This is a genomic window from Flavobacterium notoginsengisoli (genome assembly GCF_042686225.1).
Classification (GTDB): Bacteria; Bacteroidota; Bacteroidia; order Flavobacteriales; family Flavobacteriaceae; genus Flavobacterium; species Flavobacterium notoginsengisoli.
Map to the genome: position 1 here is coordinate 174122 of NZ_JBHUOT010000012.1, position 48451 is coordinate 222572.

The following is a 48451-nucleotide window of genomic DNA, read 5'->3' on the forward strand; positions in this document are numbered from 1 at the left end:
AGTTAAGACCAAAACCTTTTTTCATATTGATGAAAAGTGCAGGAGTTACGCCGGCATAGAAACCGTCTGCTTTAGATTCGCTTGCACCTACTGCTGAATTTACTTTATTCTTTTCATTTTGGAAACCAGCTCCTAAATCAGCAAATACAGAAAAGGTTTCACTCAACGGGACAGCATAACGTAAAAATGCACCCGCTTTAAAATTATTAATTTTTGATTCTGTAATACCTTCAAATTCACTTTTTGAAGAAGCAACAACAAACTCCCCTCCAACAGTCCAGTTATCGTTAAACTGATAACCAACTCTGGGAGAAAAATTAAACTGATTGTTTTTGTTTTTTCCTGTTTGAAATTCTCTATTAGTTGAAGTATAACCAATATTTCCACCGACTAAAACCGTTCCCTTTTGGGCATTTGCAAAGCCAAATACTGACAGTGCAAGAATAAGTAGCATTTTTTTCATGTTTAATGTTTATTTAAGATTTCATAGATAAACAACAATTTAAATACCAGCATAAATCAGTAATAATTTTCTTAGCAATTAATTAATAACGCTCTAGTATTAAAGGGTGAAAAATCAAAATAATAACAAGAAATAGTTAAAAAAAAAGCATCCGCTGTAGCGGATGCTTTCTGAAATTGAATTTATAAAACTTAAGATTAGAAGTTTTTAGAAATCCCGATATTAAATGTTTTACCGAAATTGAAGTAGAAATTACTGTAGTCTTCTCCATTGTCATCATAGCTTAATGTTTCGTATCCTAAACCACCAATGCTGAAGTTAAGACCAAAACCTTTTTTCATGTTGATGAAAAGCGCCGGAGTTACATCTACATAAACACCATCTCCTTTGTATCTTACATAACTATTATTAGCAGCATAATCTTTATTCTTTACCGATTGGAAACCTGCTCCCATATCAGCAAAAACAGAAAAAGTCTGGCTTAATGATTTCGTATAACGTACAAAACCTCCAGTTCTAAATTTATTGTCTTTGTATTTTTCAGTTGGATTCTCAACATCAGTTGAGCTTAATGAAAGTTCTCCTCCAACTGTCCAGTTTTCGTGAAATTGGTAACCTACTTTAGGAGAGAAAGTAAAAGTACTTGCTTTAGCCTCGCTAAATCTGAATTCTGATTTTTCAGAAGTGTAACCAATGTTTCCACCAACTAAGATTGTTCCTTTTTGTGCATTTGCAAAACTGCAGATAGCCAAAGCTGCCATCACTAAAATTTTTTTCATGATTTGGGTTTATTTTAATTTTAGCATTCCTTTAACAATAACAATGCCGTGAATAAAGGTCTTTATGATTTTTTTAATAATTACTTTAGAAGGCAAAATGTAGCAATCGAAACTATTTCTGTTTACTTTTGTAACAAATAAAAAGTCATGTCGATAGAAGTAAACAGCATATCAAAAAGTTACGGAGAGCAAAAAGCTTTAAATGAAATTTCTTTTAAAATTGAGAAAGGAGAAATCGTAGGATTTCTTGGTCCCAACGGAGCTGGAAAATCTACTTTGATGAAAATTTTGACCACATATTTACTTGCCGATAGTGGCTCAGCCCTTGTAAATGGTCACGATGTCATGACAAATGCAAAAGAAGTACAACGCTCTATTGGGTATTTACCAGAGCATAATCCGCTATATTTGGATTTGTATGTTCGTGAGTATTTGGCTTTTAATGCTGATGTTTACAACGTACAAAAATCAAGAATTGAAGAAGTTATTCAACTGACAGGACTGACACCAGAAAGCCATAAAAAAATTAGTCAGCTTTCTAAAGGATACCGCCAGCGTGTGGGACTTGCGAATGCTTTACTACATAATCCTGATGTTTTAATTTTGGATGAACCAACTACAGGTCTGGATCCGAATCAGTTAATGGAAATTCGAAATGTGATCAAAAATGCGGGGAAAGATAAAACTGTTTTTTTATCCACTCACATCATGCAGGAAGTCGAAGCTATCTGTGACCGTGTCATAATTATTGACAAAGGACAAATCGTTGCCGACAATAAACTAGACCATTTGGTTACCACGGATAAAGAACAAGTTGTTGAAGTTGAGTTTGATTACAAAGTAGAAGAACAGCTTTTAGCTAAATTAGAAAACATTTCTTCTTATGTCAATACACATGACATGACCTGGGAATTAACCTTCATCACCGATAAAGATATGCGTCCTGCCATTTTTGATTTTGCAAATGAAAATGGTTTAAAAACTTTACAACTGAATCAAAAAAATAAAAACCTGGAGGCTGTTTTTAGAGAAATAACCAAATAAAAATATAGTCTATACTCTTATATTTACTAAAAAAGAGGCCTGTTTTTAAATAAAAACAGGCCTCTTTCCTATTTCATTTCATTACTTTTCCTTTATAAATCAACAAATTAATGATTTTTCATTAAAAATAAACGTTGTTTTTATTTAGACTTATTATAAATAGTTATATCTTTGGCAAATCAAAATATAAATGCCACAAGTATGTTACGTACATTCCACACCATTAAAAAAAACATTTCTGCAGTTTTAATTTACGCATCAAGTCTTCAAAAGAAGTTTTCCAATCAATTAGAAAAAATTGTGTTGCAATAAATTTCTAATTAAAAAACTTAAAAAAGATTACTTCCTAAATCCTGATTTAGAAAGTGCCAAAATTTAAACAAAATGAAAAATATTATAACGTCCATTATGCTTGCTTTTTCGGTATATGGATTTTCTCAGGAAAAAGAAAAAAATGACAGCATTGTTGAAACCACTATAAATGCATTAGATGAAATTGTGATTAGCAAAAAGAAAGTTTTATACACACAAAAGTCAGACCGTCTTGTTTTTAATGTAGAAAACAGCATCGTTTCTGAGGGCGGAACCGCGCTTGATGTATTATCACGTGCGCCAGGCGTTGTGGTGTCTCAGGACGGCGATTTGTCTATTCGTGGACAACAAGGTGTTGCTGTTATGATTAATGGCAAACTGACACAGCTTTCGCAGAAAGAATTAGCTAATTACTTAAAAGCTACTACCTCATCCAATATTAAACAAATTGAAGTTATTACTAATCCTTCTTCTAAATATGATGCTGCAGGTAAAGCCGGAATTATCAATATTATTCTAAAGAAGCCAAATGCTTCTGGATTAAAAGGAACAGCCTTTACGAGTTATGGCCGAGGTAGAAAAAACAGAACAAATTCTGGATTCAATTTAAATTATAATAAAGAAAAATGGGGCGTTTTTGGAAACTACAGTTATACTTTCCGAGGCGAAGAAGAACATAAAGAATTCAATCAAGTTCAGTTTACAGATCAGACGCGTCAAGAAATTGCCAGCAAAAATCATCAGACATCCATTACAGATGAGCCTTTGACTTCTAACAATTTCAAAATTGGAACACAGTATGAAGTTTCTCCTAAAACCAATTTAGAAGTCTATGTTGATGCCAAAATTGGCCGTTATCAAAATATGGCTAACGGGACAAATACGGTTGTAAACACAGCCAATCAACCTATTTTTGATGCTGTTACTTATAACGACAGTAAAGAAAAATGGTTTGATTACACGTATGCTTTTTCTGGAGTTCACAAATTTAATACCGAGGGAAAAAACATGACTTTTGATTTTGAATATGAAACTTCAAAATTTAGATCAAATCAGTTTCAAAGCGCTGATAATACAGCTAATGCAACGACTGTAAACGATCGTCGTGGTTATATTCCTTCTCAGTTAAAAGTATTTACAGGAAAAGTTGATTTTGTAAATCCGTTTAAAGAAAAACAATCTCTAGAATGGGGTTTCAAGGCCAGCATTAAAAATAACGACAATCCTTCTGTTTACGAATATTACGATAACAATCAATGGTTAATCGATTTTAATTCGACCAATCATTTTGAATATAACGAGCAGATTTATGCCGCTTACGCGAATTATAAATATCAGTTAGAAAAATTAAACATTCAAGCTGGTTTAAGAACTGAATACACGGCAATCGATATTGATCAGAAAACATTAAATGAACAGCATAAAGATGATTATTTAAAATGGTTTCCAAGCCTTTCTTTAAAATATGAATTTACCAGCAATCATTCTGCTCACGCTTCTTACAGCAAAAGAATCAACAGACCTAGTCAGTTTGATTTGAATCCGTTCCGTTTCTATGACGATTCCTTCAATTATTCACAGGGAAATCCTAATTTGATTCCTGAGATTACACATGCAATGGAAATTGGTTACGCCTGGAAAAGTAATTTTATGGCTTCGGTTTATTTCAATAGTACAAAAAATGTCTTTACTGAAGTTTATAATTATAACCCAGACACTAATACGACAATTACGACTCAGATCAATGTTGACAAGTCTTATAATTATGGAGTAAACATTACCAATACTACCGAATTAAATAAATGGTGGTCTGTAAATACTTTATTTAATGTTTTTGAAAACAAATTTGCGGGGAATGTCTTAAACAGTTCCACCATTGATCCCATCATGACTTTAAATGTAAGCGTACAGAATTCGTTTACCATTACCGATACCTGGAAAGCCGAAGGAAATGCACAATATCAATCTAAATCTAATCTGGGTGTTTACCAGCGAGATGGTTTCTTTGATTTCAGCATCGGAATTTCGAAACAAGTTTTAGCTAAAAAAGGAAACATCAAACTGAATTTTACCGATGTTTTCAATACCAATAATTTCTACATCAAATCTGTAGTTGCGCAGACTAGTATTGACAAGAGATATGACCTCGACAATCGTATTGCGACAATTGCATTTACATACCGTATATAAAAGTTTCGTTCTTTAAATACCTTGTTTTTTGTTTTTTTTTGTGTTAGTTAAGAGCCTGTTCCTTCAAACAGGCTCTTCTATATTTTAGAAATTATCATCAATAATATTCTTCATTACTTCCATTACAATCTTAATATCTTCTTCAGTTGTTCTCCAGTTTACAAATGAAGCTCGTATGCCTTTTTTATTTTGATAAAAAGTTGGTGTCATAAATACTTTTCCAGTATCATTTAGCTTCGTTAAAAACTCATTCACTTTATCCTGATTTTCATTTCCTTTTAAAGTAAAACAAACATTATTCAGTCGAATTGGAGCTAAAAGTTCAAATCTTCCATCATCAACCAGTGCATTTGCAAAATGAAGCGCCAGTAAATTACTTTTTTCAATTAAATCCTGAAAACCTTCTTTTCCATAAGCCACTAGAGAAAACCAAACCGGAAGCGCTCTTAAACGACGTGAATTTTCAGGAACTACATTGAGATAATTAAAATTCTCCAAAGCGTTTCCTAGATAGGGAGCATTTGAGTTTTGAAACGTTTCAATCTGCAGATTAATGTGTTCTTTTTTAATCAAATAAAAAGCACTTTCATAAGGCACATTCAACCATTTATGACAATCAATCGTAATACTGTCTGCTCCTTCCCAACCTTTTACATAATGTTTGTATTTCTCAGAAACCGCAGCAAATCCTCCAAAAGCCCCATCAATATGCCACCAGAAATTGTATTTTCCTTTTAGTTTTACAATCGCTTCAAAATCATCAAAATCTGCTGTGTTTACAGTCCCAGCACTCGAAATTAGAATAAAAGGTTTTCCATTTAAAGCTTTGATTTTTTCTTCTAAATCTGCAATATCCAAAGCTTCACGATTGCCTTCAATAGTTTTTACAACCGTATAATTCTGGCTTCCGATTCCTAACATCGATAATGATTTTACAGAAGAAGAATGCGGAGTTGCCGTTAGAATATTAATGGTTTCTGAAATTCCGTTTTTAGCAAAATCCTTTCCAAACTGTTTTCCAAACCATTGTCTGGCGACAGCTAAACTGGTAAAATTAGACATAGTTGCTCCCGTTACAAATCCACCTAAGAAGGAATTGGGAAGTTCTAATAGTTGGAGTAATAAATTAATAGTTTCAAACTCTATTAAAGCCGAATTCCCACCCTGCGATGTTACCGATTGTGTATTTTGATCATAAACCGATGCCAGCCAATCGCCAACAATAGAAGCCGGTGTTGAACCGCCAGTTACAAATCCCCAATAACGTGACCCAGGAGACGAAACTAGTAAAGGTGCCAATCGTTCTTTAAACTCTTTTAAAGCTTCTTCAGAACCTATGCCTAATTCATTCAAACTCCGTTTTGCATCAATTGTATTCTTGTTTGAAGTTGGTATATTCTCTAGATTATTCAGGAAAGCTATTCCTTCTCGTTTTGCCTTTTCTAAGATATTTTCAAAATTGTGTAGGTCGTGTTGTAATATTGAATTCATAGTATAGAGTATTTAATCTTCGAGTTGTCAGGCTGAGCGTCCCGAAACCTCGGGAGAAGCCATTCAACATGAGACAAGTTGTTTTTAGTATTTTTTAAAGAATTAAAGTTTTATAGAAAAGCTACCATTTAGTTTTTTCAGAGAATCTTGAAACCATCATAGAACAGATTACATCTCCGTTGGCATTTAATAAAGTCGCAATTGGATCAACTAACGTTCCGAGAATCATGGCAACCGGAAGTGCTTGTTCCATCGGAAAACCATAAACGGTTATGGCTAAGATTTCACCAATATAACCTCCGTTTGGAATTCCTCCCTCAACAATGGAAACTATTACAGTAATTCCGAGCGCTAAAAGAATCGTCATCGGATCTGAAAAATCTTTTCCAAACATGGCAAACAAAAAAGTTATTTTTAAGATGGATGACATACTCGAACCGTCTTTATGCAAAGGCGCTCCAAGCGGAATTACCAAATTACGAACATGTGCCGGAATTCCCATTTTTTCTGCTGCTTCTAAATTGGCTGGAATCGTGGCAATACTGCTGCAAGTTCCAACTGCAGTTAACGACGGAGTTATATTATTCCTCCAAAAAACTTTAAAAGCTCTTTTTCCACCAGCCACAAATGCATATAAACTAAAAAACACAAAGAAATAGAAAATGCAGGCACCATAATAAACCGCCATTGGTTTTGCATAAACTCCCAGTAATTGTGGCCCAAAAATTCCAACCTGATAGGCAAAATAAGCTCCTAAACCAATTGGCGCAAACTTCATGATGATGTTCAAAAGTTGTTTCATTACTTCGTTTCCTGAATCTAAGAAACTCTTAAAAGCACTTCCTTTTTCTCCTGATTGCAATGTGGCAAAACCCACTAAAAAAGAGAAAATAATCAATGCCAGCATGCTTTTTCGGGATAATAATTCGAAGAAATCATTGGCTGTAAGCAGTTTTGCTATCTGATCTCCTGCCGATTCTGAGGTTACTTCTTCAAAGGGAACTTTTGCAATCGCAATATCTTCATGAATTGGAAAAAGATAAACAGCACAAATCATCACAATTGCCGAAATCAGAATTGTACCGAGAAAAACCAACAACATGATAACAAACAATTTTCCCAGTTTTTCTGTTCTTTCCAAATTAGCAATCGAAGAACCAATTGTAAAAAAGATAAGAGGAATAATCGCTGTAAAAAGTAAATTTAGGAATATATCGCCAAGCGGTTTTATGATCAAAACATCTTCTCCAAACACCAATCCGAAAATACTTCCAATTATAATTCCGCCAAGAAGCCATAAAATACTGCTGTAATTCTGCAAAAAATTGATTTTCTTAACTTCCATAATGATACAAGGATTTAGAATTCAGCAATATTTATATTTTTTAAACACATAGAAACATAGTTCCCTTTGTCTATAAAGGCATTTCACTTATTTAAACAAACATAGCTATGTGTGAAAAATGTATTTTTCTTTTAATTCTTATCAACTAAAATTAAAAAAATCTATGTTTCTATGTGTTTAAAAATTTCTTCTATTTCTCCAGAACAATAGTCGTAAAAGCTCTGTCAACCAATTCGCCGGTTTTGCTTTTTACTTGTTCTGTCTGTGTTTCCGTATAAACAATTTTAAAAACCGATTTTTTGATTAATTCCTGCGCTTTTTCAGTACTGTACAATTCAAATTCAAATTGCGTAAAAGGCAGTTTTTTCATAAAATCTTCTTCGGCAAATGTCAAACAGAAATTTCCATTTGGTTTTAAAACCCTGTAGATTTCTGAAAGTAATTCTTCAGGTTTTTGCCAGAAATAAATCGTATTTACGGTGAAAATTTTATCAAATAATTCAGCTTCAAACGGAATAGTATTTCCATCATAAAGTGAAAAGAAAGCTTGTTTTTGAGAAACAAAATTTCGATTGATCTGTCGGGCTTCCTGAAACATCAGTTCTGACATTTCCAAACCGTAATATTTTAGCTTTTCAGCTTGTTCAAACAAAAACTCAACGTGGCCTGCGTTGCCGTGGCCTAGTTCTAAAATTCTGTTTTCGTTTGAAATATTTAGATTCAGAATCGAATGTTTGGTCATATTGATGTTCGTTTCGTTCATCATATTGCCCATTTCAATTCCTTTTTCTCCCGATGGATGTTTTAATTGAGAGGCTATGGCTTGTAGTTCTTCTTGTTTCATGGTGCGAAAATTTAAGTATCTAAATTAAACAAAATCCAAATTCGAAGAGTTTTTTTGTCATTCTGAGGAACGAAGAATTACACTCGCATGTCTACAAAGATTGGACGACATACTTTGCGGAATTTCTAGTGTGATTCTTCGTTCCTCAGAATGACAAACTGTATGCAGATTAAAAAACCTGACTCGCAATCTGACGAATATTCTCAGATTTCCCCATTGAATAATAGTGTAAAAACGGAACTCCCGCGGCTTTTAATTCTAATGACTGCTGAACCGCCCATTCGATTCCGACTTGTTTGATTTCAGCGTTATTTTTGCATTTGTCTACAGCATCGATTAAATCTTCCGGTAAATCGATTCTGAAAATTTGCGGTAAAACCTGTAAATGTCTTTGAACTGCAATTGGTTTAATTCCCGGAATAATCGGAATGGTAATGCCCATTTCTCTGGCTTTTTCTACAAAGGCAAAATATTTAGCATTGTCAAAAAACATTTGTGTTACTACATAATCAGCTCCTGCGTCTACTTTTTCTTTTAATCTTTTTAAATCAGATTGTAAAGATGGTGATTCTAAATGTTTTTCAGGATATCCCGCAACGCCAATACAGAAATCTGCTTTATTATCAGCATCGATTACTTCGTGAAGGTATTGCCCACAGTTTAAATCTTTAATTTGTTTAACCAAATCAATTGCATAATGATTTCCTCCCGCTTTTGGCACAAAAGATTGCTCGTCTTTCATCGCATCTCCGCGAAGCGCCATTACGTTGTTGATTCCTAAATAATGACAGTCAACCAGCATGTATTCGGTTTCTTCTTTAGTGAAACCACCGCAAAGCAAATGCGGCACCGTATCTACATTGTATTTGTGTTTTATAGAAGCGCAAATTCCAAGCGTTCCTGGACGCATACGAGTTAGTTTTTTATCCAAAAGTCCGTTACCTTTATCAATATAAATGTACTCTTCACGAGAAGTCGTCACATCAATAAACGGCGGATTAAACTCCATCAACGGATCAATATTATCGTATAATTCCTGAATGCTTTTCCCCTTTTGAGGCGGAATAATTTCAAATGAGAATAATGTTTTTCCTTTGGCGTTTTCTATATGTTCTGTTACTTTCATTTTTTGTTTTTTGTTTCAAGTTTCAGGTTCCAAGTTTCAAGTTCTCTACTGTAACTTGAAACTTGAAACCTGAAACAAAAATAACTTTTCGTTAATCTGCTATATTAGGGTTTAACCACTTCATTGCATAATCAGTTGGAACATTGCGTCGTTTGGCGTAATCTACAACCTGATCTTCTTTTATTTTTCCGAGTCCGAAATATCGGCTTTTTGGGTTTCCGAAATAATATCCTGAAACCGATGAAGCTGGCCACATTGCCATACTTTCTGTCAACGTAACTCCAATTTCTTCGGCTACATTTAAAAGTTTCCAGATTGTTGGCTTTTCCAAGTGATCTGGACAAGCCGGATAACCTGGCGCCGGACGAATTCCTTTATAACTTTCTTTAATCAATTCTTCATTGGTTAAAGATTCTTCTGAATCGTAACCCCAGAAATCTTTACGAACTCTTTCGTGAAGATATTCGGCGAAAGCCTCAGCAAAACGATCGGCAAGTGCTTTTACCATAATCGAATTATAATCGTCTAAGTTCTTTTCGTATTCCGCTGCCCATTCGTCAACACCAAAACCAGTTGTTACGCAGAAAGCTCCCATATAATCTTCTATTCCGCTGTCTTTTGGCAGAATAAAATCGGCTAAAGCGATGTTCGGCGCGCCTTTTGTTTTTTGTGATTGCTGACGAAGCGTTAAGAATTTCTCCAGAACTTTTCCGTTTTCATCACGCAATTCGATATCGTCGTCGTCAACCTGATTCGCAGGGAAAATTCCGTAAATACCTTTTGCTTTAAGTTTTTTCTCTTCCAGAATTACTTTCAACATCGCTTGAGCATCGTTAAAAACAGATGTCGCTTGTTCTCCCACAACCTCATCCGTTAAAATTGCTGGATATTTTCCGTACAATTCCCAAGTCTGGAAAAACGGCGTCCAGTCGATATATGGAACCAAAACATCCAATTCAACTTCGACAATTTGTTTGCCAATTACTTTAGGTTTAGTCGGTGTATATTCCGACCAATCCAATGGTAATTTATTTTTACGGGCATCTTCAATCGTCAGGAAGTTTTTATCTCTCGAACGGTTTAAAAATGTTTCTCTAAAAGAATCGTATTCTGCACGAATATCTGCCGCATATATTTTTCTATTATGATCTAACAGATTTCCTGCAACGGTAACGGCTCTAGAAGCATCGTTAACGTGAATTACAGTTTCTCTGTATTGAGGCGCAATTTTCACGGCCGTATGGGCACGGGAAGTTGTTGCCCCGCCAATCATAATCGGGATTTTAATTCCTTGTTTGTCTAATTCTTTGGCCAAATACACCATTTCGTCAAGCGAAGGTGTAATCAATCCACTTAAACCGATGATGTCAACATTGTGTTCAATCGCAGCCGAAATAATTTTTTCCGGAGGAACCATAACACCAAGATCTACAATCTCGTAATTGTTACAAGCCAAAACCACCGAAACGATGTTTTTACCAATATCGTGAACGTCGCCTTTTACGGTTGCCATCAGGATTTTTCCGTTTCCTTGTTTGTCTCCCGCTTGTTTGCTCGCTTCGATAAAAGGCAATAAATAAGCCACCGCTTTTTTCATTACACGAGCCGATTTTACCACCTGAGGCAGGAACATTTTTCCGCTTCCGAATAAATCTCCAACCACATTCATTCCCGTCATCAAATTGATTTCGATAACTTCAATTGGTTTTGTTGCTGCCAAACGTGCTTCTTCAACATCTTCTTCAATAAAAGCATCAATTCCTTTTACCAATGAATGTGTAATACGCTCCTGAACCGTTCCAAAACGCCATTCTTGAACCGCTTTTTCATCGCTTTTTGCTTCACCTTTTACACTTTCGGCAAAATCCAAAAGTCGTTCTGTCGCATCGTCGCGTCTATCTAAAATTACGTCTTCAACGTATTCTAATAAATCCTTCGGAATATCATCGTAAATCGTCAACATTTCAGGATTAACGATTCCCATCGTCATTCCGTTTTTAATGGCGTGGTATAAAAACACCGAGTGCATCGCTTCACGAACTGTATCGTTTCCTCTAAAAGAGAACGAAACGTTACTCACTCCACCGCTGATATGCGCGTGAGGTAAATTCTCACGAACCCATTTTGTTCCTCTAAAGAAGTCCAAAGCGTTCAATCTATGTTCTTCCATTCCAGTTGCAACCGGGAAAATATTTAAATCGAAAATAATATCCTGCGGAGGGAATCCTACTTTGTTCACCAAAATATCATACGAACGCTGACAAATCTCTACACGACGATCGTAATTATCAGCCTGACCAACTTCGTCAAAAGCCATAATAATTGCTGCTGCTCCATAACGTTTGATTAATCGCGCGTGATGAATAAATGCTTCTTCCCCTTCTTTTAACGAAATCGAGTTGACAACACTTTTTCCTTGTACTACTTTAAGACCGGCTTCGATGATTTCCCATTTCGAACTGTCGATCATAATCGGCACTCTCGAAATGTCTGGTTCTGCCGCAATTAAATTCAAAAATTTAGTCATTGCAGTAACACCGTCAAGCATTCCTTCATCCATATTAATATCGATAATTTGTGCTCCACCTTCTACCTGTTGTCTTGCAATATCAAGCGCCTCGTCATATTTCTCTTCCTTGATTAATCTTAGGAATTTTCTTGAACCTGTTACATTCGTACGCTCACCAACATTCACGAAAACACTTTCGGGCGTAATAATCAACGGTTCTAATCCTGATAATACAAGGTCTCTTCTTTTTTCTGTCATTTCTTTCTAAGTTACTGAGATTCTAAGATGCTTAGATTCTGAGTTTTTTTATTCTATCTTCTTTCCTGCAAAGTTTTTAAAACCTTGTAGGTATTTATGTTTATTATTTTGGGCGTGTCCCTCCGGGTCGGGCTATCCGTTACAAGTCCTCGCTCTTCCTTCGTCAGGCTGTGGGCTTTTCACTTCTATCCCTCACGCAGATTCGGTTTCATAAGAAATTGCTTTCCTACTTCTATTATCTATATTCGTAATCTGATTTTGACAATTCTTGAATTTCTTTCTTTTTATAAAGAATTTCCCAAATCATTTTATATAAATCTAAAAAAGGTTTTGCTTTCTTTTCATTCATTTCACTGGTATGACCCGTATAGTAACTTACATGTTTTTTATTTCCATTTGCGAAAACTACAATGCTCTCTTGAAAACTAGGATTTGTAATCCATTTTGTATCATTAGCATTCGGTTCAAACAAAATCGGCATTTCAAAAAATTTAACCCTTAAAACGAATTCATATATCTTTTCTTTTTCTTCTCTTGTCAATTCTACTTTAATAGTTTTTTCTCCATCATGATAATCTCTGTAAAAGCTATTATATTGAGAATTATAACTGTCAGTTGCACCATTATTAATTGTAAAATAAAAATCAGATGGAATTTCTTTTGTAAATTTTAATGAAGATTTTTCACTTCTGAAGCCAAACAAACCAAAAAGTATAAATACAACTGATATTATTTTTAATTTATTCATGGTATTAATCCTTAATTAAGAAAAAACAGGCGCAACTCTCGGCTTATAATCCTTAGCAACCTCAGCCATTAATCGAATATGGTCTGGAGTTGTTCCGCAACAACCGCCGATGATATTGATTAAATTATCTTCTAAATATTCTTTAATAAATGCTTGTGTTTGTTCTGGAGTTTCATCATATTGCCCAAAAGCATTTGGCAATCCTGCATTTGGATGCGCCGAAACATTAAAGCTTGTGTTATGCGCTAATGTTTTTAAATACGGTTTCAACAAATCGGCTCCGAGGGCGCAATTGAATCCTACGCTTAATAACGGAATATGAGAAACTGAAATCAAAAATGCTTCAACTGTTTGTCCAGAAAGTGTTCTTCCTGAAGCATCAGTAATCGTTCCTGAAACCATGATTGGAATATCCAGATTACGTTCTTCTTTTACTTCTTCGATTGCAAAAAGCGCAGCTTTTGCGTTTAAGGTATCGAAAATTGTTTCTACTAAAAGCAAATCGCATCCACCGTCCATTAAAGCTTCTGCTTGTTGTTTGTATGCAATTCGTAAATCGTCAAACGTTACCGCTCTGTAACCTGGATCGTTTACGTCTGGTGACATACTTGCTGTACGGTTTGTCGGTCCGATTGAACCGGCAACGAAACGTGGTTTTTCTGGGTTTTTCGCGGTAAACTCATCGGCTACTTGTCTTGCGATTTTTGCCGATTCATAGTTTAACTCGTAAACCAAATCTTCCATATGATAATCGGCCATACCGATTGTCGTTCCTGAGAAGGTATTGGTTTCTACAATGTCAGCACCTGCTTCATAATACGCGGCGTGTACATCGCGGATTGCTTGTGGTTGTGTTAGGGATAGTAAATCGTTGTTTCCTTTTAACGGATGCGGGAAATCTTTGAAACGCTCTCCTCTGAAATCTTCTTCTGAGAAATTATAGCGTTGCAACATTGTTCCCATTGCTCCGTCAAGGATTAGGATATTTTTTTTTATTGCTTCTTGAATTGTTATTGCCATGGCTTCTTTTTTTAGCTTCTGAGATACTAAGGTTCTAAGATGCTAAGTTTTTTTATTTAATTCTATTTCCGATTTAAACCCGACAGGTTTTAAAAACCTGTCGGGTTTAACCTTCGATATTTTTATTCATATTAATTCCAAAAGTGCACTATTGCTGGCTCTTTAGCCCCGATTGAAGTGGAAATTATTTTGATTTTTTCTTTAAAAAGCAAAATGATTGCAACGAAAAGCGGGAACTACTGACTGCAAAAATGCGCCAATGATTCGCTCCTGATACAGAATCTGTTTCAGTAAATATTATATGTTATCGAGAAAAGTTTTGAGAAATACGAGTATGTATTTGTGTTATCTATCTTTAATACTGGAAAATGTCGTATAAAGTAGAATTTAGCACCTTCTTTATGATAAAGGGTTGCTAAGGTTTCATCGGGTCTATCCCTCCGCCTTTCGTGATAACGAACAATAATTTTAAGAACAGTGCAAAGGTATGAAATAGGGTTTCGATTTGCAAATGTTTTTTTTGTAAGGTTCTGAGGGACTTAGGCGCTAAGATTCTAAGGTTAAAGTTTGGCTTTTGTTTTTCAAATATAGCCCGTGGTTTTAACCACGGGAAACGTGTTGTGATTATGTGTTGTGATTATGCGTTGTGTTTATATGTTGCAGTAATGCGATATGTCTATTCGTTGCGTTCCAGTGGTTGAAACCACTGGCTATGTTTTTACGTGTTTTCTAAAAAATAAAGCTCAAACTTGATAACAAGTTTGAGCTTTGTATATAAAAACCTTAGTCCCTTAGAACCTCAGCACCTCAGATTAAACAATCGCCTTAACAACTGCTTTTGGAGCTTCTTTACGAGTTCCGTCGAAACCGTCTACTCCTGAAACTGTTGTATATTTTAATACGTATTTTTTACCTGGATTGATGATTCCGTATGCGGCCTGGCACATTAAAGTTGCTTCGTGGAAACCGCAAAGGATTAACTTTAATTTTCCTGGGTATGTGTTTACGTCTCCAATGGCAAAGATTCCCGGAATGTTGGTTTGGTAATCTAATGCATTGTTTACTTTAATAGCATTTTTCTCAATTTCTAATCCCCAGTCTCCAATTGGACCTAATTTTGGTGTTAATCCGAAAAGTGGGATGAAATAGTCACATTCGATTTTACGGTGTGCGCCGTTTTCTTCGATGTCTAATGACTCTACGTGCTCTGCTCCATTGATTCCGATAACCTCAGCTGGCGTGATCAATTTGATTTTTCCTGCTGATTTTAATTCCTGTACTTTTTCTACAGAATCTAAAGCTCCTCTGAATTCATTTCTTCTGTGAATTAAAGTTACTTCTGAAGCTACGTTTGCTAAGAAAATTGACCAGTCTAATGCTGAATCTCCTCCTCCTGCAATTACAACTCTTTTATCTCTGAATTTCTCCGGATTTTTGATGAAATATTTTACTCCTTTATCTTCATAAAACTCGATATCTTCGATAAGCGGTTTACGAGGCTCAAAACTTCCTAAACCTCCAGCGATTGCAATAACTGGCGCGTGGAATTTTGTTCCTTTGTTTGAGGTTACGATAAAACTTCCGTCTTCTTGTTTGTCGATGGTTTCAGCACGTTCTCCTAATGTAAATCCTGGCTCAAATTGTTTGATTTGCTCCATTAATCCGTCAACTAAATCTCCGGCTAATACTTCTGGAAAACCTGGAATATCATAAATAGGCTTTTTAGGATATAATTCTGAAAGCTGTCCTCCTGGTTGAGGCAAAGCATCTAAAATGTGGCATTTTAATTTTAATAATCCTGCCTCGAAAACGGCAAATAAACCTGTTGGGCCTGCTCCAATTATAAGTATATCTGTTTTAATCATTATGTTGTTGTTTATAATCATTCTTAATAACGCAAAGAAACGAATAAATCCTTGTACTATCAATGATTTTTATCATTAATTTCTTTCCGAAACTTTTTTACTCTTTATTTTTTAATGAAGAGGTAATCTCATTCATCCTTTTAACTTTTTCTTCGAAATTGCCTTTTAGCGTTTTTCGGTATTCATTCAGGTTCTCAACCATTTGATTGATGTCTTCCGGAATTACTTCTTCGAAAAACTCACGTAATCTTTTTGCTGTTGTTGGCGATTTTCCGTTGGTTGAAATGGCAATTTTTACATTTCCTTTTGTTACGATTCCGCCTAGATAATAATCACATAAATCGGGCGTATCGGCTATATTGCAAATCAAATAACGTTTTCTAGCCAAATCATACACCTTTTTATTGACTTCCAGCTTATCTGTACAAGCGATCACCATGTGACGCTTTTTGAGCATTTTCTTTTTAAACTTTTTTTCCGTCAATTTAACTGAAGGATGTTTTTCGGCTAAAACTTTAATTTCCAAATGAAAATCAGGTGCTACAACCTCAACATTTGCATTTGGACTTGATTTTAGCAAAAAAGAAAGTTTCTCTAAACCTACATTTCCACCGCCTACAATTAGTACATTTAAATTGTGAAGCTTTAGAAATATTGGATATAATTCGTTTTGTTCCATGTTACCAATATGTTGTTCCTAACGGAACCATTAATAATGCAAACTTCGGGTTAAAACCTGACGTTGCAAAATCAGCGTCAATCATATGTTCCTAACGGAACATTATACTGTGAAAAACATTTTTTTTCTACCGATGAAATGTTCCTAACGGAACATATAAATTCTAACGAATTTCTTCTTTTGATAGAAATTCTTCGTAAAATCCTTTTAATTTATTGCTTTCGCGGACCACTTCGCCTAAAACAATAATGGCTGGTGAACCTAATTCTTTTTCTTTTACAATATTTAAAATCGAATCAACCGTTCCAACTCCCACTTTTTCTTCTGTTGTTGTTCCGTTTTGGATAATTGCAACGGGTAAATTTCCTTTGTCTTCTTTTTGAAACAAATCGATGATTTGAGGCAATTTGTGCATTCCCATTAAAATCACAACTGTTGCAGAAGATTTGGCTGATAATGCAATATCTGAAGATAATTTTCTATCTGATGTTGTTCCGGTAATCGCCCAAAAACTTTCTGAAACGCCTCTTTTTGTAATCGAAATTCCCTGACTTGCAGGAACGGCAACTACAGATGAAATACCGGGAACTACGATGGTTTCTATTCCGAAACTTTCTGCAAATTCCACTTCTTCGCTTCCTCTTCCGAAAATAAATGGATCTCCGCCTTTTAATCGAACTACGTTTCCGTAAGTCAAAGCATTATCCACAATCAATTGATTGATTTGATCCTGCGTGTAAGCATGATTTCCGATTCTTTTTCCAACAAAAATTCGAATGGCATTTTTAGGTGCGTAATCCAGAATTTCTTCGTTGGCCAAAGCGTCGTATAAAACCACATTAGCTTCAGCCAATGCTTTTACAGCTTTCAGCGTCAGTAAATCGGGATCGCCCGGACCTGCACCGACTAAAGTTATTTTGGGTTTTATATTAAGCATTTTCTAATTCCTGAGCTCTGAAAGTTTCGATTTTGTCAAAGAAAACGACTGCCTGAGCAATGTAATCTTTAGCGAAAGCTTCAGATGGTTCATTTTTATTGATTTGGTAAACCAAGTCTTTAAAAGTTAAGTTTAATTCTATTTTATTTGTGTCGATGAAAACAGTATCAAACAAATCAACGATTCCTGCGTGGTGATTTGTTTTTTGGTTTTCTGACAATAACAATGCTTTTGCTCCATTTACAAATCCTGCATAAGCATGATAAATTGCATCTGACCATTTTTTCTCGTCGAAAGATTCCTGAGCCAAAATCAATTTCTCTTTAGCTTCAAACAATAATGTTGCAACTAAATCGATTACAACTCCTGCACATTCTCCAACTCCAACTGCTTTTACATAGTTGTCTGCGTTACCCCAATCTACAAAATCGGCTTCTGTTAAATTGGTTACATCTGCATACGGTTTTAAGATTTCGTAGAAATACTTTTCTCCTTTTGTATCATAATAATCTAGGAATTTTTGTCCGCTTCCGTTAGCATCAAAATCATTTAAAATGGTACGCAACGCATCAGGACCTCTACGACTAGGCACTTTGATTACTTTATCAGCAAAACGTCCAGCGCCATTTCCTAATCTTCCTCCGCCTAATAAAACTTGTAAAGCCGGAGCAACTAGTTTTCCTGAGTTAATCGACATTCCCTGGAATCCAATTGCAGACATATTATGCTGTCCGCAGGCATTCATACAGCCCGAAATTTTAATTTCGATTTCGCGTTTGTTTAAATACTGAGGATATTCTGCCGTTAAAACTCTTTCTAATTCTTCTGCAATACCGGTACTACTTGCAATCCCCAAATTACAAGTATCAGTACCCGGACATGCCGTAATATCTCCAACTGAATTATATCCTAGCTGAACAAAATCCAACTTCGCTAATTCTTGATAAAAGAATGGTAAATTCTCTTCTTTTATGTGACGTATTACAATATTTTGACGCAATGAAAAACGCAATTCATTTGCTCCGTAATTCTTAATTAAGTTGGCTAACAATCGTGCTTTATCCGTATAAAAATCTCCTAATAAAACTTTAATTCCAATAGCATAATAACCGTCTTGTTTCTGTTTGATTACATTCGAATTTTTCCAAGCTTCATACGCTTTTGTATCTTCAATTGTAACTTGCGGAACTTCTAATAATGGTTCTGGAATTGGACCATCAAAAGCAGTTGTATCAATTTCGTATGTTTCAAAAGCGATGGCTTTTTTCTCTTGCTCAACCAAATCAAGGAAAACATCTCTTCCCATTTCTTTGATTAAGAATTTCATACGCGCTTTCATTCTTTTAGCACGTTCACCATATCTATCAAAAATACGGATGATTCCTTCTGCTGTTGGAATAATTTCGTTTACGGGAACAAACTCCGAAAGTAATTCCGCATGTGCTGGCTGAGATCCTAGACCTCCTCCAAACATGATTTTGAAACCTTTCTGTCCGTCTTTAATTTTCGGAATAAATCCTAAATCGTGCAAATAACTCAAAGCGGTATCTTCGTCTGAAGATGAGAACGAAATTTTGAATTTACGTCCCATTTCCTGACAGATCGGGTTTCTTAACAAATACTGAAAAAGTCCGTGTGCGTAAGGCGAAACATCAAATGGCTCGTTTACGTCAACTCCAGCCAATTCGCTTCCTGTAATATTTCTTACTGTGTTTCCACAAGCTTCACGAAGTGTAATATCATCTTTAGCCAAATCCGCCCAAAGTTCAGGAGTTCTGTCTAAACTCACATAGTGAATCTGAATATCCTGACGTGTTGTAATATGCAAACGTCCTGTAGAATATTCATCTGAAACTTGTGTGATACGCACTAATTGCTCACTGGTTACTTTACCATAAGGCAATTTGATACGAATCATCTGAACGCCTTCCTGACGCTGACCGTAAATTCCACGCGCTAAACGAAGACTACGAAAACGCTCATCATCAATTTTTCCTCCACGGAATAAATGAATCTTTTTTTCTAATTCGATAATCTCCTTCTGAACTACCGGATTTTCTATTTCTGTTCTAAAACTTTCCATTTCTCTTTAGTTGTTGGTTGTCAGTTGTTGGTTGTTGGTTTGCTGGCAGATAACTATCAACCAAAAACCATCAACTATCAACTAGCGAATGAATCCTACTCCTGCTGTTGTGTTTGTTGCTGTATCAATTAAGATAAAAGCTCCGTTTGATTTGTTTTCGTTGTATGAATCAAAATATAACGGTTTGCTTAATTTGATCGTTACCTCGCCAATTTCGTTGATGGCTAATTGTGAAGCTTCTGTCGTTCCAGAGTAATCTGTTGCAATAGTATTTTTAATGCTTTCTACTTTTGCTAAAACTCTGTTTGTATTGTGTTGTACCAAATATTTAGTTCCCGGAACCAGTTTTTTACTGTCCATCCAACAAACTGTTGTGGTAATATCTTTTTCAATTTTTGGAAGTTCTGATGATTTCACAATCATATCACCTCTTGTTACATTGATATCATTTTCTAATTCGATTGTGATAGATGAACCTGCAACGGCTTCATCAAATGTTTTATCGAAAAAGTGAATTTTAGTAACTGTTGATTCTGTTAAAGAAGGAAGAACTGTTACGGCATCTCCAACTTTAATTGAGTTTCCGTATAATTTTCCTGCGTAACCTCTGAAATCGTGATATTCCTCTGTTTTTGGACGAATAACGGTTTGAACTGGGAAACGTGCTTTTCCTGCTTCGTATACATCATGAGAATGTAATCCTTCTAAATGCTCTAAAACCGTTTGTCCTTCATACCAAGGCATATTTTCAGATTTGTCCACAACATTTCCACCGTTGATGGCACTTAACGGAATATAGCTTACGTTTTGCTCTTTGAAAGTACTTTTTGCATTTAATGCCTCAAAATCGGCTTTGATTTTATTGAAAACTTCTTCAGAATAGTCAACCAAATCCATTTTGTTAATCGCAACAATTACTTCTTTTACTCTCAATAAATTATTGATAAAAAAGTGACGGTAAGTCTGCTCGATAACGCCTTTTCTGGCATCAATCAAAATAATTGAAACCTGAGAAGTCGAAGCTCCCGTAACCATGTTTCTGGTATATTCTACGTGACCCGGAGTATCAGCAATAATGTAACTTTTCTTTGCAGTCGAAAAATATATATGTGCAACGTCAATCGTGATTCCTTGTTCTCTTTCGGCCACTAATCCGTCAGTTGCCAAAGAAAAATCAAGGTAATCGTAACCTTTTTGTTTACTGCTTTTTTCGATTGCTTCTATTTTATCAGTTGTCAATGATTTTGTATCGTACAATAATCTCCCGATCAAAGTACTTTTTCCGTCATCTACACTTCCTGCTGTTGCTATTTTTAAAACGTCCATTCTGTAATATTTTGTTTCAGGTTTAATTTTTGTTTCAAGTTTCAAGTTGCTTGCCTTTGAACTAAAATTTAAATCTGTATGTTTTTGTTTTCTTGATTTTTACTTTTAAAATTCCATTCCGAATTGCATTTACAATTAACAATTCATAATTAACAATTATTAAAAGTACCCTTGTTGTTTTCTCTTTTCCATCGCCGCTTCAGAACGTTTATCATCGATTCTGGCTCCTCTTTCAGAAATGGTTGATTCTCTGATTTCTCCAACAACTTCTTCGATTGTTGCTGCGTAAGATTCAACTGCTGCGGTACAACTCATATCTCCAACGGTTCTGAAGCGAACAATTCTTTCTTCGATTTGTTCGTCTTCTTCTTGGTACACAAAAGGAGAATGCGACCAGATTAAACCGTCTCTCAAAAAAACTTTTCTTTTATGTGAGAAATAGATTGATGGAATTTCGATGTGTTCTTTTTCGATATAACTCCAAACATCTAATTCTGTCCAGTTTGAAATTGGAAAAACACGAACGTTTTGTCCATTTTCAATTTTTCCATTCAAAATATCAAACAACTCAGGTCTTTGATTTTTTTCGTCCCATTGTCCGAAATCATCACGAACAGAGAAAATACGCTCTTTAGCTCTCGCCTTTTCTTCATCACGACGTGCTCCACCAATACAAGCATCAAACTTAAATTCTTCAATTGCATCTAAAAGTGTTGTTGTCTGCAAACTGTTTCTACTTGAGTATTTTCCAGTTTCTTCAACTACTTTTCCTTCATCAATGGCATCCTGAACATTACGAACGATCAACTCTAAACCTAATTCTTCTACCAATTTATCTCTGAAAGCAATTGTCTCAGGGAAATTGTGTCCCGTATCAACATGCAATAGAGGAAACGGAATCTTAGCAGGGAAAAATGCTTTTTGCGCCAAACGCACTAATGTGATAGAATCTTTTCCTCCTGAGAAAAGTAAAACCGGTTTGTCAAACTGTGAAATTACTTCTCTGAAAATGTATATCGCTTCACTCTCTAAAGCGTTTGTTTTTAATACTGAACTCATTGTTTTTTTGTTTGATATTTTTGTTGTGAAAATTTTGTTTCAGGTTTCATGTTTAAAGTTTCAAATTGCCTGATCTAAAATCTCCACTCTTTATTCTGTAATCTATTTTCTATTCTCTAAAAAAGTCTTGCCTCTTTCTTCTTGCTTCTAAAAAGTCTACTCTTTCTTAGCACTGTGAAGCCCACACTCTTTATGGCTTGATTCCCACCACCATCTTCCAGCTCTGATATCTTCGCCTGGAAAGATTGCTCTGGTACAAGGTGCGCATCCAATACTTACAAAACCTTGTTTGTGCAATGGATTTTGCGGAACATTGTTTTCAGATAAATACGTTTCCACTTCTTCTAAAGTCCATTTTAATAACGGATTGAATTTTATGATTTCGAAGTTTCCATCGTATTCAAACAGACTTAAATCATGTCTGTTTTCTGATTGTTCGGCTCGTAATCCCGTAATCCAAACTGAGTTTCCTGCCAAAGCTTTTCTTAACGGAATTACTTTTCGAATAAAACAACACTCTTTTCTGTTTTCAACTGAATCGTAAAAGCTGTTTGGTCCCTTTTCCTGCAATAGCTTTTCTACTGATGCTGCTTCCGGAAAATAAACCTCGATTGGTCTTTTATACTTTTTTAATGTTTTGTGAAAAACGTCATACGTTTCCTGAAACAATCTTCCTGTATCTAAAGTAAAAACAGCAATATCTGTGTTGCTTTTTGCAATAAAATCTGTAATTACCTGATCTTCCTGGCCAAAAGATGTCGAAAAAATTACTTTTCCTGGAAATTTTTTTGCTAAAAAAACTAAGGTTTCGTCAAGCGAAAAATCTTTTGTTTTATCTAATAATTCTTGTACTATAATCGCACTCATAATCTCTCTTCCTTTCTAAATTTATTTTTTACAATAATTTAGATAATGTTTTTAAACTCAATAATATAATTAACACTCCAACCGCAACCATCATTGGTTTTCTTTTGATTTTATTTACTAAATAAGCTGCTAATGGTGCTGAAATAACTCCTCCTAAAATCAATCCGATGATTACTTGCCAGCCATGGATTCCACCGAAAAGCATGAACGTTATTCCACTTGCAAATGAAATTGCAAACTCAGCTGCATTTACAGAACCAATAGTATATCTTGGATTTCTTCCTCTTCCTAATAATGTAGAAGTTACAATTGGCCCCCAGCCTCCTCCTCCAACAGAATCCATAAAACCTCCGAAAACAGCTAAAGCGCTTAACTTTTTAGTTTTCTTTTTTACAATATTCTTTTTTAACGCTTTTCTAATAATGATTATCGCTAAAACAATCATGTAAACTGCAATAAATGGCTTTATAATATCTCCGTCAATTACGTCTGATAGTAAGTAAGCTCCTGTAATAGAACCTAAAACTCCCGGAATCAATAGATGCTTTACCAGTTTTTTATTGATGTTTCCGAAACGATGATGCGAAAGCGCCGATGCTCCCGTTGTAAACATTTCTGAAACGTGAACTGCAGTACTGCTCACAACCGGCGGTACTCCATAAGCCAATAAAAATGACGTCGAAGTTGCTCCATATCCCATTCCTAAAGTTCCGTCAACCAACTGAGCAAAAACTCCAATCGCAAAAAACACTAAAAATTCCTGATTGAATCCTGCTACAAATCCGTCCCAGGAAAATTCAGCGTGATGATTGTATATTAAAGTGAGTAACAAACCTACTAGTAAAACAACAGGAATTCCAATCCAAAGCTTCTCTTTAAAAGAGGCCGTATTATTTATTTTCAGTTCTTTCTCCATGTTAACAGGTTTAAATTTCGTTTTGAAAACCTATTACCCTATCGGGTTAGTAGATTACTTTGCAAAAATACTACTTATTTCTAAATTACAAAGCAATATTATTATTTTTTTAAGCCCTCACCTGCCTTTTATTGCATTCTAAAAGAGAGTTTTAAGAATTATACTGTATAATTTCACAAATAATGCCCTATAACAAGATATTGCAACAATTTAAGCGTCAAAAAAATTTGGTTATTAAATACATTTTTTAATCTCTATAAAATCGATAGGATTATTATAAAATTGTTGTATTTTAGCCCCCAAACTTTTATTTATGGATTTTCAAATAGGTCTTGTAATTGCAGGATTAGTCGTTGGATTTATTGTTGGACTGACTGGAGTTGGCGGCGGTTCTTTAATGACTCCAATTTTATTATACTTCAATATTCCGCCAACAACCGCAGTAGGAACCGATTTATTATATGCCGCATTTACAAAAGCAGGAGGTGTTTTTGTACACAATAAAAAAGGCAATATCAACTGGAAAATTACCGGGTGGCTTACCCTTGGAAGTGTTCCCGCTGCTTTAGTCACTCTATGGATTTTAAACAGCATTAAAACAGATATTGAAACTATAAATCATGTAATTAAATACAGCTTAGGCTGGGCATTATTATTTACCTCAATTGCTATTATATTCAAAAATAAAATTTTGAAATTCTCTCAAAAACATGCGGGAGATAAATTTCATAGCGAAAGCACGACTCAAAACATGCTGACTATCGGAATTGGAGTTTTACTGGGTGCAACCGTAACTCTAACTTCTATTGGAGCCGGAGCTTTAGGAACTGTAACTTTATTTTTCCTTTATCCATTATTACCAACACCAAGATTAGTTGGAACTGAAATCGCACACGCCGTTCCTTTGACACTTGTTGCAGGAATTGGTCACGCTTCTATGGGAAATTTGGATATAGGTTTATTGGGGCAATTATTAATGGGATCGCTTCCCGGAATCTATATGGGAAGCATGCTAAGCGGAAAAGTTCCGGATCAATTCCTGAGAAACGCTATAGCCGTAATGCTTTTTATGGCTGGATACAAATTGATTTTTTAGACTAAAATTACTTTATAAACATAAAAAAAGACCATTTCATTAAAACAGAAATGGTCTTTTGTATTTTAAAAATATCATCTTAAAACGCAATATCTGCCAAAGAATTACTTTCTAATATTTTAAGTGTATTATCTCTAACTTCAGTCATTAAACGACGTGCCGCACAGGTAGCTTCATCATCACAATCATCACATCTTTCGTAAAAATTATGACTTGCACATGGAAGTAATGCAATCGGCCCTTCCAAAATACGATAGACTTTTGCCATACTGATGTCTTTTGGATCTTTTATTAAGTAATAGCCTCCACCTTTTCCTTTTTTGGCACCAAGAAAACCCGAGTTTCTTAAGAGCAGTAAAATACTTTCTAAAAATTTTATCGAAATGTGTTCGCTTTTCGCAATTTCGGCAATCTGTACTGGTTCGTTATTTTCGCGTCTGGCTAAATAAGTCAAAGCTTTGATTCCGTATTTTGTCTTTTTTGAAAGCATCTTTATGTTTTAGATTACAGCTTCTATAGTTAATTAAAATAGCTATTAAATTGCAGTAAATTATTAAACAACAAAAATATGCTTTTTGTTTGAACTATCACAAAAGAATAAAGTTAAATTCTACTAATCCTATCAAATTACTTCGTTAATTCATTTCCTTGATTGACAAAAGTATAGTATTTAAGAAAACTACAATCAAAAAAAATACGATTTTCAACTGTAATTAAATGTAAAGCTAAAAATCGTATTTTGATAATTTAAAATATAAAAGATTATTCTAATGCTTGTTTCAAATCTGCAATTACATCTTCTACCGTTTCTAAACCTACAGAAACACGAACTAAACCTTGTGTGATTCCAACTGCTAATTGATCTTCTTCAGATAATTTACTGTGCGTTGTAGAGGCAGGATGCGTAACAATCGTTTTTACATCACCAATATTTGCCGAAAGAGAACATAATTTAATCTTGTTCAAAAATTTTCGTCCGGCTTCAAGACCACCTTTTATTTCGATCGCAATAATGTTACCGCCTAAACGCATTTGTTTTTTAGCAATTTCATATTTTGGATGTGATTTCAAGAATGGATATTTCACACTATTCACATTCGGATGACTTTCTAAAAATTCTGCCACTTTTAAAGCATTTTCACAATGCTTATCTACACGAACAGCCAAAGTCTCTAAACTTTTTGACAAAACCCAAGCATTAAATGGCGACATTGCCGGTCCCGTATTTCTTGAAAACAAATATATTTTACGAATCAACTCTGCTTCTCCAACTGCAACTCCACCCAAAACACGGCCTTGTCCATCGATTAATTTTGTTGCAGAATGCACTACAATATGAGCTCCATATTTTATAGGCTGTTGAATATACGGTGTTGCAAAACAGTTATCGATTATTAAAATCAGATTGTGCTTTTTTGCAATTTGACCTAACAATTCCAAATCAATTACATCAACACCTGGATTTGTTGGTGTTTCTGCGTATAAAATTTTAGTATTAGGTTTAATAAAACTCTCTATTGTTTCTGGTTTATTGATATCAAAATAGGTTGTTTCAATGTTCCATTTTGGAAAATAGGTCATAAACAACGCATGTGTCGATCCAAAAACGCTTCCTGCAGACACAATGTGATCTCCAGAATCTAACAATGCTGCAAATGTAGAATATATTGCTGCCATTCCGGTTGCGAAAGCATAACCTGCTTCTGCACCTTCCATTGCGCAAACTTTATCTACAAATTCTGTTGTATTTGGATTGCTGAAACGAGAATAAATATTACGAACTTTTTCTTCTGTAAAAGAAGCCCTCATATCCTCTGCGTCTTCAAATATAAAACTTGAAGATAAATACAAAGGCGTTGAATGTTCCTGAAATTGTGTTTTTTCTAAATGTGTTCTAATGGCTTGTGTTTCAAAACCAAATTCTTCTGTATTCATTGTGTTGTTTTTTTGTTTTTTTGTTTTTTTGTTTCAAGTTTGAGGTTTCAAGTTTTACAAACTAAAATCCAAACCAAAACAAGTCAATTATTTATGCTCAATCTGAGCATTTTCTAATTCCCTAATTGACTAATTATCTAATTTTATAAAGCTTCGCTGTTCAAGACAACTTTGTAATTAATGGTTGCTGTTGGTTCCACCGTTTTAGCAACTGAACAGTATTTCTCAAAAGAAAGCTGTGCTGCTTTTTTAGCTTTTTCCGGATTGATTTCTCCTTCTAAATAAAAAACCACATCGATTTCTTTAAAAGGTTTTGCTTCTTCGATCTGCACACGCGTTCCTTCAACCTCAGCATTAAAAGATGTGATTTCCTGACGTTGTTTTTTTAAAATCGAAATCATATCAATAGCGCTGCATCCTGCAACTCCCATTAATACCAATTCCATAGGACTTGCGCCCAAATCGCTTCCGCCAAATTCGGCTCTGCTGTCAACGTCAACTACGTGTCCGCGTTCATTTTTTACTTTAAAATGAAAGGCGTCATTTACTCTGTTTAAAGTTACTTTCATGGTATTTATTCCTAAGTTATTTGTCTTTTTTATCTAATTTATTCCAATACTCTAAAACCTGTTTTTTAGATTCTACGTCCAAAGATTTAAAATTATCAGAGAATCTGTCTGTTCCAAAATTATCTGAGACACTTGATTCTATAGTGTAAAATTTATCTTTTTGGGAAAATACAAGATGAACCGATTGTTGTTTAAAATCAGCATCATATAATCCGTAAATAAAAAGAGCATCTACACTTTTATCTTTATTATAATCTCCAAATGCTTTTCGGCTTCCCCAAGATGAAATAATTCCGTTATGATTTACTTCCAAAATCGATTTTAAAATCCATTTATCATTTACTTTCGTAAACCTTTGGAAATACATTTTATCAGGAATAGCATTTTTTTCAATCTTCGAAAAAATAAAAACATTATCCTCGTTTCCAGGAGAACTTACCTCATCAACCTGAATTGCTCTTATTCCTTTATACGGAAATACATCCTGAGTATAACTGTCTTTGTTCCTAATAACATTAGAAACCTGAGCTACGATACTATTTGAAATCAACAATAAAATAAAAATCTTTTTCATATTTACATTATTAAAACTAAATAACGAATTTAAGATTTTTCTTTCTTTTGTTTCTCGTTTAATTTATCCTTTGTCAGACAATCTCAAAATATCTCCAAAAACCCCTCTTGCCGTTACTGCAGAACCTGCACCAGCTCCCTGAATAACGATTGGACGATCTCCGTAAGATTCTGTGTAAATTTCGAAGAAAGAATCAGAACCTTTTAATCCGCCTAATGCAGTGTCTTTTGGCACTGAAACTAATTTTACTTCTAGATTTCCTTTGTCATTCTGCAAATCTCCAGACAATTCACCAATATATCTCAATACGTGATTTGGCTGTTGTTCTGCTTTTATTTTAGCATAAATGGAGTCGAATTCTTTTAATTTTGTCAAGAAATCGGCTGCGCTTCCTTCACGCAAGTGCTCCGGAATTAAATTCTGAATTGAGATTTCTTCAAACTCATTTTGTAAATCTAATTCTCTAGCTAAAATTAATAATTTTCTACCAACGTCATTTCCGCATAAATCTTCACGCGGATCTGGTTCTGTATATCCGTTATCAATTGCTTCCTGCAAGATTTCGCTAAAAGGCGCCTCTTTTGCAGAGAAATTATTGAATAAATAACTCAATGTTCCCGAGAAAACTCCTTTTATTTTTGTAATATTTTCTCCTGAAAGGTGCAATAATTTGATGGTATCAATTAATGGTAATCCTGCACCAACATTTGTTTCATACAAATAATTCTTTTGATTATCTGCTAATGCTTTTCTCAATTCTTTGTAAAAGCCATAAGTCAAAGTATTAGCCACTTTGTTTGAAGAAATTAAATCGAAACTGCTTTCTACTAACGGAATATAATTCTCAACAAAAGTCGCACTTGCTGTATTATCAATTGCAATTAAGTTTTCTAAATGATGTTCGTTAGCGTAAGTGATTATGTCTTTAATCGTGTAAGGCTCGCCTTTGGTTTCTATTTCATTTTTCCAGTTATTGGCAACACCATATTTATTTAAAAGCAGTTTTCTAGAATTCGCTATAGCGAAAACATTCAGCTTAATGTCTTTACGTTTTTCAATTGCCGCTGCCGATTCTAAAATCTGGTTAATCAAAGTTCCTCCAACTAATCCATGACCAAAAATTGCAATGTTGATTTTTTTAGAAACTCCAAAAATCTCTCCGTGAATTACGTTTAATGCTTTGTTTAATTCTTCTTTTTTAACCACCAAACTCACGTTTTTGCCCGTTACAGTGTTGTTGAATAAAATAGGAACAATTTTATTTTTGATTAAAGCGGTGTATGGTTTATGGAAAGTGCTCAAATCCTGTCCAATAATCGAAATAACCGATACATTATCTGTTACCGTAATTTGGTTAACGTCTTTTGAATAAAAGTCATTTTCGAACTCTTTTTCTAATTCAACCATTGCAAGAGTCGCTTTTTCTGTTGCCACTACAAGTCCGATTCCTCTTTCTGAAGAGCCTTGCGAGATGATACTAACACTGATGTTGTGATCGCCCATTACTTTAAAAATTCTGGCATCAACTCCAGCTTTTCCAAGTAACCCGCGTCCTTCAAGATTCACAAGGGATACATTTTCTAAAACAGAAAGTGTTTTAATCCCTTCTTTAGAAGAATCCGATGTAATTAAAGTTCCTCTGTTTTCGTGATTAAAAGTATTTAAAATACGAAGCGGAATGTTTTTTTCTAATAAAGGAATAATCGTTTTAGCATGTAAAATCGTTGCTCCAAAATTAGCCAGCTCATTTGCTTCATTGAAAGATAAATATTCAATCTTCTTAGCATCGGCAACTAAATCCGGGTTTGCAGTATAGATTCCGTCTACGTGCGTGAAGTTTTGTAATTCTTCAGCATTTAAATAATTTGCGATTAACGAAGCGGTATAGTTACTGCCATTTCTACCTAAAGTAGTTGTGTCGTTGTTGTTATTGGAACCAATGAAGCCTGTAACTATATTAACCGTTTCGCCGTTATGTTCTTTAAAATAATTGACTACATTTTTCTTTGAAAGCTGTTCTAAAGGCTGTGCATCACCAAATTTAGAATCAGTTTTCAATAATTCTCTTGTATCGACAAAATTGGCAGGAATTCCTTTTTCTAATAAAATAGCCGTCAATAATTTAGCCGAAAGCAATTCTCCTTTTGACAAAATCTGATCTTTGATTTTTTTGCTGTAATCACCAATTAAACTTACTCCTTCAAAAAGTTTGTCTAAGACATTAAATTCTTCAGACAAATCAACCTGCGGATAATCTGATATTTGATATTTTTTGAAATTCTCTAATAATTCTTTGTAACTGCCATTTTTAGCAGCAATACTTAAGATAAATTCTAATTCGTCAGTAGCATTTCCGCGTGCAGAAACTACAACGGCAATCTTTTCACCTTGACTTACTTTATCAGAAATGATTGAAACAACTTTGTTAAGTCCTTCTCCGTTTGCTAACGATTTACCTCCAAATTTTAATACTTTCATTTTATTTCTTTATTGTTTCTGCCTTAAAAATGTCGGCAAGTAAATGATCTAATTGTTTGTACTCGATTAAAAAAGCGTCATGTCCGTGAACCGAAACAATTTCGCTATAGAAAACATTGTCTTTAAATTTCTTTAATTCTTCATAGGTTTCGACATTTTCTTTGGCCGTAAAAAATAAGTCTGAATTGATCCCTACAATATGAATTGAAGCTGTTGTTTTTGACAATAAGTTTTCAAAACTTTCACTATTTCTAGTAATATCAATTGTTTTAAGTAACTGATTCATTAATTTATAAGAAGACAACTGAAATCTTTGCTGTAGTTTTTTTCCGTGATGCGCCAGCCAACTTTCGATATTAAAAATCAAAAGATCCTGATTAACGGTGCGCTGAAATTTCTCTTTAAATGAGTCTGGCGAACGATAACATAACATGGCGTGAATTCTGGCATCTTCAATTGGTTTTGAAGAATTATTTAGAATCTGCTCCTGAAGAAAACAATTTGCAATAAGCCAGTCTGTAGATTTCCAGTCGCTCGCAATCGGAATAAGATTATCTGTAATATTAGGTTCTAAAGCCAAGATTTCCCATGCAATCCCGCCGCCAACTGAACCTCCGATCACGGCAAAAAGCTTTTCTATATTTAGAGCTTTAATTCCTTCAATAAATATTCTTGCAATATCTCTTGCTGTAAAATCAAGATAATTTTCGATTAGAAAAGAATTAGTTCCATTTCCAGGAACATCAAAAGCTAAAATGGTATAAACTGAAGTGTCGATAGTTTTTCCTTCTCCAATTAAATCATTCCACCAACCGTTTTCGCCGGTAACTTGCGAATTTCCTGTCAAGGCATGATTAACCAAAACAATTGGCGCATTATACAAAGGCTGGCCTGCTAATGTAAAATGTAAAGGTATAGAATGATAAGACGCACCACTTTCTGTGATGAATTCCTGAATTATAATAGGGTTGTTTGGTATATTTTCCAATTTCAAATCTGTTGTATTATCTGATTTGTATATGGAAATATTAGAAAGAAAAAACTAGAGTAAACTAGAAAAAAATTCTTGTTGTTATCTTTCCACGTTTGGCGTGGTAGAATGTAGCACCTTCTTCGTTTTACCGAAGGGTTGCTAAGGATTCATCGGGTCTAATCCCTCGTCCTTTCTTTATAACATTTCAATACGTGTTTGAACTTAACGGTGCAAATTAACTACTATTTTCTTAAACAAACAAATTTTATCTAAAAGTGTTTGTTAAATTTCTGAGACTTACTTTAGCAAAAACTATTATACGCAAAAATTTACCGAACAAAAATGCCCAGTAAAATTAAGCAGGTTTTACCCTAGTTTATGTCACTTTTTAGTTTAGATAAAAAGCGTTTCATTTTCTTTTGAATACATCAAAAACAATAAAGAGTTGGGTGCTTTTTTTTCAGCATTTTTATCCGTTTCGTTCATTCCGAATCTCGGGTGAGCCAATTCATTTGTTGGCGGTGGCGGATTATTTTTTCTTGTCCTTCTGTTTTTCAAATTTGAAATTTTTTCTGCTAAGTAGTTCAATGTGCTCATGATATTTAAGTTTAGTTAAGTTGCGTTTTATAATCTTTATTTCTCTTTTATATTTGTGTTAAGCCCCTTTCGGGAATAAAAAAACCCTTTTGGATTTTTAGATACCAAAAGGGTTTAAGTTTTTAAACTCATTTATACTTTTAGTATCAACAGACCGATGCGCGTACGCAAATAAGTGCGACAGCAAACATCTTGTTCATCTGTAAGGATTTATTCATCTGTGATTTATATTGTATATTTAAATTCTGCATTTTTTTATAATTAAAAAGCCTCCCAATGTTCTTTGGGAGGCTTTTACTACTATATTGTGTTTCTTACAATTTTAAGCAATAGGCGACCCGGCCTCGGTATTAACCGAAATGGCACAAAACATTTTGTTGACTTTTAAGTTCATTTGATTTCTAGTAGTTTTTGGGTACAACAAATATGCAACTATTTTTTTTATTACACAAATGAAATTCAGGAATTTAATTACAAAATTCGTTAAAAAAGTTGTTTTTAACGTTAAAAAACATCTTACAAAATAAAATGAAAGATAATTTTGACTAAAAAAATCATAAAACATCCGTTTTTAGGCTTATAAACTCCATTTACAAATCAGTTTATCAAAGAACATCAGTTATATTTTTAGTTTTTTTGAGAGAATTTAAGACCAAACAGCCTCTTTATTTCTAATTCTTTCCGCAACTTTTAGAATATCTGTTATTATTCCTCTCGAAATTGCCTGTTTACATGGCGGCGCACTCTGAATTACAATTGGAACAGCAGCATAAGATTGTGTGTAAATTTCAAAAATGGTATCAGAACCTTTTAATTGTCCGATTGGAGAACTTGCCAGTTCAGAAATCAATTTGACTTCTAATTTGTTTTTCTCTAAATCAAATTCACCTACATATCGCAAAACATGATTTTCTGCTTGTGTAATTTTAGCAATTTTAAAAGATTTGTCGATTGCCTCTTTATTAAGTACTCCATTTTTTTCCAAATGTTCTTCCGTAATAAAAGGTTTTATCTGAATATCCGAAAAATCGAAATCTTTTCCTATTTCCCTTGCCAATATTAGAAGCTTTCGTGCTGTATCATTTCCTGATAAATCTTCTTTAAAATTTGACTTCATCAGTCCCAAAAGACTTGCATCTTTTAAAACCGAAGAAAACGAGACCTCTTCTGATGAAAATCTATTAAAAACATAACTCAAATTATCGGAGAACACTCCTCGAATCTTTGTGATTTTTTCGCCGGAATAATACAAATCTCTCAAAGTCTGTAAAACCGGAATCCCTGTATCTACTGAGGTTTCATACAGAAATTCTTTATCATACTTTTTAAGATTGACTCTGAGCTCTTTGTACAAATCTATCGGAAGCGTATTCGCTTTTTTGTTTACAGCAACGATATTAAATCCGTTTTTGATAAGCGTGTTATAATGTTTTACCAATTCATCACTGGCTGTTGCGTCTACCGCAATCAGGTTTTCAAATTCATTTTCTTTAGCAAATTCTACTATATCTTCTACTTTAAAAGGAACTGCCAGTTGTCTAAAATTGGTTTCCCAAGCATAACCGACTCCTTCTTTCTCAAAAAAGGCTACAGTCGAATTTGTGATAATAGGAAAATGAAAATCTACGTTTTTACTTTCGAGAAAAAACTCCTGACTTTCAATAATCTGATTGATCAAAGTACTTCCGATATTACCAATTCCAAAAAGGACAATGTTTATTTTAAGCTTTGACATAATTTTTAATTTTTGAAACCATATAAGCAATATAAGTTCATTTAATTGCCGTGTTGTATATAGCAGTTCTTTGATTTAAAGTTAGACGCACTGCTGTGCGTCTCTACAGTGCATTTTTTCTAAAATGAACTTATATTACTTATATGGTTTAATTTATAAAGATGTTTTTCATAAAAAATTACCTTTAGCAAAACCACTCGCTAAAGGCAATCTTTCAAACAAAAAACAAAAAAACCTAGTTTTTATTGATACTGTATTGTGAAACCGAAACGGTTTCAAAAACAGCCTGCAGATCTGCAATTAAATCTTCAATATCTTCAATTCCCACAGACAGACGAACTAAATCTTTTGAAACTCCTGTTTCGATCTGTTCATCATCTGTTAACTGCTGGTGCGTTGTACTTGCCGGATGAATAATCAGTGATTTGGTATCGCCGATATTGGCCAGTAAAGAGAATAATTTCGTGTCGTCTACTACTTTTTTAGCCGCATCAAAACCTCCTTTTAATCCGAAAGTAATGATTCCGCTTTGTCCTTCCGGTAAATATTCTTTGGCCAAATCATAATATTTATTAGATTTTAAACCTGGATAATTTACCCACACCACCTCATCTTGTTTCTCTAACCATTCGGCCAAAGCCAAAGCATTTTCACTATGTTTCTTGATTCGGATTGGAAGTGTTTCTAAACCTTGAATAATCTGAAAAGCATTAAATGGACTCAAAGCAGCACCAAAATCACGCAGCCCTTCAATTCGTGCTTTTGCAATAAAAGCTGCATTTCCTAAAGCTTCATGATATATTAATCCATGGTAACCTGCAGATGGTTCGGTAAATTCAGGGAACTTTCCGTTTGCCCAGTCAAAATTTCCGGCATCAATGATAACGCCTCCTAAAGAAGTTCCGTTTCCAGCGATATATTTAGTTAAGGAGTGAATGACAATATCGGCACCATATTTAATTGGGTTTAATAAATAAGGTGTCGCAACTGTATTATCTACTATAAATGGCACTTTAAACGCTTTGGCTTCTGCCGAAATTCCTTTTAAATCTAAAACGTCTAATTTTGGATTTCCAAGAGATTCAACAAAAAAAGCACGTGTATTTTCTTTTGCCGCTTTGGTAAAATTTTCTGGTTTTGAAGGATCTACAAACGTTGTTGTAATTCCTAATCTCGGCAGTGTAACTTTTAGAAGATTATAAGTTCCGCCATATAAGCTGTTTGAAGCTACGATATGATCGCCAGCTTTTAATAAAGTCAATAATGTTGTAGAAATTGCCGATGCACCTGAAGCGGTAACAACAGCTCCAATACCACCTTCCAGCGCCGCCAAACGCTGCTCTAAAACATCGTTTGTGGGGTTATTTAATCTCGTGTAGATAAATCCTGCTTCGGCAAGACCAAATAAATTGGCTGCATGATCTGCATTATTAAATACGTATGATGACGTTTGATAAATTGGCACTGCTCGTGTTCCTGAATTTTTAGTAACATCGTGTCCTGCGTGTAATGCATTTGTTGCAAATTTTTGTGTACTCATGATTTCTTAGTTTTTTGATATTGTTAATACGGTATATATTGTAATTGTAATTGATTTAAGCTAAAACACCTTCAGCTTCTTCTTCAAGATCGTACAGATGAAACAGTAATGATTTTTGAGTTTTTATCTGCTGTGCAGGATCATATTTTAGCGTTTCAGCTGCTGATTCTTCCAAATTATTATTTCTTAATAAGTATTGAAATGCGATTGTATTTATATCTAGTGTATTCATGATTTTAAAATTTAAATTGTTGAAAATAAAAAAGCCCTTTCGGATGGCGACCAAAAGGGCTTATAGCTTAACTATAACAAAGATTCTACTCTTTCACTTTTGGCAACAGCAATGAGGGATGCACATTTGCATCATTCCACAACACATCATATTTTTTCTTGCTATTGCTTTCATTTGTTTTTATATTTAAAATTAATCTTGCTTTTTTAAACTCGACTATTTCTATAGAGTAAAAGTAGTAAATATTTTTAAACCACCAAATTAAAATCGAAATTTTATCACTTATTTTTTTTAAATCTCTTTCAAGCCTTTTAGATTAAGACTTGAAAGAGATTTTATTTTTTTAGAATTTAAAGCTTAAACGAGCAAATCCAAATCTTCCGTTTAATCCAAATTGAGAAACCGCTCTTGAATAAGCAAACTGATTGGCATTTGTCAAATCGGTACTTGGTGCTGGAGATAAAGTTGGTGTTGTATTCGTAAATGCAGGTGTTGCAGGATTATTTCTATCCGGATAAACGTCTCCTATATTATTGAATCCAACTGTTGCTCTAAAATGTTCATTGATTTGATATCCGAAAGATAAATCGGTAACCAGTTTCGCACTATATTCCGGGTGTTCGTATACAGAAGCCGATCCGTCTAAGTTAACATCTGTTGCTCCTGGATCTGTAACTTGTCCAAAATAGCTGTTTCTTAAATAAATATCCAGTTTTTTGATACTGAAAGTGGTCATTAAGTTTGCTTTTAATTTCGGAATTGCCTCTTCTAAATAAACTCGGCTTGACTCTGGAAAAAAGGAATAAATGTATGGATCTCCACCAGCATCAACAATAGATTTCGGTATATGCAAATCTCCCACTCTTTTGGTTTCATTAAAACTTAACGCAAAATCATTTCTAATTACAAAATCCTGAATGACATCGTATTTTTGAGAAATTACCAAATCAACTCCTTTGGTTTCCGAATCGATTCCGTTTGTCCAGAAAGAAGCTCTTTCTACACCTTTTAAATCAAATGCTTCTTGAAATAATGTCAAAGCTTGGGCCTGCGTTGGAGAAGTTGCTGCTCCAATTTGCGCATCTGTTGGTCTTGCATATTGCCCAGACAATACAACACGGTCATTGATTCTTGTATAATAAGCATCTGTAGAAATGGTAATATTGGCTTCTGGAATTTTAAATGTAAATCCTGTGCTGATGCTTTTTGATTTCTCTGGCCTTAGATTTTCTACACCAATACTTTTGGCCGCCTGAGAATCGTTTGTAAAATAACCTACCTGATATGGCGAACCATTAATAAACTGCGTTGAACTTGCTTCAAAATACTTTTGCTGTAAAGATGGCGCTCTAAAACCGGTTTGTCCGGAAATTCTCCAATTTATATTGTCTGTCAATTTTAAAAGTGAGGCTAATTTAAACGTAACTGTACTTCCAAAATCGGAATAGTTTTCATAACGCGCTGCTCCATTTATCAACCATTTTTCTGTAGCATTTAATTCTAAATCAACATAAGCGGCACCACTTTTTCTGTCTCTTTCTTTAGCATCTGAAGGCTGGAAACCTGAAAATCCCTGCGCTCCTGCTCCACGTTTGTTTCCAAAGAAATCGGTAACAATTAACGGCGATGTAGTTGGTAAAACTCCTGTTACCAAATTTCCATTTACATCGTATAATCCGTATGAAGCTTCTTCTCCTGCTTTAATTTGGTAGTTTTCATATCTGAATTCCCCTCCAAAAGCAACGTTCAATCCTGAAAGAACATCTAGTTTTTTACTAAAATCTAAATTGGTTGTGCTTTGTAAAAACGAAACTTTACCCGCATCAAAACTAAAAGGAGAATTGGTTCCTAAAGTGGCATTGATCGTATTGTTTACATTATATTTAAAAGAGTTTGTTCCTAAGTTTGTACTTAAATCGGTATCAAAACCAAACAATTCTGTATTTAATCCAACTGCCGCGGAAGCGTCTAATATATTGGATTCTATTTCTGGCAAAAATCCGTTTTCATACACTTGCGTGAAAGTTCCGGAACCATTTGGCAATCTGTTAAAAGCATAGGACTGACCATTTCTATATGACAATCCACCAAAAGAATATACCGAAGTTGTTTCTGTCAAAGGATATTTTGCATTATAATACGCCTGTCCTGATGCCAGTTCTGACTGCCCCACGCTCATATTATAATCTGCTCTTTGCTGTCCTCTGTATGCCAATTCATTATTCGTAACATCAAAATTAAGTGCCGTCTGCATTTGTGTAATTGTCGTTGCCGATGCAATGGCATTTTGCTGTGCGGTTGTAAAATAACTTACCTGCGGTGCATATTGTTTTAATGAAGATAAAATTTGAGCAGAGTTTGAAGTATTATTAATATTACTGAAAAGTGAATTGATTTCAACCCCATTCTGTGCAGCTCTGTTTTCAACTGCATTGTAAGCATTAAAAATACCATTGTTTCTAATTCCTGCTCGACTTGTTGCTTGTCTGGTTACAGCCGTACCTGTTACATTTAAAAAACTTCCTGGTTTTCCTAATGAAGTTCCGTAGTTTAAATCGACTTGTACGGTTTGTCCATCGGCACCTCCTTTGAAATTATTAGAACCCGATGATAAATTAGTTCCATACTGAATTCCACCTGTCAAATAATTAGCATTCTTTTTCAATACTATATTGATTACTCCTGCAATAGCATCAGAACCATATTGCGCCGCCGCACCATCTCTTAAAACTTCTATTCTTTCGATTGCAAAAGACGGAATCGCATTTAAATCGGTTCCTACAGATCCTCTTCCTGGCGATCCGTTTATGTTGACCAAAGCACTGGTGTGTCTTCTTTTTCCGTTTACTAAAATCAGAACCTGATCCGGCCCTAACCCTCTCAATTGTGCAGGATCAACGTGATCCGTTGCATCTGCTGTTGATGTTGCGTTACTCGTAAATGATGGCGCAACATAATTTAAAATCTGAGTTACGCTGGTTTGAGGCGCTCCTTTTGTTATTTCTGTCACATTAAAAACATCGACCGGAACTGGCACATCGGTCTTTACTCTGTTTTTACTTCTAGATCCAATAACGGTTACTTCTGTCAATTCATTATTTTTTAAAGTATCCTGCGCTCTTTTATCTTGAGCATAAAGTCCTGAAAATGTCGCAAGACCTAAAATTATAAGTACATTTTTCTTCATTTCTTTTACTGATTTATTAGTTGTTTTTGGTTTGAAAAAGATTTTATATTTCACATTTTTGAACAAAAAAAAACCTCTGCGATTGGCAGAGGTTCTATATATGTTGTTGAAAATAAACTACAATAGAGTCTCTGCGGATAACTCCGGCATCTTACAAGACATCATATTGCAAACTGTAAATTTCATTTCTTTCTGTTATTTTAACGAGGCAAATGTGCGAACTATTTTTTAATCAGCCAAACAAAAACCAAAATATTTTCCATTACCCTATCAAAATACTATACTTTTGTTAAATTTCTGCCATAAAAAAGAAAAAAAGTTGAACTTTAATTTGCAAATCAAAATGGTTTTATACCTTTGCACCCGAATACAGAGGAAAAATTTGAACTGATTGCAACCTCTTCATAATGAAATGGTTCGTTATGAGTGCTGAAAGATTATCTTCAGCAGTAAAAAATGCTAAAGCAGACACTCTCCTTTAGCCCTTTTTAGCAATTATTTTCCTCGCTTAATTTTAAATTTAATACATTATTATGGCTTATTTATTTACGTCAGAATCTGTTAGTGAAGGGCATCCAGACAAAGTTGCAGATCAAATTTCGGATGCATTAATTGACAACTTTTTGGCATTTGACGCTGACTCAAAAGTAGCTTGCGAAACATTAGTTACAACTGGTCAGGTTATTTTAGCGGGTGAAGTTAAATCAAATACTTATCTTGATGTTCAGCAAATTGCACGTGAGGTAATCCGTAAAATTGGATATACTAAAAGTGAATATATGTTTGAAGCGAATTCTTGTGGAATTCTTTCCGCTATTCACGAGCAATCTGCAGATATTAACCAAGGTGTTGACAGAGCTAAGCCAGAAGAACAAGGTGCTGGTGACCAGGGAATGATGTTTGGTTACGCAACTAATGAAACTGAAAACTACATGCCATTGGCATTAGATTTATCTCATAAATTATTACAAGAGTTAGCTATTTTAAGACGTGAAAACAAAGAAATCACTTATTTACGTCCAGATGCTAAATCTCAGGTAACTTTAGAATACAGCGACGATAACAAACCAACTCGTATCGACGCTATTGTAATCTCTACACAACACGATGATTTTGATGAAGAAGCTGCAATGTTGGCTAAAATCAAAAAAGATATTATAGAAATCCTTATTCCAAGAATTATCGCTAAAAATCCTGAGCACGCTCATTTATTTAATGATAAAATCAACTACCATATTAACCCAACAGGAAAATTCGTTATTGGAGGACCTCACGGAGATACTGGTTTAACAGGAAGAAAAATCATAGTGGATACTTACGGTGGAAAAGGTGCTCACGGTGGTGGTGCATTCTCTGGAAAAGATCCAAGTAAAGTAGACAGAAGTGCTGCTTATGCTACACGTCATATCGCTAAAAACTTAGTTGCTGCAGGTGTTGCTGACGAAATCTTAGTTCAGGTTTCTTACGCAATTGGAGTTGCTGAACCAATGGGAATTTTCATTGAAACTTACGGAACTTCTAAAGTAAACTTAACTAACGGTGAAATCGCTAAAAAAGTAGAAGCTATTTTTGATATGCGTCCTTACTTTATTGAGCAAAGATTAAAATTAAGAAATCCAATTTACAGCGAAACTGCTGCTTACGGACACATGGGACGTAAACCAGAAACGGTTACTAAAACTTTCTCTGCTCCAGGTGGACAAGAAAAAACAGTTACTGTTGAATTGTTTACATGGGAAAAACTTGATTTTGTTGACCAGGTAAAAGCTGCATTTGGATTGTAATTCAATCTGAATTCAAAATATAAAAAAGGCTGTCTAGAATTTTTAGACAGCCTTTTTTATATTTTGAATTATGTTTTTAGTACGTTCCGTTTTGCATTTTTGTTAAGGTATCTTTTATATCAGTTGCCGTAACTCCATCCATATTTACATCTAAATATTTTACGGCTAAAGTCTGTGTTGCAATTGCTTTTTCTTTTTGACCATCTTTATAATATAATTGTGCCAAAGTATCTAAATAATAAGGATTGTTTTTAGTTACTTGTAAACTGTATTCTGACCATTTTATGGCATCTTTCAAGAAGTTCGAATTTTGAGCTTTTAAAACTACAGTCCATGCTGCAGTATTACACAAATTAGAATGATATTCTTTAAAAGCATTCCAACCGTCATACAAATAACTTGATGTTGCGTCTAATGTAGAGTAAATAGCATCTAATTTTTCAATTGGATTTCCGCCCGCTAGATTGGCTTCAAAATAGGTATTGAATTCTCTTAAATAGGTTGTATTCGAAGTGTCCTTATCTTCTACCATCGACAAATAATCAAAGTAATTTTTGTAGGCATCAAAATTTCCTTTTCCGTCCGCAATTATTTTTTTATAAATCGAATTGACTTTTTCTTTATTGATTTCTCCTGTAACTCCATCTTGAGAGGTATATACATTTTGCTGTAAGGCATTCGAAATTTCAGAAACAACATTTCCAAGAGTATGCAATTCTCCTTCTTTGCTATTGAAAGTTTCACGATTGCGCTCTATTTCATCGAAATGTTTTAATAAATAATCAATCGCCAGGAAATCAGTATCGTTTAGAATTTTGTCTTCATTAAAAAGCTGTTTTGTAAACCCTTGATTTTTGATTTCTTTTACAATTATTTCTGCTAAATATAAATTAGCCGTTTTATCTTTTTGATGCGATTCAATCAGTTTTTTCCAAGCTGATACAACTTCTTTTTTGTCTAAAGTCGTTTTTGTAATTACAAATTCAGTTGAATTAGGATCAACAACAGCTGCCGTCTCATAATCGTATGAAGTTTCCAATAACACTGTTTTGTTAAACGCTTTAATCAATTCTGCATCTGTTGCTTTTTTATTTTTTAAAGCATTATTTATAGATATTAAAGCATCCGCTCTCAAAAGTTGTCTATAGAATTCACTGTAATATCCAAATTGATATTGCTGTGCAGTCAAATCAGATTTTGCAATGGCTAACAAACTTCCATCTCCATTTAAAACAAGTACGCTCGGATCATTTACAATTTTATTAGTTTTAAGCCATTTTTTATCATCGGCTCCAGCCAAATAAAAATTGTACACATCATAAATCGCATTGTATTTATCATACATATTGTATCCTGTCTGTGTTTCCTGATCTTTTATAATAAAATCAAAACTCTCTTTTGCTGTTTTAGTTTTACTATCAGCATAAACAACCAGGAATTTATTGGCTGAGCCCTTTGTAGCGTCAATTGCTTTTTTTAAAGTATTTTCAACTTTTAGCTTAAAATCATATCTGGTATATGCTGGAGGTGGAATAGCATAGTCAGCCGCTGTGGCTACACTATCTGTCGCAACAAGCCCGGTTCCGAAATCTTCACTAATTAAAGTGTTTTCTTTCCCAGGATATGTCCAATTGGAAACAGAAAGACTTTCAAGAGGAAGAACCTTTGCTGTTTTCTTTGCCGGCTGCGGATCTTTTTCATTAATAAAAACTAACGGATTTAATCCTGATTTTTCAGAGATTTTCAATTCATTTGTACTTCTGTCAAAAAATCCGGCTATTTGCAAATCTCCTAAAACTGCTAATTCATAATTTATCGTAATTTCAGAAACATCTTTTGGCAGTGCATATTTATTTACTGAAGTCGGATTATAGTTGTCTTCAAATACCAAATACAAAAAGTCTGCTTTTTCAATTTCAAAATCCAAAATAGTTTTAGTCCAATCAGGATCAGTTTTCGTTTTAATATCTGAAAGCTTTTGATATTTAACCTCTTCATTACCTTTTTGAGTTCCTACATAAAATGAATAATAGGAAGGATCTAAAAATCTTACTTTTATATTTTTGGCTTTTTTATCAACTTTAAAAGAAAGATCAAAACTAGTCTGAGCTTCTGTATTTTTAATAAACACTAACGAATCTCCTTTAACTGCATAATCTCCTGAATAGAATACCAATTCGTATTTGTTATCTTCTAATAGATTTAATTTGATTTTTTGCCCTTTGTTTGTAGACAAATAAGTTCCTTTTTCGCTACCTTTTGTTTGAGAAAAAGACGTAAAAATTGCCGAAGTAAATAGCAATAAACTCCAAATAAAATTGCGCATAATATAAAAATTTGGCTGTTAATATTAACGTAAAGATATTCCATTCTTATTTAAATTAAATGTCTTAATCCCTAAAATTCAGCCAAATCTTCTTATAAATTGTATTTCATCGAAAAGATAATGTAACGAGGCTGTACAGTATATTGAGAAACCCTTGTCGAGAACTGCGTAAAGTTATCGTCGTTCAAATATCTTGTATTCAACAAGTTGGTCGCTGAAACTTTATATTCCCATTTGCTGTTTTTCTTTTGATAAATTAAACTGGCGCTTAAGAAATCGTATTCATTATCAACCGATTTATCACCGTTGTAATAATGGTAAAATTCATATTCCGAAACAAAAGAAAAACTATCCAAGAAATAGTAATCTAATTTGGCAAAAGGTTTATCTGTGTAAAAAGTAGAACCACTGTATTTATTTACCAAAAGATTGTATCCAAATTCGATATTCGGAAGCTTTTTATAATTTGTGGAAGCTCTAACTGTATAACTTTGCACAAAACTTTCGGTAGTTCTTAAATCTCCATCTTGTCTATTATTAAATTTTGACCAGTTTAAACTTGCATTTACCGAAGCTTTATAATTTTTCAAAAAGGAACGTCCGTATGCTCCCATTCCTGAAAAAGTTTCATCGGCTAAATTAGAGTTATATGGAACTGAAGACTGATTAATTCCATCAAATTTAGCTTCTGTTTTAATAGCATCGACTTTTCTTGTATAGGTTGCGTTGGCAAAAATATTTTCGAAATTAAACATATTATACTTGAAATAACGAAGCGAATGCACTTGCGAAGTAGCATTTTCTAAAGTACGATTACCGCGAAATAAATTACTGTAATTAGATAAAACATACCCTTCTGCTAATTGATTAATATCTGTAAAATCATTGGTCAAAGAGAAATTATACGTCAGTGTTTCTGATTTTTTGATTTGGTATAAAGCGAAGAAATCTGGTAGTATTTTAGTAAAACTTTGAGAATAGTCTGTTCCTTCCTGTCCGTTTGTCATTTGGTATGTATGTAGACTTACACCAGGAGTCAACGTAAATTTCCCCGTCAAAATTTTATAGTGAAATCCCACAAATGCATCATTAAATCTGTAATCTACGTCATTATTATTTTCAGGATTATTCAAATCATTTCTGTCTCCATTATCTAACATTTGAAAGATATGAGAATTAAAGTTTTGATACGAATAGGTATTTCCTAAAGTAATATTGAAGTTACTTTTTGACGTTACCATATAATAGTAATCTAGTTTGGCATCCAATTTATTTGTTTTCACAAAACGATTCTGATTGTAATCATTTCTAGCTTGTTCCGGATCTATAATATATCCTGACAATTTAAAAGGAACGGTTTGCAGATTGGCATTATAGAACGGATTTTCATCCTGATACAAATGCTGCATTTCAAAAGCAAAAATATTTTTAGCGTTTTGCGTATAATACAAATTCAAATTCTGATTAATAGAGGTCGGATCTTGTTTTTTTGTTGTAAAAATAGTTTCCGGCGTAGCAACATTCTGCACAATTTGCTCTCTAAACAAATCTGAATATTCTTCTTGTTTGGTCAATTTGGTTAAGATATCATAATCAAACTGAAATTTGTCACTTGGTTTGTATGTTGAACTTAATTTAAAAAGTCCCAAATTATTTTTCTGACTTGTATTTTCATCTCGTTTCTCCTGATTTCCAGAATTTAAAATTGTAGACTGTGATTTGGTTTCTAATTGCGTTTTTGAGGTCGAAAGAATCCCAAAACCGCTTAAATTCCATGCTTTATTAATGGAATAGGCAAAGTTTGTTGCGCCAAATTTCGTTTCAATTTCTTTCGCTCTGTTGTTTCTCAAAAGTGAAATCCCTAAATCATTAGAAGAAACATTAAAACTGCTCCCTCCTTTTTTCATAAGGTTTTTGAATCCGCCGGTAAACTTAAAATAATCTTGAGCCGTTAAAGGCAATTCGCCAATGTTATTGAAATTGGTAATTAAATTGATGCTGTATTTTGGACTGTAGTAAAATAGCTTCGGATTAATAATATAACGACTATCCAATTCTGCAACTCCAGTTCCTGCAGTTACATCTCCAAACCAAAAGTTCTTTTTACCTTCTTTCAGTTTAATGTTCATTGCCACATTATCCTGATCGTTTTCAAGGCCTTTTAGCTGGCCTACTTCATTGTAGTTTCTTAAAACCTGAACTTTATCAATAGCATCTGCTGGAATATTTTTAACGCCTAATTTGGTATCTCCGTCAAAAAAATCCTTTCCTTCTACCATTAATTTACTAACTTTTTTTCCTTCCACTTCAATCTCTCCGTCAGCATTTACCTCAACTCCAGGAAGTTTTTTAAGTACATCTTCAAGCTTCTTTTCTGTTCCAGATTTGAATGAATCTGCATTGTAAACAATTGTATCTCCTTTTATAGAAACAGGCATTTCGCGAACGATTTCAACGCCTTCCAGTTCAATTCCGGCACCATCTAAAACCACATTCTGAGTTATATTTTCTGTTTTAGTAACTAATGCGATATCTTTAGATTTCATTCCCAGATAACTCACTTTTATGATATAAGAAGTATTCGGTTTTAAAGTCAGCTGAAATTTTCCTTTATCATTGGTAATCCCATAAGAATCCATTGCTTTTGTGCCACTATTAATTGCCATAATATTGGCCATTTCTAATGGATTTTTCTGCTCATCCTGAATTAAACCGTCAAAACGGACACTTTGTGAAAAGCATATAGAAGTAAAAAGTAAGGCAAAAATAAAAAGTGTTTTATTCATTATTCAGAATATTGGAATTTGGCATTTAAAACTTTGGAATTTTACAAATTTATCTTCCCATTGGAGGTGCTCCGCCTGCACGTCCGCGGTTCATTTCTCGAAATTCTTCCATTTTTTTAATTACTGTTTCGTCATATTCTTTCTGAGAAATTACTTTTCCTTTTTTGGAAGGTTTTATTTCTACTTTGTCTTTTGCGTTCAAAACTACTTTGGAACATAAAATAGTCGTCGTTCCATCATTAATTTCTAATATTAAACCCGGAAGTCCCCAATAATTCTCAGGCCCTTGATTCACCGGAATCTCCGGTGTGTACCAAGCTGTTACTACAATTTCTTTTGGGATTTCAAAATTGTCTGTAAAATTGGTTTTAGTATCTCCTGAAGTCTTTTTCGCTTCATCCTTTTTGTCCTCGTTATTTTTAGGCCTGAAATTTCTGAAATCGGTTTTACTGGCTTGTTTTACTGCAGTCGCTTTGTAGCAGTTATAGCCTCCAATTTGTTTGGTTTCCTGTTCTAATTTCCAGTCTAATTTTGGAAGAGAATCAACAACAAGAAATTCTTTTCCCATAAACTCTTTGTCAACTGTGTATGATTTTGCTTTTACATCTTTATAGAAAGTGCCACCGCCTCCGGTAAGCGAACCAAACATGACACGAAAACCGCCTTGCTGCTGTCCCGGAGCTTCCAGTTTTTCTTCTTCTTTATAAATAGATGCTGATTTGTCGAAATTTAAAATGAATGTTTTTTCGAGCATTTTTTTCATACGTTCTTCCATGCTCTTCTGCATTTCCGGCGTAATATCTCTATTTCCGCGCATTCCTTCAAACTTAGGCGCTTGTGTTTTTGACTCATAAACAGCCATTCCCTGAAAATCTTTTTGAGCCTGAATTTGCGTACAAACAAGCATCAATGACATATAAAAAAATATCTTTCTCATTTTATTTACTTTAAAAGTGTTTAAGTTCAAAAAAAACTTACATTCAAATGTATTATTTATTTTAAGATTCAAAAAATTAAATATATTAATGCGTTCTGTCTATAGATAGAATCGTCTATTTTTTAGACTATTAGATTAATAAAAGGTTTAAACGCTAAAAATGAGTTTCTAATGTAAGTTTTTTGTAATTTGGTATTCTTGTAAATCAATTTCTAATGCCAAAAACAGTGCAAAATTTTTTATTCTATTTATTTGTTGTATGCACTTCGAATGCACTGTTTGCACAGGATTCACGCATTAATCCCCAATTGTTATCACAATATAAAAATACTGCCGATATATTTTTAGGCTACGACTCTTTTGGTTATTCTTACCAGATAAAGAATAATGTTTTCAGTAAAACTAAAGGAACGGAACTTTTTGAATATAAAAATGTTTCTCTCGGAAAAATCACAAAAGTTGATCTGCAAAATCCGTTAAAAATAGTGTTGTTCTATGAAGATTTCAATAGTGTTATTTTATTGGATAATCAATTGAATAAAATGACAGAGATTAATTTTTCTCAGAGTACAACTCCAATTGTTGCTGATGCGATTGGAATGTCAACTCAAAATCAGTTATGGATTTACAACACTTTAAACCAGCAAATTAGCCTTTTTGATTATTTAAAAAATGAATACAAAACAGTTTCGATTCCGTTAACAGAAACTATCAAATATTACCAAACCGATTTTAATACTTTTAATTGGATTGACAAAAATAATAACTGGTTTTCCTGTGACATTTTCGGAAAAATCACTTCAAATGGAAAAGCAGCTGATTTTGATAAAATTGAAATCATAAATCCTTCCCAATATATTTTCAGCAAAGACAATATTTTATATTTTAAAGGGTTTAGTAAATCAAATTTAGATGTAATTTCTGAGATTAAAATTTTAGAAAAAACCTTTGACAATTTTTATTACAAAGACCAAATTTTATCTATTTTTACAGCTACAGATATTTCCAATTATAAAATCGTAACACCGTAATGCACATAGCAATAGCAGGAAACATAGGCGCAGGAAAAACCACTCTGACCAAATTATTAGCCAAACACTTTAAATGGGAACCTCATTATGAAGATGTAGTTGATAATCCGTATCTGGATGATTTTTACCATCAAATGGAACGTTGGTCATTTAATCTTCAGATTTATTTCCTAAATAGTCGTTTCCGTCAAGTGCAGCAAATTCGCGAAAGCGGAAAAAAAATCATTCAGGACAGAACGATTTATGAGGATGCCTATATTTTCGCTCCCAACTTATATTCGATGGGACTAATGACTAGTCGTGATTTCGAAAATTATACTTCTTTGTTTGAATTAATGGAATCTTTGGTAAAACCACCGGATTTATTAATCTATTTAAGAAGTTCTATTCCAAATCTAGTTGGTCAAATCCACAAACGCGGACGTGAATATGAAAACTCCATTTCTATTGATTATTTAAGCCGTTTGAACGAAAGATACGAAGCCTGGATTCAGACTTACACAAAAGGAAGGTTATTAATTATTGATGTTGATAACATTAATTTTGTTGATAATCCTGAAGATTTAGGAGATATTATCAATAGAATTGATGCTGAATTGAATGGATTATTTTAAAGACGATTTTCACAGATTTACTCAAAATAAAAAAGCCTCTAAATATTTTAGAGGCTTTTTTTATAAATATGTCTCGTCCTGAAATAAGTTGACATAAAATTGACTTATTTATGAATAATCCAGAATTTAAAAAAGAGCGACGTAGTCAGCGAGATTACAACTTAGGCTTTAAATTAGCCGTTATTTCGCAGGTAGA

The 48451-nt window shown here is 34.0% G+C and carries 37 protein-coding genes and 2 riboswitches (1 of these 39 only partly in view); of the genes, 6 read left to right on the plus strand and 31 right to left on the minus strand.

Annotated elements, in window-relative coordinates; translation table 11 throughout:
* Both ACFS3A_RS22830 and ACFS3A_RS22835 read right to left on the minus strand, forming a co-directional pair.
* Positions 1 to 454 carry the 5' portion of an outer membrane beta-barrel protein gene (locus ACFS3A_RS22830; RefSeq protein WP_379827881.1) on the minus strand. The gene continues 119 nt to the left of window position 1, outside the view, so 454 of the gene's 573 nt are visible here — the first part of the coding sequence; the start codon lies at positions 452 to 454; its stop codon lies beyond the left edge, outside the window.
* A 206-nt stretch (positions 455 to 660) separates the two neighbouring features.
* The gene (locus tag ACFS3A_RS22835; RefSeq protein ID WP_379827882.1) at positions 661 to 1242 is read right to left on the minus strand and encodes an outer membrane beta-barrel protein; all 582 of its coding nucleotides are present in this window, start codon (positions 1240 to 1242) and stop codon (positions 661 to 663) included.
* A gap of 147 nt (positions 1243 to 1389) precedes the next feature.
* On the opposite strand from ACFS3A_RS22835, the gene gldA reads away from it, so the two are divergent.
* Both gldA and ACFS3A_RS22845 read left to right on the plus strand, forming a co-directional pair.
* On the plus strand, positions 1390 to 2286 hold the full coding sequence (gene gldA / locus ACFS3A_RS22840) for a gliding motility-associated ABC transporter ATP-binding subunit GldA (protein WP_379827883.1): 897 nt from the start codon (positions 1390 to 1392) through the stop codon (positions 2284 to 2286).
* Positions 2287 to 2670: 384 nt separating this feature from the next.
* Complete coding sequence (locus ACFS3A_RS22845; RefSeq protein WP_379827884.1) at positions 2671 to 4788, plus strand: TonB-dependent receptor domain-containing protein; 2118 nt, start codon at positions 2671 to 2673, stop codon at positions 4786 to 4788.
* 84 nt (positions 4789 to 4872) lie between these two features.
* Here ACFS3A_RS22845 and ACFS3A_RS22850 read toward each other — a convergent pair whose 3' ends face one another.
* From ACFS3A_RS22850 to ACFS3A_RS22920, 15 genes are all read right to left on the minus strand, one after another.
* Positions 4873 to 6279, minus strand: coding sequence for a pyridoxal phosphate-dependent decarboxylase family protein (locus ACFS3A_RS22850; RefSeq protein ID WP_379827885.1), 1407 nt, complete (start codon positions 6277 to 6279; stop codon positions 4873 to 4875).
* A 121-nt stretch (positions 6280 to 6400) separates the two neighbouring features.
* Entirely contained in the window at positions 6401 to 7624 is a 1224-nt protein-coding gene (locus ACFS3A_RS22855; protein ID WP_379827886.1) for a dicarboxylate/amino acid:cation symporter, read from the minus strand.
* 190 nt (positions 7625 to 7814) lie between these two features.
* Complete coding sequence (locus ACFS3A_RS22860) at positions 7815 to 8468, minus strand: class I SAM-dependent methyltransferase (RefSeq protein WP_379827887.1); 654 nt, start codon at positions 8466 to 8468, stop codon at positions 7815 to 7817.
* 169 nt (positions 8469 to 8637) lie between these two features.
* The gene (gene metF, locus ACFS3A_RS22865; protein WP_121362442.1) at positions 8638 to 9594 is read right to left on the minus strand and encodes a methylenetetrahydrofolate reductase [NAD(P)H]; all 957 of its coding nucleotides are present in this window, start codon (positions 9592 to 9594) and stop codon (positions 8638 to 8640) included.
* 91 nt (positions 9595 to 9685) lie between these two features.
* On the minus strand, positions 9686 to 12361 hold the full coding sequence (metH, locus tag ACFS3A_RS22870; RefSeq protein ID WP_379827888.1) for a methionine synthase: 2676 nt from the start codon (positions 12359 to 12361) through the stop codon (positions 9686 to 9688).
* 235 nt (positions 12362 to 12596) lie between these two features.
* Entirely contained in the window at positions 12597 to 13109 is a 513-nt protein-coding gene (locus tag ACFS3A_RS22875) for a hypothetical protein (protein ID WP_379827889.1), read from the minus strand.
* Positions 13110 to 13124: 15 nt separating this feature from the next.
* Positions 13125 to 14129, minus strand: coding sequence for a homocysteine S-methyltransferase family protein (locus ACFS3A_RS22880; protein ID WP_379827890.1), 1005 nt, complete (start codon positions 14127 to 14129; stop codon positions 13125 to 13127).
* 342 nt (positions 14130 to 14471) lie between these two features.
* Positions 14472 to 14588, minus strand: a riboswitch (SAM riboswitch).
* Between the two features lie 353 nt (positions 14589 to 14941).
* Positions 14942 to 15994, minus strand: a complete 1053-nt coding sequence (locus ACFS3A_RS22885) for an NAD(P)/FAD-dependent oxidoreductase (RefSeq protein ID WP_073407989.1) — start codon at positions 15992 to 15994, stop codon at positions 14942 to 14944.
* A 97-nt stretch (positions 15995 to 16091) separates the two neighbouring features.
* Positions 16092 to 16673: a precorrin-2 dehydrogenase/sirohydrochlorin ferrochelatase family protein gene (locus tag ACFS3A_RS22890; RefSeq protein WP_379827891.1), complete on the minus strand. Its 582-nt coding sequence runs from the start codon at positions 16671 to 16673 to the stop codon at positions 16092 to 16094.
* 163 nt (positions 16674 to 16836) lie between these two features.
* Complete coding sequence (gene cobA / locus ACFS3A_RS22895) at positions 16837 to 17610, minus strand: uroporphyrinogen-III C-methyltransferase (RefSeq protein ID WP_379827892.1); 774 nt, start codon at positions 17608 to 17610, stop codon at positions 16837 to 16839.
* Positions 17603 to 19693 carry a HEPN domain-containing protein gene (locus tag ACFS3A_RS22900; protein WP_379827893.1) on the minus strand — a complete coding sequence of 697 codons (2091 nt, stop codon included), beginning with the start codon at positions 19691 to 19693 and terminating at the stop codon, positions 17603 to 17605. The genes cobA and ACFS3A_RS22900 overlap by 8 nt, the downstream gene beginning before the upstream one ends.
* Before the next feature lie 81 nt (positions 19694 to 19774).
* Positions 19775 to 21019, minus strand: coding sequence for a sulfate adenylyltransferase subunit 1 (locus ACFS3A_RS22905; protein ID WP_379827894.1), 1245 nt, complete (start codon positions 21017 to 21019; stop codon positions 19775 to 19777).
* Positions 21020 to 21178: 159 nt separating this feature from the next.
* Positions 21179 to 22078, minus strand: a complete 900-nt coding sequence (gene cysD, locus ACFS3A_RS22910) for a sulfate adenylyltransferase subunit CysD (protein WP_035645595.1) — start codon at positions 22076 to 22078, stop codon at positions 21179 to 21181.
* Positions 22079 to 22234: 156 nt separating this feature from the next.
* Positions 22235 to 22945: a phosphoadenylyl-sulfate reductase gene (locus ACFS3A_RS22915; protein ID WP_379827895.1), complete on the minus strand. Its 711-nt coding sequence runs from the start codon at positions 22943 to 22945 to the stop codon at positions 22235 to 22237.
* A gap of 28 nt (positions 22946 to 22973) precedes the next feature.
* Positions 22974 to 23861, minus strand: a complete 888-nt coding sequence (locus ACFS3A_RS22920) for a sulfite exporter TauE/SafE family protein (protein ID WP_379827896.1) — start codon at positions 23859 to 23861, stop codon at positions 22974 to 22976.
* Between the two features lie 313 nt (positions 23862 to 24174).
* Here ACFS3A_RS22920 and ACFS3A_RS22925 point away from each other — a divergent pair, with 313 nt between their 5' ends.
* Positions 24175 to 24957 carry a sulfite exporter TauE/SafE family protein gene (locus ACFS3A_RS22925; protein ID WP_379827897.1) on the plus strand — a complete coding sequence of 261 codons (783 nt, stop codon included), beginning with the start codon at positions 24175 to 24177 and terminating at the stop codon, positions 24955 to 24957.
* 79 nt (positions 24958 to 25036) lie between these two features.
* On the opposite strand, the gene ACFS3A_RS22930 is transcribed toward ACFS3A_RS22925, so the two are convergent.
* From ACFS3A_RS22930 to ACFS3A_RS22980, 11 genes are all read right to left on the minus strand, one after another.
* Positions 25037 to 25447 carry an RrF2 family transcriptional regulator gene (locus tag ACFS3A_RS22930; protein WP_109191652.1) on the minus strand — a complete coding sequence of 137 codons (411 nt, stop codon included), beginning with the start codon at positions 25445 to 25447 and terminating at the stop codon, positions 25037 to 25039.
* Positions 25448 to 25719: 272 nt separating this feature from the next.
* Positions 25720 to 26892 carry a trans-sulfuration enzyme family protein gene (locus ACFS3A_RS22935; protein ID WP_379827898.1) on the minus strand — a complete coding sequence of 391 codons (1173 nt, stop codon included), beginning with the start codon at positions 26890 to 26892 and terminating at the stop codon, positions 25720 to 25722.
* 143 nt (positions 26893 to 27035) lie between these two features.
* Entirely contained in the window at positions 27036 to 27461 is a 426-nt protein-coding gene (locus tag ACFS3A_RS22940) for an OsmC family protein (RefSeq protein WP_379827899.1), read from the minus strand.
* A gap of 16 nt (positions 27462 to 27477) precedes the next feature.
* Entirely contained in the window at positions 27478 to 28035 is a 558-nt protein-coding gene (locus tag ACFS3A_RS22945; RefSeq protein ID WP_379827900.1) for a hypothetical protein, read from the minus strand.
* A 63-nt stretch (positions 28036 to 28098) separates the two neighbouring features.
* Complete coding sequence (gene thrA, locus ACFS3A_RS22950) at positions 28099 to 30513, minus strand: bifunctional aspartate kinase/homoserine dehydrogenase I (RefSeq protein ID WP_379827901.1); 2415 nt, start codon at positions 30511 to 30513, stop codon at positions 28099 to 28101.
* 1 nt (position 30514) lies between these two features.
* Complete coding sequence (locus ACFS3A_RS22955; RefSeq protein WP_379827902.1) at positions 30515 to 31507, minus strand: alpha/beta fold hydrolase; 993 nt, start codon at positions 31505 to 31507, stop codon at positions 30515 to 30517.
* Between the two features lie 75 nt (positions 31508 to 31582).
* A riboswitch (SAM riboswitch) is annotated at positions 31583 to 31690 on the minus strand.
* A gap of 189 nt (positions 31691 to 31879) precedes the next feature.
* The gene (locus ACFS3A_RS22960) at positions 31880 to 32083 is read right to left on the minus strand and encodes a hypothetical protein (RefSeq protein ID WP_219071101.1); all 204 of its coding nucleotides are present in this window, start codon (positions 32081 to 32083) and stop codon (positions 31880 to 31882) included.
* 646 nt (positions 32084 to 32729) lie between these two features.
* Positions 32730 to 33818 (minus strand): aspartate kinase, encoded by a 1089-nt coding sequence (locus tag ACFS3A_RS22965; RefSeq protein ID WP_379827903.1) that lies wholly within the window; start codon positions 33816 to 33818, stop codon positions 32730 to 32732.
* Positions 33819 to 34053: 235 nt separating this feature from the next.
* Positions 34054 to 35358, minus strand: coding sequence for an O-acetylhomoserine aminocarboxypropyltransferase/cysteine synthase family protein (locus ACFS3A_RS22970; protein WP_379827904.1), 1305 nt, complete (start codon positions 35356 to 35358; stop codon positions 34054 to 34056).
* Positions 35359 to 35413: 55 nt separating this feature from the next.
* A complete protein-coding gene (locus ACFS3A_RS22975) occupies positions 35414 to 35590 on the minus strand; it encodes a hypothetical protein (protein ID WP_379827905.1) in 177 nt (58 codons plus the stop codon).
* A gap of 343 nt (positions 35591 to 35933) precedes the next feature.
* On the minus strand, positions 35934 to 38777 hold the full coding sequence (locus tag ACFS3A_RS22980; protein WP_379827906.1) for a TonB-dependent receptor plug domain-containing protein: 2844 nt from the start codon (positions 38775 to 38777) through the stop codon (positions 35934 to 35936).
* Positions 38778 to 39310: 533 nt separating this feature from the next.
* Between ACFS3A_RS22980 and metK the strand changes: the two genes are divergently transcribed.
* Entirely contained in the window at positions 39311 to 40561 is a 1251-nt protein-coding gene (gene metK, locus ACFS3A_RS22985) for a methionine adenosyltransferase (RefSeq protein ID WP_379827907.1), read from the plus strand.
* A gap of 76 nt (positions 40562 to 40637) precedes the next feature.
* Here the strand turns inward: metK and ACFS3A_RS22990 are convergent, their stop codons facing one another.
* The 3 genes from ACFS3A_RS22990 to ACFS3A_RS23000 all read right to left on the minus strand — a co-directional run bounded on the left by ACFS3A_RS22990 (position 40638) and on the right by ACFS3A_RS23000 (position 46610).
* Positions 40638 to 42887 (minus strand): hypothetical protein, encoded by a 2250-nt coding sequence (locus tag ACFS3A_RS22990; RefSeq protein ID WP_379827908.1) that lies wholly within the window; start codon positions 42885 to 42887, stop codon positions 40638 to 40640.
* A 92-nt stretch (positions 42888 to 42979) separates the two neighbouring features.
* Positions 42980 to 45673 carry a carboxypeptidase-like regulatory domain-containing protein gene (locus ACFS3A_RS22995; RefSeq protein ID WP_379827909.1) on the minus strand — a complete coding sequence of 898 codons (2694 nt, stop codon included), beginning with the start codon at positions 45671 to 45673 and terminating at the stop codon, positions 42980 to 42982.
* 49 nt (positions 45674 to 45722) lie between these two features.
* Positions 45723 to 46610 carry a GLPGLI family protein gene (locus tag ACFS3A_RS23000; RefSeq protein ID WP_379827910.1) on the minus strand — a complete coding sequence of 296 codons (888 nt, stop codon included), beginning with the start codon at positions 46608 to 46610 and terminating at the stop codon, positions 45723 to 45725.
* Between the two features lie 215 nt (positions 46611 to 46825).
* Between ACFS3A_RS23000 and ACFS3A_RS23005 the strand changes: the two genes are divergently transcribed.
* Positions 46826 to 47641 (plus strand): hypothetical protein, encoded by an 816-nt coding sequence (locus ACFS3A_RS23005; RefSeq protein ID WP_379827911.1) that lies wholly within the window; start codon positions 46826 to 46828, stop codon positions 47639 to 47641.
* Positions 47641 to 48255 (plus strand): deoxynucleoside kinase, encoded by a 615-nt coding sequence (locus tag ACFS3A_RS23010; protein ID WP_179003232.1) that lies wholly within the window; start codon positions 47641 to 47643, stop codon positions 48253 to 48255. Before ACFS3A_RS23005 ends, ACFS3A_RS23010 begins: the two co-directional genes overlap by 1 nt.
* Positions 48256 to 48451: the final 196 nt, after the last annotated feature.

Coding starts and splice junctions, on each gene's coding strand:
- ACFS3A_RS22940 (WP_379827899.1), bottom strand. CDS start 27,461: ATGAAAGTAACTTTAAACAGAGTAAATGACGCCTTTCATTTTAAAGTA.
- ACFS3A_RS22845 (WP_379827884.1), top strand. CDS start 2,671: ATGAAAAATATTATAACGTCCATTATGCTTGCTTTTTCGGTATATGGA.
- ACFS3A_RS22995 (WP_379827909.1), bottom strand. CDS start 45,673: ATGAATAAAACACTTTTTATTTTTGCCTTACTTTTTACTTCTATATGC.
- ACFS3A_RS22980 (WP_379827906.1), bottom strand. CDS start 38,777: ATGAAGAAAAATGTACTTATAATTTTAGGTCTTGCGACATTTTCAGGA.
- ACFS3A_RS22850 (WP_379827885.1), bottom strand. CDS start 6,279: ATGAATTCAATATTACAACACGACCTACACAATTTTGAAAATATCTTA.
- gldA (WP_379827883.1), top strand. CDS start 1,390: ATGTCGATAGAAGTAAACAGCATATCAAAAAGTTACGGAGAGCAAAAA.
- ACFS3A_RS22925 (WP_379827897.1), top strand. CDS start 24,175: ATGGATTTTCAAATAGGTCTTGTAATTGCAGGATTAGTCGTTGGATTT.
- thrA (WP_379827901.1), bottom strand. CDS start 30,513: ATGAAAGTATTAAAATTTGGAGGTAAATCGTTAGCAAACGGAGAAGGA.
- ACFS3A_RS22905 (WP_379827894.1), bottom strand. CDS start 21,019: ATGGACGTTTTAAAAATAGCAACAGCAGGAAGTGTAGATGACGGAAAA.
- ACFS3A_RS22900 (WP_379827893.1), bottom strand. CDS start 19,693: ATGGAAAGTTTTAGAACAGAAATAGAAAATCCGGTAGTTCAGAAGGAG.
- ACFS3A_RS22875 (WP_379827889.1), bottom strand. CDS start 13,109: ATGAATAAATTAAAAATAATATCAGTTGTATTTATACTTTTTGGTTTG.
- metK (WP_379827907.1), top strand. CDS start 39,311: ATGGCTTATTTATTTACGTCAGAATCTGTTAGTGAAGGGCATCCAGAC.
- ACFS3A_RS22885 (WP_073407989.1), bottom strand. CDS start 15,994: ATGATTAAAACAGATATACTTATAATTGGAGCAGGCCCAACAGGTTTA.
- ACFS3A_RS23000 (WP_379827910.1), bottom strand. CDS start 46,610: ATGAGAAAGATATTTTTTTATATGTCATTGATGCTTGTTTGTACGCAA.
- ACFS3A_RS22855 (WP_379827886.1), bottom strand. CDS start 7,624: ATGGAAGTTAAGAAAATCAATTTTTTGCAGAATTACAGCAGTATTTTA.
- ACFS3A_RS22915 (WP_379827895.1), bottom strand. CDS start 22,945: ATGAGTGCGATTATAGTACAAGAATTATTAGATAAAACAAAAGATTTT.
- ACFS3A_RS23010 (WP_179003232.1), top strand. CDS start 47,641: ATGCACATAGCAATAGCAGGAAACATAGGCGCAGGAAAAACCACTCTG.
- ACFS3A_RS22860 (WP_379827887.1), bottom strand. CDS start 8,468: ATGAAACAAGAAGAACTACAAGCCATAGCCTCTCAATTAAAACATCCA.
- ACFS3A_RS23005 (WP_379827911.1), top strand. CDS start 46,826: ATGCCAAAAACAGTGCAAAATTTTTTATTCTATTTATTTGTTGTATGC.
- ACFS3A_RS22975 (WP_379827905.1), bottom strand. CDS start 35,590: ATGAATACACTAGATATAAATACAATCGCATTTCAATACTTATTAAGA.
- ACFS3A_RS22930 (WP_109191652.1), bottom strand. CDS start 25,447: ATGCTTTCAAAAAAGACAAAATACGGAATCAAAGCTTTGACTTATTTA.
- ACFS3A_RS22835 (WP_379827882.1), bottom strand. CDS start 1,242: ATGAAAAAAATTTTAGTGATGGCAGCTTTGGCTATCTGCAGTTTTGCA.
- ACFS3A_RS22960 (WP_219071101.1), bottom strand. CDS start 32,083: ATGAGCACATTGAACTACTTAGCAGAAAAAATTTCAAATTTGAAAAAC.
- cobA (WP_379827892.1), bottom strand. CDS start 17,610: ATGCTTAATATAAAACCCAAAATAACTTTAGTCGGTGCAGGTCCGGGC.
- ACFS3A_RS22935 (WP_379827898.1), bottom strand. CDS start 26,892: ATGAATACAGAAGAATTTGGTTTTGAAACACAAGCCATTAGAACACAT.
- ACFS3A_RS22920 (WP_379827896.1), bottom strand. CDS start 23,861: ATGGAGAAAGAACTGAAAATAAATAATACGGCCTCTTTTAAAGAGAAG.
- cysD (WP_035645595.1), bottom strand. CDS start 22,078: ATGAGTTCAGTATTAAAAACAAACGCTTTAGAGAGTGAAGCGATATAC.
- metF (WP_121362442.1), bottom strand. CDS start 9,594: ATGAAAGTAACAGAACATATAGAAAACGCCAAAGGAAAAACATTATTC.
- ACFS3A_RS22970 (WP_379827904.1), bottom strand. CDS start 35,358: ATGAGTACACAAAAATTTGCAACAAATGCATTACACGCAGGACACGAT.
- metH (WP_379827888.1), bottom strand. CDS start 12,361: ATGACAGAAAAAAGAAGAGACCTTGTATTATCAGGATTAGAACCGTTG.
- ACFS3A_RS22945 (WP_379827900.1), bottom strand. CDS start 28,035: ATGAAAAAGATTTTTATTTTATTGTTGATTTCAAATAGTATCGTAGCT.
- ACFS3A_RS22890 (WP_379827891.1), bottom strand. CDS start 16,673: ATGGAACAAAACGAATTATATCCAATATTTCTAAAGCTTCACAATTTA.
- ACFS3A_RS22965 (WP_379827903.1), bottom strand. CDS start 33,818: ATGTCAAAGCTTAAAATAAACATTGTCCTTTTTGGAATTGGTAATATC.
- ACFS3A_RS22880 (WP_379827890.1), bottom strand. CDS start 14,129: ATGGCAATAACAATTCAAGAAGCAATAAAAAAAAATATCCTAATCCTT.
- ACFS3A_RS22990 (WP_379827908.1), bottom strand. CDS start 42,887: ATGCGCAATTTTATTTGGAGTTTATTGCTATTTACTTCGGCAATTTTT.